39 protein-coding genes, 1 tRNA gene and 2 pseudogenes are annotated in these 46,884 nt (G+C 41.0%); 23 read left to right on the forward strand and 19 right to left on the reverse strand.

The features are described from left to right. The coding region (locus V7K42_RS08450) for a chloride channel protein (protein WP_334915249.1) at positions 1-1,884 on the reverse strand (1,884 nt) is incomplete at its 3' end. Between the two features lie 480 nt (positions 1,885-2,364). On the opposite strand from V7K42_RS08450, the gene V7K42_RS08455 reads away from it, so the two are divergent. Both V7K42_RS08455 and V7K42_RS28920 read left to right on the forward strand, forming a co-directional pair. Further along, positions 2,365-2,751: a hypothetical protein gene (locus V7K42_RS08455; protein WP_094327500.1), complete on the forward strand. Its 387-nt coding sequence runs from the start codon at positions 2,365-2,367 to the stop codon at positions 2,749-2,751. A gap of 127 nt (positions 2,752-2,878) precedes the next feature. Continuing rightward, positions 2,879-3,105: pseudogene (locus V7K42_RS28920) on the forward strand (dehydrogenase); the annotation flags it as partial. Here V7K42_RS28920 and V7K42_RS08460 read toward each other — a convergent pair. Beyond that, complete coding sequence (locus V7K42_RS08460; protein WP_334915250.1) at positions 3,102-3,317, reverse strand: type II toxin-antitoxin system ParD family antitoxin; 216 nt, start codon at positions 3,315-3,317, stop codon at positions 3,102-3,104. The pseudogene V7K42_RS28920 and the gene V7K42_RS08460 sit on opposite strands and share 4 nt — an antisense overlap. Before the next feature lie 159 nt (positions 3,318-3,476). Between V7K42_RS08460 and V7K42_RS08465 the strand changes: the two genes are divergently transcribed. After that, a complete protein-coding gene (locus V7K42_RS08465) occupies positions 3,477-4,088 on the forward strand; it encodes a hypothetical protein (RefSeq protein WP_334915251.1) in 612 nt (203 codons plus the stop codon). A gap of 103 nt (positions 4,089-4,191) precedes the next feature. Here V7K42_RS08465 and V7K42_RS08470 read toward each other — a convergent pair whose 3' ends face one another. Next, positions 4,192-4,560, reverse strand: coding sequence for a Dethiobiotin synthetase (locus tag V7K42_RS08470; protein WP_334893191.1), 369 nt, complete (start codon positions 4,558-4,560; stop codon positions 4,192-4,194). Positions 4,561-4,773: 213 nt separating this feature from the next. On the opposite strand from V7K42_RS08470, the gene V7K42_RS08475 reads away from it, so the two are divergent. The 9 genes and pseudogenes from V7K42_RS08475 (at position 4,774) to V7K42_RS08515 (ending at position 14,463) form a co-directional block, all read left to right on the forward strand. Beyond that, positions 4,774-5,010: a hypothetical protein gene (locus V7K42_RS08475; protein ID WP_334915253.1), complete on the forward strand. Its 237-nt coding sequence runs from the start codon at positions 4,774-4,776 to the stop codon at positions 5,008-5,010. A gap of 544 nt (positions 5,011-5,554) precedes the next feature. Next, positions 5,555-5,800, forward strand: a complete 246-nt coding sequence (gene psaC / locus V7K42_RS08480; protein ID WP_015175986.1) for a photosystem I iron-sulfur center protein PsaC — start codon at positions 5,555-5,557, stop codon at positions 5,798-5,800. Positions 5,801-6,273: 473 nt separating this feature from the next. After that, positions 6,274-8,154 (forward strand): glutamine--fructose-6-phosphate transaminase (isomerizing), encoded by a 1,881-nt coding sequence (gene glmS, locus V7K42_RS08485; protein WP_334915255.1) that lies wholly within the window; start codon positions 6,274-6,276, stop codon positions 8,152-8,154. A 142-nt stretch (positions 8,155-8,296) separates the two neighbouring features. Further along, positions 8,297-9,112: a TnsA endonuclease C-terminal domain-containing protein gene (locus tag V7K42_RS08490; RefSeq protein WP_334915257.1), complete on the forward strand. Its 816-nt coding sequence runs from the start codon at positions 8,297-8,299 to the stop codon at positions 9,110-9,112. A 20-nt stretch (positions 9,113-9,132) separates the two neighbouring features. Then, complete coding sequence (locus tag V7K42_RS08495; RefSeq protein WP_334915259.1) at positions 9,133-11,370, forward strand: Mu transposase C-terminal domain-containing protein; 2,238 nt, start codon at positions 9,133-9,135, stop codon at positions 11,368-11,370. Further along, a complete protein-coding gene (locus V7K42_RS08500) occupies positions 11,357-12,142 on the forward strand; it encodes a hypothetical protein (RefSeq protein ID WP_334915261.1) in 786 nt (261 codons plus the stop codon). The genes V7K42_RS08495 and V7K42_RS08500 overlap by 14 nt, the downstream gene beginning before the upstream one ends. A 172-nt stretch (positions 12,143-12,314) precedes the next feature. Then, a pseudogene (cas6, locus tag V7K42_RS08505) lies at positions 12,315-12,908 on the forward strand (type I-MYXAN CRISPR-associated protein Cas6/Cmx6). A gap of 10 nt (positions 12,909-12,918) precedes the next feature. Beyond that, positions 12,919-13,413 (forward strand): CRISPR-associated protein Cas8a1/Csx13, encoded by a 495-nt coding sequence (cas8a1, locus tag V7K42_RS08510; RefSeq protein ID WP_334915263.1) that lies wholly within the window; start codon positions 12,919-12,921, stop codon positions 13,411-13,413. Between the two features lie 150 nt (positions 13,414-13,563). Then, positions 13,564-14,463, forward strand: a complete 900-nt coding sequence (locus V7K42_RS08515) for a DevR family CRISPR-associated autoregulator (protein WP_334915265.1) — start codon at positions 13,564-13,566, stop codon at positions 14,461-14,463. Positions 14,464-14,778: 315 nt separating this feature from the next. On the opposite strand, the gene V7K42_RS08520 is transcribed toward V7K42_RS08515, so the two are convergent. Together V7K42_RS08520 and V7K42_RS08525 are read right to left on the reverse strand one after the other, a co-directional pair. Then, positions 14,779-17,901, reverse strand: coding sequence for an efflux RND transporter permease subunit (locus V7K42_RS08520; RefSeq protein ID WP_334915267.1), 3,123 nt, complete (start codon positions 17,899-17,901; stop codon positions 14,779-14,781). An 89-nt stretch (positions 17,902-17,990) separates the two neighbouring features. Next, a complete protein-coding gene (locus V7K42_RS08525; RefSeq protein WP_334915269.1) occupies positions 17,991-19,448 on the reverse strand; it encodes an efflux RND transporter periplasmic adaptor subunit in 1,458 nt (485 codons plus the stop codon). Positions 19,449-20,005: 557 nt separating this feature from the next. On the opposite strand from V7K42_RS08525, the gene V7K42_RS08530 reads away from it, so the two are divergent. From V7K42_RS08530 to V7K42_RS08550, 5 genes are all read left to right on the forward strand, one after another. Next, complete coding sequence (locus V7K42_RS08530; RefSeq protein WP_334889571.1) at positions 20,006-20,887, forward strand: Npun_R2479 family HD domain-containing metalloprotein; 882 nt, start codon at positions 20,006-20,008, stop codon at positions 20,885-20,887. Between the two features lie 105 nt (positions 20,888-20,992). Next, the gene (locus V7K42_RS08535; protein WP_334915271.1) at positions 20,993-22,108 is read left to right on the forward strand and encodes an ABC transporter permease; all 1,116 of its coding nucleotides are present in this window, start codon (positions 20,993-20,995) and stop codon (positions 22,106-22,108) included. Between the two features lie 59 nt (positions 22,109-22,167). Continuing rightward, positions 22,168-22,767 carry a DUF1802 family protein gene (locus V7K42_RS08540; protein WP_334915273.1) on the forward strand — a complete coding sequence of 200 codons (600 nt, stop codon included), beginning with the start codon at positions 22,168-22,170 and terminating at the stop codon, positions 22,765-22,767. 530 nt (positions 22,768-23,297) lie between these two features. Continuing rightward, positions 23,298-23,834, forward strand: coding sequence for a universal stress protein (locus tag V7K42_RS08545; RefSeq protein ID WP_334915309.1), 537 nt, complete (start codon positions 23,298-23,300; stop codon positions 23,832-23,834). Positions 23,835-24,151: 317 nt separating this feature from the next. Then, on the forward strand, positions 24,152-24,517 hold the full coding sequence (locus tag V7K42_RS08550) for a DOPA 4,5-dioxygenase family protein (protein ID WP_334915275.1): 366 nt from the start codon (positions 24,152-24,154) through the stop codon (positions 24,515-24,517). A gap of 160 nt (positions 24,518-24,677) precedes the next feature. Here the strand turns inward: V7K42_RS08550 and V7K42_RS08555 are convergent, their stop codons facing one another. The 7 genes from V7K42_RS08555 to V7K42_RS08585 form a co-directional block, all read right to left on the reverse strand. Continuing rightward, a complete protein-coding gene (locus V7K42_RS08555; RefSeq protein ID WP_334915277.1) occupies positions 24,678-25,004 on the reverse strand; it encodes a hypothetical protein in 327 nt (108 codons plus the stop codon). Between the two features lie 615 nt (positions 25,005-25,619). Beyond that, positions 25,620-26,216: a dephospho-CoA kinase gene (gene coaE, locus V7K42_RS08560; RefSeq protein ID WP_334915279.1), complete on the reverse strand. Its 597-nt coding sequence runs from the start codon at positions 26,214-26,216 to the stop codon at positions 25,620-25,622. 27 nt (positions 26,217-26,243) lie between these two features. Further along, positions 26,244-27,833, reverse strand: a complete 1,590-nt coding sequence (cobA, locus tag V7K42_RS08565; RefSeq protein WP_334915281.1) for a uroporphyrinogen-III C-methyltransferase — start codon at positions 27,831-27,833, stop codon at positions 26,244-26,246. A 195-nt stretch (positions 27,834-28,028) separates the two neighbouring features. Then, positions 28,029-29,258, reverse strand: coding sequence for a tetratricopeptide repeat protein (locus V7K42_RS08570; protein WP_334915283.1), 1,230 nt, complete (start codon positions 29,256-29,258; stop codon positions 28,029-28,031). 325 nt (positions 29,259-29,583) lie between these two features. Then, complete coding sequence (locus tag V7K42_RS08575) at positions 29,584-29,727, reverse strand: hypothetical protein (RefSeq protein ID WP_334915285.1); 144 nt, start codon at positions 29,725-29,727, stop codon at positions 29,584-29,586. 115 nt (positions 29,728-29,842) lie between these two features. Continuing rightward, positions 29,843-30,316: a tetratricopeptide repeat protein gene (locus V7K42_RS08580; RefSeq protein ID WP_334915286.1), complete on the reverse strand. Its 474-nt coding sequence runs from the start codon at positions 30,314-30,316 to the stop codon at positions 29,843-29,845. Between the two features lie 3 nt (positions 30,317-30,319). Further along, complete coding sequence (locus V7K42_RS08585; protein WP_334915288.1) at positions 30,320-31,282, reverse strand: homogentisate phytyltransferase; 963 nt, start codon at positions 31,280-31,282, stop codon at positions 30,320-30,322. Between the two features lie 411 nt (positions 31,283-31,693). Between V7K42_RS08585 and V7K42_RS08590 the strand changes: the two genes are divergently transcribed. Further along, positions 31,694-32,314, forward strand: a complete 621-nt coding sequence (locus V7K42_RS08590; protein ID WP_334915290.1) for a hypothetical protein — start codon at positions 31,694-31,696, stop codon at positions 32,312-32,314. A gap of 30 nt (positions 32,315-32,344) precedes the next feature. Here V7K42_RS08590 and cobA (V7K42_RS08595) read toward each other — a convergent pair whose 3' ends face one another. From cobA (V7K42_RS08595) to V7K42_RS08605, 3 genes are all read right to left on the reverse strand, one after another. Then, positions 32,345-33,124 carry a uroporphyrinogen-III C-methyltransferase gene (gene cobA, locus V7K42_RS08595; RefSeq protein ID WP_334915292.1) on the reverse strand — a complete coding sequence of 260 codons (780 nt, stop codon included), beginning with the start codon at positions 33,122-33,124 and terminating at the stop codon, positions 32,345-32,347. Continuing rightward, positions 33,121-33,867, reverse strand: coding sequence for a sirohydrochlorin chelatase (locus V7K42_RS08600; protein WP_334915294.1), 747 nt, complete (start codon positions 33,865-33,867; stop codon positions 33,121-33,123). Before V7K42_RS08600 ends, cobA (V7K42_RS08595) begins: the two co-directional genes overlap by 4 nt. 151 nt (positions 33,868-34,018) lie before the next feature. Next, the gene (locus V7K42_RS08605) at positions 34,019-34,402 is read right to left on the reverse strand and encodes a DUF4359 domain-containing protein (protein WP_334915310.1); all 384 of its coding nucleotides are present in this window, start codon (positions 34,400-34,402) and stop codon (positions 34,019-34,021) included. 124 nt (positions 34,403-34,526) lie between these two features. Between V7K42_RS08605 and V7K42_RS08610 the strand changes: the two genes are divergently transcribed. Beyond that, positions 34,527-34,599 (forward strand) — tRNA-His (locus V7K42_RS08610). Between the two features lie 472 nt (positions 34,600-35,071). After that, the gene (locus tag V7K42_RS08615; RefSeq protein WP_334915295.1) at positions 35,072-35,242 is read left to right on the forward strand and encodes a hypothetical protein; all 171 of its coding nucleotides are present in this window, start codon (positions 35,072-35,074) and stop codon (positions 35,240-35,242) included. Positions 35,243-35,398: 156 nt separating this feature from the next. Here V7K42_RS08615 and V7K42_RS08620 read toward each other — a convergent pair whose 3' ends face one another. Continuing rightward, a complete protein-coding gene (locus V7K42_RS08620; protein ID WP_334915297.1) occupies positions 35,399-35,926 on the reverse strand; it encodes a DUF2085 domain-containing protein in 528 nt (175 codons plus the stop codon). 42 nt (positions 35,927-35,968) lie between these two features. Next, positions 35,969-38,080, reverse strand: coding sequence for a bifunctional arginine dihydrolase/ornithine cyclodeaminase (argZ, locus tag V7K42_RS08625; RefSeq protein WP_334915299.1), 2,112 nt, complete (start codon positions 38,078-38,080; stop codon positions 35,969-35,971). A gap of 775 nt (positions 38,081-38,855) precedes the next feature. Here argZ and V7K42_RS08630 point away from each other — a divergent pair. Continuing rightward, positions 38,856-40,439 (forward strand): glycosyltransferase family 39 protein, encoded by a 1,584-nt coding sequence (locus V7K42_RS08630; RefSeq protein ID WP_334915301.1) that lies wholly within the window; start codon positions 38,856-38,858, stop codon positions 40,437-40,439. Positions 40,440-40,625: 186 nt separating this feature from the next. Here the strand turns inward: V7K42_RS08630 and V7K42_RS08635 are convergent, their stop codons facing one another. Continuing rightward, positions 40,626-41,489 carry an alpha/beta hydrolase gene (locus V7K42_RS08635; RefSeq protein ID WP_334915303.1) on the reverse strand — a complete coding sequence of 288 codons (864 nt, stop codon included), beginning with the start codon at positions 41,487-41,489 and terminating at the stop codon, positions 40,626-40,628. Positions 41,490-42,613: 1,124 nt separating this feature from the next. Between V7K42_RS08635 and V7K42_RS08640 the strand changes: the two genes are divergently transcribed. Continuing rightward, entirely contained in the window at positions 42,614-43,018 is a 405-nt protein-coding gene (locus tag V7K42_RS08640; protein ID WP_334892255.1) for a response regulator, read from the forward strand. 261 nt (positions 43,019-43,279) lie between these two features. Here the strand turns inward: V7K42_RS08640 and V7K42_RS08645 are convergent, their stop codons facing one another. Beyond that, positions 43,280-46,285, reverse strand: a complete 3,006-nt coding sequence (locus V7K42_RS08645; RefSeq protein WP_334915305.1) for an MFS transporter — start codon at positions 46,283-46,285, stop codon at positions 43,280-43,282. A gap of 285 nt (positions 46,286-46,570) precedes the next feature. Between V7K42_RS08645 and V7K42_RS08650 the strand changes: the two genes are divergently transcribed. Continuing rightward, positions 46,571-46,834 carry an IS4/Tn5 family transposase DNA-binding protein gene (locus V7K42_RS08650; protein ID WP_334915307.1) on the forward strand — a complete coding sequence of 88 codons (264 nt, stop codon included), beginning with the start codon at positions 46,571-46,573 and terminating at the stop codon, positions 46,832-46,834. Positions 46,835-46,884: the final 50 nt, after the last annotated feature.

The raw sequence follows: 46,884 nt of genomic DNA on the forward strand, positions 1-46,884 counted from the left end.
TGTGGTGGGTAAGACTGGTAAATAGTGACCAAGTGCCTTGCGTGTAACTGCTAAATTGCAGGTCAAGGCAATTTGCTCTTTTTCTAGTAAACCCAAAACGCGATCGGGTTTGTCTCGTGCTACTACTGGTAATTGAAGCAAACCTCGAAGACTCATGCGGTCTAAAGCTTCAGATAATAGTTCATCCTGCCATGCATAGAGGATTTCAGTCGTACAAATGTCTATTAGGGTCTGACTGGATAAATTATCTGGAATTTCAGTTAGCGAATTTGGGTACGTTTGCCAAAAAGCAAGGGCACAGTTAATATCTTCCAGAGAAAGTATACCAACTAATTGCTCGGCTGCATCAATTACTAAAGCACTTCGGGTGCGATCGCGAATCATTTCCACCGCTGCATCTAACACTCCAAGGGTTGCAGGTAACTTTTTTGGAGAAGGATGCATGGCATCTTCTACCAAAATTTGCTGCACAATATCTGCTTTTTCATCTTTCAATTCCGAAAGACCAATTTGTTGTAGATTAGAGTTAGAGTTAAAAGTTGGTTTAATCCTTTCCACGAGCCAAACACTCAAACCCACAGCTGCCATCAACGGTAAAACAATGCGATAGTCGCGCGTTAATTCAAACAGCATTAAAATAGCCGTTAACGGCGCTCTGACACTAGCAGCTAACACTGCTGCCATTCCTACCATTGCGTAAGCTGGGGGAGCTGCCATTTGATCGCAAATAGCCGGGAATATCACAGCCAAAATTTTGGCGTAAGCTGAACCAAAAGAAGCACCTAAAAACATGGCTGGTGCAAATAAACCGCCAATGAAACCACTACCCGCACTAATTGCAGTCATCAGTAGCTTCACCACCAACAGCACCACCAATAGGGAGAGTGAAAACTCTACATCTTGAAGCATCGCTTCTACAGTTTCATAACCCACGCCCAGAATTTGGGGGAAGTGCAAAGCAACTGCGCCAATTATCACGCCGCCAATAATTGGATGAATCGGCTGAGGAATTCGTCCCAAAAAGGCAAAACCTGGAACCTTCCCAGCAAAGCAGGCTTTTGCTACCCGAATGGATTGAGTATAAGCCAGAGAAACTAGGCTGGCCCCTAAACCTAAGCCAAGATAAAGGGGTAATTCCAATGGACTGCGGACTTGGTAAGCAGGTAAATCAAAAGCAGGTTGTGCCCCCAAACCAATTTGGGCAATTAATGCTGCTACCACCGCCGCTAGCAGCACCACACTCACAGCAGAAGTAGCGAAAGATGTTGCTCCCATCACCACCTCTAGGGCAAAAAATACTCCAGCGATAGGAGCATTAAATCCTGCCGCCAGTCCCGCCGCCGCGCCAGCACCCAACAACAAACGTTGTCGCTCTTGAGATACATTGAGGATCACAGAGAACAACATCCCAAAATTTGCACCAATTTCTACACTCGGTCCCTCTGGGCCCAAAGAAGCACCGCTCCCCAAAGAAACAGATGCGGCCAGCATTTTTGTAACTGGTCGTAGTGGTCGCTTAATCTCTGTTCCCTGAGAGGCGGCGATGAGAGATGAAAGTCCAGGGCCAAAGTCTTGAGTGCGCCATCGCATCAAGCCAACGATTAACCCGCCAAGGGTGGGAACGCAGGCTAAAGTCCAAGCACCCCAGACACCGATTTGACCCATTAAATTTTCCAGCATTAGCTGGTGAATCAACTGGATTAAATAATGAAAGGTGACTACACCCATACCAGCACCACCGCCAATGAGCATGGCTAAAAACAGGACAACGGTTTCTGGCGATGGTTGAAAACGATTAATGAGTTGAGCTAAACGAGCGGAAGGTGTAGGAAAGGCAGGTTGTTCCGTTACCTTCCTCAGTTGAGTGGGAGGCAAGAGAGTCATTGAGAGGCGGGGTAAATGTAAGAAAAAATTTAAATTTTTATCTGTTATTTATCATTGTGAGCCATTATTTAGCAACCAGACAAGTAGACTTTATTTGCTTGATTTACAAAGTTTTAGCCAAAAATGTCATTGTGCAAAATTTTTGTGGGGAGAATGGTTAAATGCGAGACAATTGTTATTTGAGGGTCAGCGATACCTTAGTTGGACATCGCTGCGACTAGTGGGGAACACTATTCTTTCTAGAGACAACAAAGTTTTTGTGGGCTGGGTGAACGCACCCGCAAACATTAACTAGGAGTCATCCTTGCTTAAATCTAGCTATACTCGTGTTGCGACCATTGAGCCATCCTTGGTAGTAATACAATGTATGTATGATTTATGGCTGATGTCAGACCATACTTGAAAATCTGCTAAGTATCGATCGGAATTCAATATAGCTATTGTTATAGAGCGAGTAAATGGACTAGGCGGACGAGGTAAATGAATATACACACCTTTGATAATCATTATGTTACTTGCCCAATTTGCCAAAGAAATGCTACACCCAAACCAGTTAAAACGCGCATGGGCTTGTTTTGTTGCCCCTATTGTCAGGAACGGCTAGTAGTTTGTCAAAGCGGTCATTATGTCCGCGATCCATTTACTTGGAGACAATTGATGATTGCTTCCTCGCTACGTCGTCAAAGCCGACCTTTAGCGAGGATTCTCAGAGATTTTGTCTTGCTCAAGCGCCCGATGGTAGCCTTGGCTGTGGGAAGTGCTATTTTCTTTAGTGCGATCGCCCTAACTCAAGAAAAGACAAGCTACGATCGCCAAATCTTTCCGACAACAGAGAAAGTTAATCAACCAGAAAACAAATCTCAGTAGATGGATTAATTTGGTATAAATCAAATCTTACTTTGATTTTTGTAATATTATAACTAAATACTTTTATGAAACCGTGTCTTATTACCCCAAATAGGACACGGTTTTACATTATGTCCGCTTCAAGATCCGCCCTGGTGCAATACTCAGCTTATTCAGTGGATGTTTACGAAATACAAGTATTACTGTTAACACAGAACAGCTAAACTACATAAAACTTACCTTTAAAATAGTGTTTCATGATACATCTGAGTCTATGTAAACAGCGCTGTTACTGTTAGTAGCAAAATTACCTTTGAGTTACTTATTAGCGAACAGAAGCCATTAAAAAATAATGCGGAACTCCGACAGACCTAAGCCTCTTTTGCTTGCTTCAACTGTGTTAAAAGCTGATTCACAAAAGTTTCACCATCAATTCTTTCTCGCCTTTCAAGTGATGCTATCCCTTCATGAATCTTGATGCGAGTTTCTTCAAACCATTCTTGCTCGGAATCAACACTGTTAAATCTATCGGTTGCTAGCAAAACTTGAATTAGTTGTTCTTGCTCTGGGCTGAACGTAATGCTCATAACGATTCTATTTCTTGGTTTTTTCTATGATAGAGCTGTGATAAGTAATATCCCTGATCTATTAAGTTGGGTTGATGCTTGAAATAATCTTGCTGAAAAACGGGAAGACTATGGTTACTCCCTAATGAGGGAATTCCCATGAAAAACCTGAACTGCAAAATGCTTAATAAATCTCTGCTTAACTGTTTGATTTTGCCTATTTCTCTTGTTCCCTGGTTGTCTATGGGAATACTAGGTAATTCCCACGCGGATGCTTTACCAGGGCAAAGTACAGAGGAAGTAGGCACTTGGATTAAAGCACATCCGACACTCCAGCCGAGGAGTGGGGAAAAATTATTTGTGCAAAAGACTGATACTGCTGCTCAAAGATTCACTTTTCAAGCATCGGTATTGCCCCCTGGTAGAGTGGAATTTTCTAAAGACCGTGGCACAATCCGCAGTGAGCGTATTTCCATGTATGATGCCATTAACGGCATGTCATTTGCGCGTCTCCAAGAATCCTTGCGGGTAATTTATGGCTTGGAGATTTATCAAGACTACGATCGCGCCCAAGTTGTGTACGAGTATCCTAACCAGAAGGTGGTTAACTCGGCGCGTCTTGCCAAAACTCCGATTCGGGAAGCTTTAAAGGGAGAATTACGAGTAGGCGATCGCTATGTATATTGGGTGGAAATTGCCCAACCCAAGACTGGCAAAGCTTTTACCGGTCAAATGACGGTTTTGCTCAAAACTGACCTAGACAAGTTAGAAAATGAACTGCAAGTCCGTTAATGGATACTGGGCATTGGGCATTGGGTATTAATTATTCTCCCTCACTGTCTCATCTTTCTTTGCCCCTTATCCTTTCTCATTCAAAAATTACTGAAATGGTGTTCTATAGTTTCCCTAAGCTTATAGGAGCTAGAGTTTGCCATATACCTGAAAAAATACTTTCAGATGCTAAGGAAATTCGGAGCAAATCTTCCTTTAGTAGTGGCGGCCAATCTATGCCGGCTTTACGCCCTGCGGCAAATAGCTGTTGTGCCTTAATGCTTAACTGATAAAGGGCCAAAGCCAGTTCTCGGTCTAGGGTCTTGGCATCTCTAAGGGCTTCAAACACCACTTTCAATGCCAACAAAATTGAGGTGATCTGACCGGGTACCGGCGGTTTTCCCTGTTTCATACGCGTTAACAGCGCATCTGGGTTTTCCTCGGTTGTAATTGTCTGATCTATGAGGAGTTTCCGAGCTGTTTCGTAATTCATGTAGTCAGTTTAGCGTACATTTTGCTTCAGCAGTAATACTTAATTAAAAAGTCATAAAATTGGCTTCTAGTTATTTATAGCAATCTCATTTGATTTGTGAAAAGATATGCTTGGGGAAAATAATGGGGAATTTGCGATGCTCTAGGTTAACCAGATAGACTGACTTATAATAATATATTTGAAAAATACGTCCTGCTTGGAATCAGAAGCATAATGATATCACTGAATTTACTAGAAATTGAACGCTCCGTCCGTGCCTTGTCTGTGGAAGAACAACTTTGGCTGCTAGAAAGTATTGCTAGACAAATCCGAGAAAATGAGTATACAAAAGAACAATTGACTGATACCAAAAATCCTGAAGAACAACTGCAAGTGATGGTTGATGAGCCAAATATCTCAACAGAAACTGCTGTGGTAAATGATGAGTTTGCAATTTCTGAAATTCTCTGATATGTAAAAGTAAAAATGATGAATTTGACAGATTTAAAAAGTTAAATATACAGCTTTTATAGATTCTCTCGTTTCTCTCGTTCCCAGTCTCTGACTGGGAATGCCTGATGAGGGGACTGCCGCTTCTTGACTTGCGGTAGAGGTATCAATGTCAAAGCATTAATTGATTTGTTGTCAAGTTTTTGATTTTAACAAACTCCAGAAATATAGTATTTTGTTACAGCTAAAATTTAGGATTGCTATAGTTGCCAATCAATAAATACCATAGATATTTTATGCATTTAGTCTTAAAAATTTATTTTTGTTTCATTTGTCTTTACGATTAAACCTCATTATGGTAAAGGGTAAGTAAAATCCGCTCTCTGATGTTGCTAATAAATAGGGCAATAGGGGCAATCTCGGAAAAACAACTTACCAAGGGTGCTCATTACATTGTTTGAAGTTATGTAGCCTTTTGATTACGGCCTATCAACCACTGCGGTAAACTATGCGTTGATTATGATTCTTTCGCAGAGAAGAACACTCGAAAGGAGCCGTTTTTTCAATGTCTCATTCTGTCAAAATCTACGATACCTGCATTGGCTGCACCCAATGCGTCCGCGCTTGCCCTACTGATGTACTTGAGATGGTTCCTTGGGATGGCTGTAAAGCTGCTCAAATTGCCTCTTCACCCCGTACAGAAGACTGCGTTGGCTGTAAGCGCTGCGAAACCGCTTGTCCCACTGACTTTTTGAGCATCCGGGTTTACCTGGGCGCTGAAACAACTCGCAGTATGGGTCTGGCTTACTAAAAAGCTGGTACCGAGTGCTGAGTGCTGAGACAAAAAGAAGTAAATCAAAAAAACTAATTTCTTGATTCTTCACTCAGAACTCGGAACTCGGAACTTAAGACTTTGAAGTGTGTCAATAGCAAGCACCTTTAGCGTCGTTGAGTGGATACTACCCACTTTGCGAAATCTTAATTTTAGATTGGGGATAAGAATCTCTGGGTATCCAAATCCTAAAAGCCGTATTTGGTGCCGTCAGGTTAAAAGCTGACGGGTAATCTGCTGTAAAAATCAAAAATCCATAACAATACCTAGTGGTTGGGGAGTAATATTACTCCCTTTTTTTATTTGCAAAAAGTCAAGTTTGTGCTGGACACTATATAACAATACCTAGTGGTTGGGGAGTAATATTACTCCCTTTTTTTATTTGCAAAAAGTCAAGTTTGTGCTGGACACTATACTGGATTTAATCATCCTGAAAAAAAGCGGTGTGAACAATGTGCGGAATCGTTGGATATATAGGCACTCAAGCGGCGACAGACATTTTACTGGCTGGGCTGGAAAAACTAGAGTACAGGGGCTACGATTCTGCTGGAATCGCCACTGTTTGGGAAGGTGAGGTTAATTGTGTGCGGGCAAAGGGTAAACTCCATAACCTGCGTTCTAAACTCGAACAAATAGAAACCCCTGCCCCAATTGGTATTGGTCACACTCGCTGGGCAACTCATGGTAAACCAGAAGAGTACAACGCCCATCCCCATTTGGATACAGCAAAGCGAGTGGCTGTGGTGCAAAATGGCATTATTGAAAATTACCGCGAGTTACGCGAAGAACTCAAAGCAAAAGGACACGAATTTCGTTCTGAAACCGATACCGAAGTTATTCCTCATTTAATAGCCGAATTTTTAAAGAATTTTCCTCCTTCATCTTCCTCATCTCCCTTACTAGATGCAATTCGCCAAGCTGTTAATCACCTAAAAGGGGCATTTGCGATCGCAGTTATTTCTGCTGATTTCCCCGATGAATTGATTGTTGTCCGCCAACAAGCACCTTTGGTAATTGGTTTTGGGCAAGGGGAGTTATTTTGTGCCTCTGACACGCCAGCGATCGTTGCCTACACCCGTGCGGTGCTACCTCTGGAAAATGGCGAAATTGCCCGCCTCACACCTTTGGGCGTTGAGATTTACAATTTTGCTGGCGACAGGTTGAAAAAACAACCCCGCCTGCTCAACTTCAACCCTGCAATGGTAGAAAAGCAGGGATTCAAACACTTCATGCTCAAAGAAATCCACGAGCAACCAGGGGTAGTAAGAGCGAGTTTAGACGCTTACTTTAATCCAGCCGAATCTACCGAATTACCAATCAATCTTGGTTTACCTGCGGATTTCTACACTGATTTAGAACAAATTCAGATCCTCGCCTGTGGTACTAGTTGGCACGCAGCATTGATCGGTAAATATTTACTCGAACAATTAGCAGGAATTTCAACTCAAGTACATTACGCTTCTGAGTATCGCTATGCACCATCACCTGTGACAGCTAACACGTTGATTATCGGCGTTACCCAATCAGGTGAAACTGCTGATACCCTAGCAGCTTTAACAATGGAAAAAGAACGTCGTCAAGGGAAAGAATCCAAATATCAAGCGCGACTACTGGGTATTACCAATCGACCTGAAAGCAGCCTCGGTCATCTAGTGCCGCATGTCATCAGTACCCTAGCGGGAATTGAAATTGGGGTAGCGGCGACAAAAACTTTTACTGCTCAACTGATGGCATTTTATGCTTTGGCATTGGATTTAGCGGCTCGTCGTCAGACAGTTTCAAAAGACACATTAGATAAAATTATTAACGGGTTGCGGCAGATTCCCAAAGAAATTGAGGCGACTTTGGCAAATCAAGAAAGTTTAACCGAACAGTTAGCCCACGAATTTGCTGAAACCAAAGATTTCATTTTTATAGGAAGAGGAATTAACTTCCCCATTGCTTTGGAAGGGGCATTGAAATTAAAAGAAATTAGCTATATTCACGCCGAAGGCTATCCAGCTGGAGAGATGAAACACGGCCCAATCGCCCTTTTAGATGCGAAAGTACCAGTAGTTGCGATCGCAATCCCTGGTAGTGTTTATGAAAAAGTTATTTCTAATGCCCAAGAAGCCAAAGCTAGAGATTCTCGGTTAATTGGCGTGACTCCCGTCAACGATGGCGAAGCGGCGGAAATCTTTAACGATCTTCTTCCCGTCTCTCATGTAGAAGAATTACTTTCTCCGATTCTCACAGTAGTTCCTTTGCAATTATTGGCTTATCATATTGCCGCCCGTCGTGGTTTAGACGTTGACCAGCCGAGAAATTTAGCTAAGTCTGTAACTGTGGAGTAATTTAATACTATTAGTTGTGGAGGATTTGTGGAGGTGTGGAGGAATAATAAAGTCGTATAACAAATAAAAAAGTTATACAATACATAAAAAAGTTGTACAATTTATCCTGTAGGTGCGTATGTGAGTATCTACAGGAGTTTTTATGGCTAGAAGCAATCAAGATTGGACGCAAGCAAAGTTTGAGCGTTACTTCAAGGAAGGGCGTGGTCAGGGTAGTGGTAAAGACTATCAGCCTTGGATAAAGATTCAGGATTTTCCTTCAAAGGGTCGTGTTTCCAGACCTCCAGGTTGGAAAACAAACCGAGAACATCATCTGTTTTCTGATAACGAGAAGCGGCTATTTTATGTATTTGAGTGGTCTGATGCGATTGTAGATATAAGAGAGCAGTTTCCTCTACTTGACCTTGACTTATCAATGAGTATCGCAGAAGAAATGGCTATTAACCATCCCAAAGACCCTCAAAGTAATACTCCCTATCCTTTAAGCACGGATTTTATGCTTTCTGTTAGGCAAGGCGAAAAGATAGTCCAGAAAGCACGAACATTTAAGCTAGCTAAGGATTTGGGAAGTAACTCTGTAGCTGAAAAATTTGAGTTAGAAAAGCGTTACTATGCTGCCAAAGATATTGATTGGGGAATAATTACAGAAAAAGAAGTTCCTAAGCAATTAGCGGAAAACATTGAGTGGGTTCATACTGCTTATAAATTAGAGGAGAATGCAGATATAAATCTCGAAGAACTACGTAACATTGCCAACATCTTAAAGTCTAGGCTTCAGGAAGGTGATTCAAGCATCAATAGAATAACGACGGCTTTAGATAAAGACATGAATATAGAGCCTGGTACATGCCTCTACCTTTTTATACACCTTATCGCTTGGAAAGAAATCATTATGGATATGCTACTATCCAAAATATCTAGTTTCCCTTCTTCAAAAGTAATTAAAAAGATTATTTAAAAAAATACGGGGTGCATTACATGATTAATAAATTATTTGTCAATGACTTGATTGAATGGATTGATGAATCAGGTAATAACTTCGTAGAACGAGTTCTTTGGATTGATGAGGGATATACTATAGCCTTCGTTTTTGATATAAATACTAAAACAGGATTTCCAGAACCTAAAAAAATTTCAGATATTACAGAAGCTATTTCTGATAGTCGTGCATTAAAGCTTAAATCAGATCCGTGGGCAAGGATAGTCAGAGATGAAGATTTGTCTGAGAAGGAAAAAGAACTGAGAGATAGAGCTTGGCAAATAATTTCATTTATTATTACTCAAGAACCCTCGGTTTACTACCGAGATTATAGAGGTGCTTTAGTTCAGCAGACTATTGAAAAATATAATGCAGGCAGAAGTAAAGGTAAATTAGTAGAAATAAGCGTTTATAAATATTTAAGAAGATTTTGGCAGAGGGGTAAAAATAAAAATGCTCTTCTGCCTGATTATGCAAATTCTGGTGGTAGAGGAAAACCTAAAGCATCAGGAGACAAGAAGAGAGGAAGACCAAGAAAATATGCACATGACCAAGAAATTGGCCCTGGAGTAAATGTCACAGAGGAGGATAAAAAAATATTTAGATTTGCAATTACTAATTTCTACAACAATCATAAAGAGAATTTTTTAACTACTGCTTATGATTTGATGATAAAAAAATATTACTATGAGGATTTTTATTATGATGAGAGTGGAGTCAAAAAAAGCATTTTAATTCCTCCAGATAAACAACCTACTTTTACTCAGTTTAAATATTGGTATGAAGTAGAACAAACTGATATTAGGAAGACTATTATATCTCGTAAAGGTTCTAGAAAGTATGCTCTTGAGCATCGAGCTATTACAGGAACCTCGCAAATGGAAACAATGGGCCCTGGGTCGAGATATCAAATTGATGCCACGATTGCAGATGTATACTTAGTATCAGAATACAATCGCAACTGGATTATTGGTAGACCTATTATCTATGTGGTTATTGATGTTTTTAGCCGTATGATAACGGGTGTTTATGTTGGCTTGGAAGGACCATCTTGGGCAGGAGCCATGATGGCTTTAGCCAATGCCGCTACAGACAAGGTAGAGTTTTGCCGAGAATATGGTATTGAAATTTCTGAAAGTGATTGGCCATGCAAGCATGTTCCTGATGCTATTTTGGGCAATCGAGGTGAATTAGCAGGCATGAAGGTAGAAACATTAATCCCTAATTTAAACGTTCGCATTGAAAATGCTGCTCCTTATCGAGCAGATTGGAAAGGTTTAGTTGAAAGACAATTTCGTATTATTCATGGGTATGTAAAACCATTTGTTCCCGGTTATATAGACACAGATTTTAGGCAGAGAGGAGGGCATGACTACCGCCTTAATGGCAGACTTGATATAGAAGAATTTACTAAAATAATTATTTTTTTAATTTTCCAACGGAACAATCATGACTATTTAAGTAATTACACTAGAGATGAGATGATGATTGCTGATGATATAAATCCGATACCCAGAGAACTGTGGGAGTGGGGAATAGCAAATCGTTCTGGTAGACTCAGAACTTTTCCAGAAGATATTATCAAGTTAAACCTAATGCCAACAGGGCAAGCAACAATTACTGCTCGTGGTATTAAATTTAAAGGAATATTCTATACCTGTGATAAAGCAAGAAAAGAATTTTGGGTTGAAAAATCTAGAAGTGGTTTGCTTTCTAAATCAGAAAAATCATTGAATGTTTCATATGATATTCGCCAACTCAACTATATTTATGTGCGCTCTCCCGATGGTAGAGATTTTGAGAAGTGTTTTCTTTTAGATTCACAACAAAGATACTCTGATAAAAGTTTACATGATATCGAATATTTACAGGCATCTGAAGAACTGCAAAAACAAAAAAATTATGGTAAACAGCTACAAGGAAAAGTAGATTTAATGGCAAATATAGAAAGCATAGTTAGTAAAGCTAAAGAAGAGACTGAAGAAGTTTTAGATGACAAAATCAGTAACAGAAAAAAAGTTGCTGGTATCGGAGATAATAGAGCCTTTGAGAAAGACAAAAGGCGTGAAAGTGAGAGATTTGAGCTAGCAAAGCAAGAAAAACAAAACATTGTCGAGGCTGCAAATAATCAGCCTTTGGCTGAAGATGAAGATTCAGAGGCATCAAAATCATTGCAGCCTGACCATATGAATTTACTAAGACGCAAGAGACAGGAGCGAAAACGTGGACAGGAATAATGAGGGTGAAGTTGTTAGGATTCCTGATGGAAAATTAGCGGTTATTGCTAAATACATAGACCAAAAACTTCCAGAGTATAACGCTAACCCATTGATTCAGGCGCTACCTCCTATCCTTTCAGCAGACGAATTTATAGATAAAGTAACAAGAACGCCAGATTTTGATGATGAAGAGAGAAACCTAGAAGCTCGTTATAGATTTCATTGCATTGAGAGGCTTTCTAGATACTTCGATCCCCAAAATAAAACTGTTGAATTACAGAAGAGAATTTGTGCGCTTATAATGACTGGCTATCTGGCTCGGAATGTTCTCAAGCCTGAATATGCAATTGAATCTAAAGGCATACATTATTATGCTGCAAGTTTAGATAATTGTTTAGTAGTTACTGACATAAAAAATTTGGCAAATCAGACTTTAAAAACACTATTCACGCTGACAAATGATATTAACTTGCTGATTCATAGTAATTTTGCCTTTAAAGGCTTGGCTTGGCTTCGCGCTCAGTACCAGCGTTACTTAGTGAGTAAAGGGCTATTGCAAATCTTTCCTGCTGGGAAGTTTAAATTTGACGAATATGGTTTTTCTAAGCTTATATTTGATTTTTATGGTCAAGAATCTTTAGAAGCTCTCAATCCAAAGTTAACCCAACATCAAGGTAAATATTTCTCCCATTGCTTGCTTGGATGTGACTTAAATCCATCAATTGACCGGATCACCCATATCTTGATAATAAAATATTTAGCAAATTCTATAGAAGTATTTTTTCTGTAGGAAAGTTCACATATACTTTTAAATATATTAATATAAAGTAATAAAAAATTAATAAAAATTATCATGTTTGCTTGTCGTTTTAAAGTAATCTCACATTAATCACTAAGGTAGTCTAAATAATAATTTAGTTGCCTCAAATATCGTGTATCTGCTTAAAGATAGGGTGAGAAAGATGATTATTGATTGCAGCTTACCTACGCAGATTCCTCCAGAGTCACCTTTAAATCTAACAAAGCAAAGAAAGCTTTTAACGTCTCAGTTACCATACATAGAATTAATTTTTAACCTGATTGGTGAGACAGTACCTCTCGACCACGGCTATGAGCTATTTTCTGCGATCGCTCATTTTGAACCCGAACTTCATAAATTAGATGCAGTTGGAATTCATACCATTGCAGGTATTCCCAAGGAAGGCGTAATTCAGCTAACTAAAAATTCTAGGCTTCGGATTCGGCTACCGATGGATCAAGTGCGTTTGGTTTATCCGTTAGCAGGTAAGCCCCTGAGAATTGGCAAGCATACAATTCGTTTGGGGATTCCTGAAATTCATTTGCTTGAGCCTGCTGAGAAACTGCGATCGCGTATAGTGATTATCCAGGGTTATCAATAACCAGAGTCGTTTTTAGCAGCAGCACAGCGTCAGTTAGAACAACTGGGTATCCAGGGGAAAGCCTTTATTACTAAAAATGCTGATGGTAGCCCAAAACGTAGAAGTATCAAAATCAAGCGCTTTACGGTTGTGGGTTTTGGGTTAGAAATCATTTGAAATAATTGATATGATCTATAAGCTTAGTTGCATTTACTTTCCAGAGTACAGAGTTATTAATTATCAAAATAAAAACTTTATTATTAGGAATGCGATTAAAGGAATAATTGCTGATAATTTAGTGAAAGGTTTTCTCTGGTGGAATGATTTATATATAAAAATTTTAAATTTAAATTTATTAAAAGTAAGTCTTTCCGAAGATAGAGGAATATACAAAATGATTCAACACTCTCAATGGGATATAGAAGCTCAAAAGCTATTTATTCAAGCTTGCCATGAAGCCTTGAAAAAGATATATGCTAAGATTTATGACCGAACAAAAAAAGGTCAATATGCTCAAATTGAACGAGAAAATATACGTATTTTATCGCAATTAGGACGATGCACGAATGTTGAAAACTTCCGCAAATTTATTGCAGAGTTCTGGGGAAGAGCGGGACAGCTTTCAATTTTAGAAGAACATTGGGAAGAATTACTGCCCTTGACATCGGGAATAATGGATTAGAAGGTTGCCAGAGATTTAACTTTTATCGCTATTGCTAGCTATCCAAGAAGCAAGAATATAAATACAAAAATATCAGAAAAAGCTGAGTTAGACAATGAATAAATATGTATTTTTGGAATTGATTACATTAATCCTTTAGCTAACTTTAAAATGTTTCATTTATTCGGCAATATTTTGACAACCTACGGAACCGCAGCTAATAATCGTGGGGAAAATGAAGGGAACATAACTACCTTACAAAAATTAATTTGGAAAGGTGAAGTTCATACTGCTATTTCATCTGAAGCAATTCGTTGGGCATTACGGTACTACTGGCAAAATGTTGGCTATCCGGTGAATCGACGTTGGGATCAGAATGCTCAACCAGTAGCGAATCATGTTTGGCAAGACCCCAACTTTGATGATATTCGCTTCATTGATGATGATATTTTGGGATTTATGCAGGCAGAAGCAGCAAAAGTGGAAGCGTCAGATGAGGCTGAAGGTGAAGTAGAGGAAACATCTCAAGATGATAATAAAAAAAGTTCTAAAGGTAAGGACAAGCAAACTTCTCCACGTAAAGGCAAGCAAAAGCCTAAAGGGAAAATAACTGCTAGACGAGGTGTATTAGAAGTTACTCGTGCAGTCTCAATGATACCCTTTACGGGAGACATTACCTTTAATGCTGTTAGTGGAGTCAAGGGACGAAATTCTCTTTATGGCACAGAGATTCATGCTACTCGTTATCAATATGGTTTTGCATTGACACCCGATAGTCTTAAAGATAAATCTCGCATCCATGCTGTTCTAGATGGTTTGGTTTCGATTGGTGAAGTGGCAGGAAATCATGCCCGCTTTTTGTATGATTTCTCCCCTGAAAGTATTGTACTGCGATGGACACATGATTTTTCACCTCGTTTTCTATATTGCTTTGAGCAAGACGAACTGGGAAATATGTCAGTATCAAACTTAGTGCGACAGGTAGAAGTAGGAGATATTGATCCCAAAGAATTATGGGTTGGAGGTTTAATTTCTCAGGGTTTAGAAGACTTAGTGCAAGGGGAGGGTTAGGGAGGGGTAAAACTTACGCTTAAACCTAGATAAGTAAACTGTTTCAGACTTGTGTACTATCCTAGGACTTACGCATTGACAGAAAAGCCAAAATAACAGGTATAGTTTTCAAGGCTTATAGCTGGATTTTTCAATGATATTTTAGCGATCGCACCCAATCAAGGGTGATTGAGCAAAGCCTGAAACAATGTATTTACCTTGATGCACAAGATAATTATTTTGTACAGTACGTAAGTCTTGTATCCAATACTACAATGTTTAGGTCAGTATTGAACTCAGCCGATAAGCATTATAAAATCCAAAATTGATTGGGCATTATGGGCGCGATGGTTTTTTACCAAAGCCATAATGCAGTGTATCCATAATCCAACTTTGAAAGTTGTCAATGTAGCTAAATATGACTGGCACTACCACCAGTGTTAGGAGGGTGGAAGTTGTGAAGCCGCCCATAATAGCAATTCCCATTGGTTGACGAACTTCAGAACCCGCACCAATTCCCAATGCTAGGGGCAGAGTCCCTGCGATCGTTGCTAGAGAAGTCATCATAATTGGACGCAGACGTGACACGCCCGATTCTATGAGTGCCTGACGCTGGGTTTTGCCTTGCTGCATATTTATGATTGTGTAATCAACTAGCAGAATCGAGTTTTTGGTGACAATTCCCAAGAGCAGGATGATACCAATTAGGGCATAAAGTCCCAGGGGTTTTTGAGCAACCATCAACGTTACCAGTGCGCCACCTAAACAAAAGGGCAAGGCAGCCATAATCGATAATGGATGAAGAAAGTTGTTATACAGCAGCACCAGAATTGCATAGATACACATTAATGCCAGCCCCAAAGCGCCACCAAAGCGCCCGAAAATCTCTTGCATAATTTTGGCGCTACCGGAAGGTTGCTGTACTACCCCTGGTGGTAAGTTTTGCATCACAGGTAGTTTGTTGATTGTTTCTACAGCCTCTCCCAAAGAAATCCCTTGCAAGTTGGCTTCTACAGCAATTTGACGGGCGCGATCGTAGCGGTTGATGGTAGCAGGGCCGCTACCAAAGCGGATATCTGCAACTGCTATCAGGGGAATCAATCTGCCATTTTGACTGGGGACTTGGAGGTTGGTAATTGTGTTGATATCAGCACGGGCTTTGGGGTCGATTTGGACGCGAATAGGGATTTGACGATCGCTTAAATTAAATTTTGCCAAGTTGGACTCATTGTCGCCGATGGTTCCAAGGGAAGCAGTCCGAGCGATCGCTTGTACTGTCACTCCCAAATCTGCTGCCCGTTGCGGGTTAGGAATTACTAAAATCTCTGGTTTAACCAAACTCGCAGTCGAAGACACTTCAACCAATCCACGCAGCGATCGCATCTGCTTTTCTAAGGCATCAGCAGCTTGAGTCAATGCTTGGGGATTTTCACTTCTCAGAACAATTGATAAACCTTTGCGACTGTCCCCTGGTGACTGACTTTGAAAACTAATTCTAGCTCCTGGTATTTGCTCAAAGTTAGGGCGGACTCGATCCTCAAACTGTTTTTGGGAAATATTTCGTTCTTCTCTGGGTTTGAGATTAATGGAAAGGGTTGCAGAATTGATCTCTTCTGTGGCTAGTACGCGTTCAACTACTGGGTCTTTTCGGATGATGTCAGTGGCTTGTGTGACTACCTTGTTAACATCTGACAATGTAGAACCAGGAGGTAGTTCTATAGATACGTTAGAAATACCGAAATCGCCATCATCAACAAAACCTTTGGGAATCAAGGGAACCAGCATCAGGCTGGCAATAAAGAAAGCTAAAGCGATCGCCATTGTTGTTAATCTATGGCGTAACGCCCACTGGAGGAGGGATCTATAAGGTTGAAAGCCTTGATGCTTTTCATCTCCAAGTTTTCTACTTCTATTGCCACCACCTGGAAGTGTAAATTTAAAATTAAAAATTTTGATTACTCCCCCTACCCCTCTACTCTCCTCCTTTAACAGATACGCTCCCATCATCGGCGTAACCATCCGCGCTACAAGAGTTGAGAAAATTGTGGAAACGGCAACGGTAACACCAAATGGTTGGAAAAACTGCCCCGGAATTCCACCCATAAAAGCAACAGGCATAAATACGGCAATAATCGTTGCTGAACTTGCTATTACTGCTAATCCTACTTCGTCGGAAGATTCAAAAGCGGCTTCCCAAGCTGATTTGCCCATAGCGATATGCCGTTCCATGTTTTCAATTTCCACAACAGCATCATCTACCAAATTGCCCACCGCTAACGCTAATGCCAACAAAGTCATGTTGTTGAGGGTGTAACCAAGGGCTTGCTGCACTGCAAAAGTGGGAATTATTGACAAAGGTAAGGCAACAGCCGTTATTAATGTTGCTCGCCAGTCCCGCAAAAACACTAAAATAACGATGACAGCCAGCAGCGAAGCTTGAATTAATTCATCAATGGTGCTTTGGTAAGATTGGCGGACAATATCAGCTCTAGTAAAAATTAAATCCAGCTTGACATCTGCGGGAAGTGTTTTTTCCAGTTCTTTAACTGCGGCTTTCACTCCTTGTTCCACTGTCACTAAAACGCTGCCAGTACTACGCAACACCTGGAAAGCTACCACAGGTTGATTATTTAAGGTGGCGGCTTGGCGCACATCGCCAAATTTATCTTCTATAGTTCCCAAACTAGATAATGGTACGGAACCACCTTGTGGTAAGAGGATTTCGTAAGTTTTCAAAATATCCACACTGGTGGCACTTCCTAATGTGCGGATACTTTGTTCGCTACCGCCAACTTCAGCCCGTCCACCAGGTAAGTTAATATTCAAAGTGCGGATTTGGTCGTTTACCTGGGTAGCGGTAATACCCAGAGATTGTAAGCGGTTTGGATTAAGATTAATCCGAATTTCTCGGTCAACTCCACCGATCCGCTGAATTTGCGCCACACCACGGACTCCTAATAAGGCGCGGCTAATGGTTTGATCGACAAGATTGCTTAATTCTTCTACAGAACGCCGATCTGATTTAACTGCGTAAGTAATCACTGGGCCGCCGGCAAAATCCAGACGTTCCACAACTGGATCGTTGATATCTTGGGGTAAATCTTGACGAATTTGAGCGATCGCATTGCGGACATCATTGGTGGCGCGATCGCTATTTGTGCCCAAAACAAAGTTGATTGTCGTTTTAGAATTTCCATCGCTAACAGTGGAAACCATAAAATCGATATTACCCAACCCCGCGACGGCATCTTCAATTTTTTTCGTCACTTGGGATTCCAGTTCGGCGGGGCCTGCACCCGGTTGGGTGACTTCGATCGAGACTGTTGGTATATCGATATTTGGGTTAATATCAATCCCCAAGCTGATGAAGGAGAACCAGCCCACCACTGTCAAAATTAAAAATAAAACTATCGTGGGAACAGGTTTTTTGATCGACCAAGCTGAAATATTAAAGGACATGAGGAAATTTTAGATTTGTCATTTGTTATTAGTCATTAGTCATTTGTCATTTGTCATCGGTTATTTCTCCCAAATCTCCCCATTCCTTTTTACTTTGCGACTCGAACCTTGTCGCCATCTTTGAGATAGCCTGCACCATCAACTACGATGCGATCGCCTAATTGCAAACCACTCTTGATTTCTACTTTGTCCTCATTTGTAGGATCTCCTAACTCTACTTTCTGGGTGCGGACTATATCTCCACTTGATAAGGTGAATACAATTACACTTGAGTCGGCTTGAGACTGGACTGCTTTTTGCGGCACTACCATCGTCATCCCAGAGTTAGTAGTAATTGCAGCATTAGCAAACATCCCTGGTTTAAGTAAAGTTGTTGGCGGTAAGTCAATTTTGACTGTAGCCTCACGCCTTTGATCGTTCACCTGTGGTTGAATGTCTCTGACTCGTCCCTGCGATCGCACGCGCCGATCGACATCTGAAGTAATTTGCACTGATGCGCCAATTTTCACCTGATTTAATTGAATTTCGGGCACCTTCGCCTGAAGTTCTAACTTTTCATCTCGGATAATCGAAAATAGCTTTTGTGTGCCACCAATCACAGTTCCCACCTGGGTTTGCGGTGGTACACCAGTTACATCACCGACTCTAGCAAGTTTCTCAGCAATTACTCCTGCAACCGGCGCACGGACCACAGTTTGTCCCAATTGAGTTTGGAGTTGTTGCACCCTAGCAGCACTGCTGCGGACATCCGCTTTGGCTTTGTTGATGATGGCTTTGGCGTTACCAATATTTGCCTGGGCGCTACCAATATTCGCCTGGGCACTACGCAGATTTTCTTGGGATAAATTCACAACTTGTATGGCAGTTTTCACAGCATAAGAACGAGTATCGAGTTCTTGGTTACTAATCGTTCCAGAGTCAGCGAGTTGTTGATAGCGCTGATAATTCTTGGCTGCTTCTTCTAGCTTTGCTTTAGCTTGAGCTAAATCTGCTTGTTTTTGCTGAACTATGGCTTTATTTGATGCCAAATCTGCCTGCTTAGATGCCAAATCTGCTTGTTTCGATTCCACATCGGCTTGTTTTGATTCCACATCTGCCTTTGCTTGGCTAATTTGATTTTGTAGTATGGAACCATCTAACACCGCCAATACTTGCCCTTTTTTGACAAAAGCCCCTTCTTTGACATCTACTGGGATACTTTTGATTTGTAAGCCGTTTGTCTGTGGTAAAACCGGAATTAAATCACTCGCGGCTACAGTTCCAGTAGTTTTAAGGGTACGGACAACACGGGCGGTTTCTACTGTGGCGATGGTGACTGTCATCGATGGGTTAACTTGTTTATCTGCTACCGTGCTTTGTTGACGGGATGGAAGACGACTTAATACACCCATCCCACCAAAGGCGATCGCAATTCCTAAACCAGCACCCAAGAATAATGGCTTCAACCAGGGCATGGTTGTTTTTTGCTCTGATTTGCTCGAAAAGCTAGCATCTTTATAGGCTACGGGTTTTTCCACCTCTACTTCTGAAACATTTTCATCGCTCACAGTCCCACCTCCACTTTCTGTCTATGCATACCAATCTTGGTATTTTCTTAAGAAAACTTGAACTTTATTTACTTCCCATCAACTATGACGCATTTCCTAGTAAATGTCTTTGGTTAAATTGAGTATATAATAATACTTTTTAATTAAGAGTAATTACTAAGAATAAATTCTTGAAGATTTTATGTAGATCATGATACAAAAAATGATCTCATCTCATCTAGCTATTCTAAATCACATACTATATGCATTTAGATCACCGTCAACCAATGCTTAAATATGGAAAATTGAATAAAGCGAATCTAGATTAATTTAATTAAAATCTGAACAATCGATGTATTTTATAAAACTAGCAAATTATTTTGTCTACGCAACTTTTAATTCCTCTAAAGCCTTTGTGTTATCAGAAAGCCATGCATCCAGGCATAGATTGAGCTAGCGTCCACAGCTACACGTGAGTTACAAAAGAGCAAACTCCATAATTCCAGCCAGGGTGGCCCTGATGATGGAATTTTGAAATCAAATCAATAAATAATTGGTATTTACCAGAGTAACCATATATGTTCAATGCCACTGAAATTTTAATTGATGCCTTTGTAGATGAAATACGAGAAGGCTACCGTCGCACTTATGGCTGCTTCAAAAATGATTATCAGGATATTATCGCCTGGGCTGGTAACATGGCTTTGGAAAACATTGCCAATAGTGATGCTCTTTATCACAATGTTGAACATACCGTTCTTGTCACCCTTGTCGGGCAAGAAATCTTACGTGGCAAACACATTAGAGAAGGCGGTGTTTCCAGTGAAGACTGGTTGCATTGTATCATTTCCTTGGTTAGCCATGATATTGGCTACGTTAAAGGAGTTTGCCGGCAAGATCAAGAAGGAGCAGGTTTATATTCCACAGGTAAAAATGGCAGAATGGTTTCTGTAGCTCCTGGCGCTTCTGATGCCAGTCTCACGCCGTATCATGTTGATAGAGCCAAGCTTTTTATTGATGAACGTTTTGGAGGTCACAAGTTAATAGATGCTGAGGCAATTAAGAGCAATATTGAATTGACTCGGTTTCCTGTGCCTGCGGCAGAAGATCATCAAGATACAAAGTGCTTTGCCGGATTAGTTCGGGCGGCTGATTTGATTGGTCAACTAAGCGACCCGCGTTATCTGAAAAAAATTACTTCTTTATTTTACGAGTTTGAAGAAACTGGTGTAAATAAGGTTTTGGGCTATCAAACCCCTGCCGATTTACGGAATAACTACGCTAAGTTTTACTGGAATGGTGTCTATCCCTATATCCAAGACGGACTGCATTATCTGTCATTGACACAACAGGGCAAACAAATTCTGGCTAATCTCTACTCAAACGTATTTGTTGTAGAACACGAAAAACAACAGCAAGAACAGCAGCGTTATTTAGAGAAGTTAGGAGTTGGGAATTGAGAGTTGGGAGTTAGGAGTTAGGAGTTGAGAATTATTAATCATGAGTTATGAATTAAGATAAAACTTTAATAACTCATAACTCATAACTTATAACTCCTAACTACTATGGATTGGTGGCGACGATTAAAGAAAAATCCTTTGGCACAATTTGGGGCAATTTTACTGTTAATTTTCTACATAGCAGTAATTGCAGCAGATTTCGTGGCTCCTTATGACCCTTACGCCTCACAGGCCAATGGTTCACTGCTGCCACCAACTCAGATACATTGGGTTTCTCAGTCAGGACAGTTTATCGGGCCCCATGTGTATCCCACGACTCAGGGAGACACAAATTTAGAAACAGGCGATCGCAAACTCATTGTAGACTTCAAAAAGCCATCACCCCTGCGTCTATTTGTCTCCGGGCCAGAATACCGATTGTTACAGATGAGTTTACCATTACCTCCGAAGTGGGATGAAGTCACAATCTTTGCCGGTATTCCCTTAAATTGGCATTTATTTGGCACAACAACTGGCGCAAAAATCAACATCTTGGGCACTGATGACCAAGGACGCGACCAGTTTAGCCGCTTATTGCATGGCGGTCGCATTAGTATGTTTATCGGGATTTTTGGCATTATTATTACCTATCCCCTCGGTTTGCTCATCGGTGGAATTTCCGGTTATTTCGGCGGTGTGACTGATAGCGTCATCATGCGTTTGGCAGAAGTGCTAATGACTTTCCCTAGTATTTATCTTTTGGTGACTTTAGGAGCAGTCTTACCAGCTGGTTTAAGCAGTACCCAGCGCTTTTTGCTAATTGTGGTGATTACTTCGGTTATTAGCTGGGCTGGTTTAGCACGGGTCATTCGAGGGCAGGTACTATCAATTAAAGAGCGAGAATTTGTCCAAGCGTCACGCGCGATGGGTGGAAACCCCATTTATATCATCCTCCGCCACGTTTTGCCGCAAACCGCTAGTTATGTAATTATCTCTGCTACTCTTGCAATTCCCAGCTTTATTGGTGCAGAGGCAATATTGAGTCTCATTGGTTTGGGAATTCAACAACCAGACCCTTCTTGGGGCAATATGCTTTCTCTCGCTAGCAATGCTTCAATTTTGGTACTGCAACCCTGGTTAATTTGGCCGCCGGCTGTACTGATTATCCTCACAGTCTTAGCATTCAACTTACTCGGTGATGGGCTAAGAGATGCCCTTGACCCCCGCAGTTTGAGAAGATAAGCCTTCAAAATAGTAAATACGAGCGCACAGATTAGTCCGATAAATCAGAGTTACAGTAGATGCTGATGGAATTGACTACAACTTTTCATGCCCTTAAAGAATGGGCTGTCACCATAAACGCCTTGGAAAGTGGCAAAACAATTATGTTGCTCCGCAAAGGTGGTATCCATGAACGAAATGGACATTTCCAAGTTGCCCACAGGCAAATTTTGCTTTATCCTACTTATGAACATCAACAAGCTTTCATGCTGAAAGCGGAGTACGCTAATCGTGTCTATCCAGTAACATCAGGTTGGCATCCTGAAACAGTTCGTATCGGTAGTTGGGCTGAAATTACCGATATTTTGCCAGTTAGTGACGAATTTCTTGTCAACGCCTTGCTTCCTTTCCATATTTGGAACGAGCATTTTATTAGCGATCGCCTCAAATGGAAACCACGCCAGCCCCTTTATATTCTCCTCCTGCGGACATATAAACTACCCCAAGAGCAAGAAATTCCTTTTTATCCTAAATACGGCGGTTGTAAGTCATGGATTGATCTAGATAGACCAATTGACTTGCAAGGAACAACACCAGTTTTATCTAACTTTGCATACACCCAATTAGTAGAGACAATTCGCGGGATTATTGACGATAAGCTGTATGCTCCATCCTTGTAATAACTAGTACCGTTTCTCTAGTAGACGCTATGCGTAATTCGTAATTACCATTGCGTAAGGGTTTTAGACGTTTCATAAAGTGGTTTATTTCCGCCGTGTACTAGCCCTTTCAAGGTGGGTAAAAAGTTTTGGTCAAAATATTCCTCTGTAAGCTCTTTTCTCTGTGTTCTCTGCGCCTCTGTGGTTTAATAAAATACTTTTCTACCGCAGAGACACAGAGAACGCAGAGATTTTAAGAGTCGCCTTGAAATGGCTAGTTGTATAATTTATGAGTTGACAAAAAAGCTAAAAAGTGCAGAAAAAGAATGCAGAAAAACAAGCGATCGCTTCATAACTCAAGATGCTTGCTTTCTTAACAAGTTCCTCAAATTGTTTTGCTATAAGTATAAATATAGGGCGAAAATCTTTAAGAAATTTAAAATTCAAAAGTCGCTAAACATAGTTGAGGGATCGATCGTTTTTGACAATCCAACATCTGGAAACCCGAAACCGTAAAGACCAATTACCAGCAAAATCGGAGGTCTATTATGATGTTTAAAAAGATTCTAGTTGCATTAGATCGCTCGGAAATAGGACAACAGGTTTTTGAAGAAGCGTTGGGTTTAGCAAAGTTAACACAAGCTAGCTTAATGCTAGTGCATGTCTTATCGCCAGAAGAAGACGGTAGCCCTTACGTACCTGTATTGTCTAATTTTGACTACTATCCAGGATTGAGCAGTCAAAGCTTTGAGTTATACCAAAAGCAGTGGGATACCTTTAAAAATTTAGGAATCCAGATGCTGCAATCTTTCTGTGCCCAAGCGAACACAGCAGGAGTAAGTATAGAATTTATCCAAAATGTTGGTAATCCTGGCCGGGTTGTTTGTGACTTAGCCCATAGTTATGGTGCTGACCTTATTGTTATGGGGCGGCGGGGTCATTCTGGGCTAATGGAACTATTTCTCGGTAGTGTGAGTAACTACGTTCTTCACCATGCTCCTTGTTCAGTTCATGTTTTGCATCTTTCAGTTGCTGTTAAAACAGATGGAGTTGTTAAAAAAACTACAAGTACTTTAAGCGTTAACTAAGTACTACTTTTCAAACTAGTTTTGGAGTTTCGTAGTAAGCACTGAAGCGCTTATAAAATTAAGACTTTAATTCTTACTACGAACTTGCTTACCTATCAATTGAAACTTGACAGACTACTAAACATTGCGGAAATCATAGCTAGCCAAATGTTTATTTTTGCCTATCTAGTTACTTCAATCAATGACCTCTATAGAGCCAAATCGCCACAGCCTATCCTTAACGGCACGGTATTGGGCTAAGATGGAGCGATCGCTTTTTTAGTGAAAAAGAAAAAGTCTGCTATCCAAAATTAAAGTTGAGAGCGAAAAGTAGATCTATGAAAGAAGATACTATCGAGATCGCTGGTTTTCATGCTCATGTTTACTTCGATACTGCGAGTCGAGATGTAGCCGCGCATGTACGTGAAGGATTGGGCGCTAGGTTTGAGGTGCAACTCGGACGCTGGTTTGATAAGCCCATCGGCCCACACCCAAAAGGGATGTATCAAGTTGCTTTCTTACCAAATCAGTTTGATAAAGTCGTTCCCTGGTTAATGCTCAATCGTGAGGGATTGGATATCCTCGTCCACCCTGAGACAGGCGATGCTGTCGCAGACCACGCGGTTTATTCTTTATGGTTAGGAGAAAAGCTAGATTTGAATATTGAGTTTCTTCGACAGCTTAGTTCGACTGTATCTAATTAAGGGAAGTAGCTCACTTGATTGGGTAAACAGAGTTCTGGTCTGAGGCGTAAAACGTTATTATGAGGACTAAAGTTCCCACTATAAATCTTTTCTCTTATTCTCTAGTAAGAGAAGGAAAATCTTCAGACATGGAATTGAAGTGAGTGGTTAATTTTAATATTTAGTCAATTGGTACTTGCTTAAGCAAAGCTATCCACATATCAGACGGATCTGAATAATAATCAACTTCTTCAACTTGATATTGATAAGATTCACAACCTTCTTGTAGAATAATGCGATCGCAAGGTTTAATGCCTTTACTTACTCCAGTCATGTATCCTACCATTCCTTCATTGATGCGCTCAAATACGTAGTCGCTTCCATAAACTAGCTGGCTATAATCGTGTATTTTATTCTTCTGCTTTAATTCGTTTCCTGGAAAACTAACTAGAGCTAACTTACTTAAAAAACTAAAACTTAAGTTCATACCTGTCCCGATCAAAAACATAAGTGAGTTTTCCCAAAGAAGAAATCTATAACAAATAGTTCTGGACTCAAGGTTAATCTCAATCCCTTTCAATAGACCTCTTGCATAAGTAGAATAGACCCCCCTTAATCCCCCCTTATAAAAGGGGGAAACTTGAAATTTTGCGCCCTCCCCAACACATCGGGGAGGGTTGGGGAGGGGTAATTCAAGGATTTTTGCAAGAGGTCTAATCACCAATCTAGAATCGAACAGGTGAACAATCTAGTTAGTAATCAACCACATTGACAGCTAGTAAAGGCAATTCTATCACCCAATGTCTAATTAAGCAGTTCGTTGAGAAGGTACTTAATAATAATCTTAAAAGAAGATCAATAATTTCCAATTAATTTTCATTAAATCTTAATTTTAGTTATTAATGCTTGAGTTAATGTTTTATTTTACTTCCTGATATTTCTTGACCAACAACATCTAAATTTACAGTACTATCAATCGCAGCTTCAACTGTAAAATCACCGAATTATTAGACAAGATTAGGTCAGATATGACATTCTTTTATTTAACTAGATAATCTTAAATTTGTAAAGATTTTATCTCTTAAAAATTCCATCTATGTATATTTGTGACGATGAATAGAATTTATTCCTTACGTGTGCTTTTTAGAGCTATATCTATCTGCTTCAGTAGTACTTCTAGGGTAGAAGAGTTATCTAAAACTATATCTGCATAAGCCACTTTTTCTTCAATAGATAATTGGCTATTGATTCGAGCTTGTGCCTGTTCTCTATTTAAATGGTTTCGCTGTATCAATCTTTGTAGTTGTTGTTCTTGAGAACAACGCACTACCCATATTTCTGTAACCAAATCAGTCATTCCTGCTTCAAATAATAGAGGCACTACTAACACCAGTGTTTCTGAGGAAGATAGAGCAATTGCTGTGAGGAAGCGATCGCGCACATCAGGATGAATCAAATTATCTATCCAGTTGCGTTCATCTTGACGATTAAAGATAATTTCGCCTAGTCTTTGGCGGTTGAGGCTGCCATCTGGAAGTAAAATTTGTTCGCCGTAACGTTGAGCGATCGCACCAAGAATAGGCGAACCTAAAGATACTGCCTCTCTTGCATAAATATCTGCATCCAGAATCGGTAGGTTATAAGCGCTAGCTAAATAATTGGTGACAGTAGTTTTACCTGTGGCAATACCTCCGGTTAAGCCGATTATACGTTTTGTCATTTGTCATTGGATATTTAATATTTGATATTAAGAATTGGTTGCCCATGTTATTAGTGCTTGGGTTAAACCATCTAAAGTATATTCTTGGGCTTCTACATCTACACGCCCGAATAAAGTATGACAGGTTTTAGAGGTTTGAGGCCCGATGGAGGCAATACAAATGCCCTCTAATAACTCACTAGCATCAGAGTTATTGGAAAATATCTTGTCAGTAAGCTGACAGAAAAATTGCACAGTTTTAGAACTGGCAAAGGTAATTACATTTACCTTACAGTTTTGGAGAGCTAATTCTGCGGCAGGTGGAACACCACTAGGACAACAAGATTGATATGCAGAAACTTCAATTACTTTTGCTCCCTTGAGAGTTAATTCCTTAACTAAAACTTCTCTTCCACCGCTTTCGACTCTGGGAAATAAAACCTTTTTACCATCCAGTTCCTCTGGGAAATTTTCTACTAAAGAATCAGCAACAAAGTTGGGAGGAATAAAATCTGCTTGGAGAGAGTATTGTTTGAGGCTATAGGCTGTTTTCTCGCCAACTACAGCAATTTTCACACCTGCTAAGGCACGGGTATCTTTACCTTGGGTGATTAACCTTTCAAAAAAGTAATCTATGGCATTGGTAGAAGTGAGAATTAACCAGTCGAACTGAGATAAATGAGCGATCGCATCATCCAAAGCTACCCAACTGGAGGGCGGGCCGATTTCTAATGTAGGCATTTCGATGACTGATGCACCTAATGCGATGAGGCGATCGCTAAATGTACTCGATTGTCCAACTGAACGTGTCACCAAGATTGTTTTGCCAATGAGAGGTTGGGTAGAGGCGGAGAGGTTGCTTGACATTGGAGTTTGGGGTGTAGTCGAATCCTGACAATCTATTTTCTCAGGTTGTAAGTACTTATTTAGCCCAACAACTTCGCCAACTACAATTACCGCCGGGGAAAGTGATAATCCGGTGGTTTGTTCCAAAATATTGCCCAATTGCGCTATCCAAATTTGTTGACGAGGAGTTCCAGCCCAACGAACGATCGCAATGGGTGTTAAGTGCGATCGCCCGTTTCGCACTAGTTGATGTACAATCTCTGACAGATGTTGCCCTCCCATCAAAATTACGAGGGTCTCTAAGCGTGAGAGTGCCTCCCAGTCTAAAACCTCTGGTTCATGAGCAGTAAGCACTGCAAAACAACGACTCAATACCGGATCTGTGAGGGGAATACCTGCTAACAACGGTGCTGCAAGGGCTGAAGAAATTCCTGGTACTAGTTCAAAATCACAACCAGATGCCTTTAAAGCCTCAATTTCGGAAGTACAACGCCCAAAAATCAACGGATCGCCTGATTTAAGCCGTATAACTTGTTTTCTTTCCTGGCAATGCTTTACTAGTAACTGATTAATCTCACCTTGGGTTGTGCTAGGTTTACCACCGCGTTTCCCAACATCTAACTTTAAGCAATCAGGTGGTACACACTGCAATAATTGAGCATCTACCAACGCATCGTAGACTAAAACCTCAGCAGCAGCTAAGAGATTGTAAGCTTTTACCGTTAGGTATGCCACATCTCCAGGCCCAGCACCTACAAGGTAGACTTTGCCCCTTTCTTTAATCTTTGTCATTTGTCATTTGTCATTGCTTACTTCTTTCCATTTCCCAGTCCCCAATCCCCGATACCCTGTTTATTCCTCGAAGATCCCTCCAACCCTCCTTGAAAAGAGGGGTTTATAAATAACCATCTTTTACCCCCTTTTTAAGGGGGTCGCCGTAGGCGGAGGGATCTTAACCGAACCGTATTGATACCCTGTCCCCTTAATTCAATTTGTTCGGATATTAATTTTTTGGATTAGCTGATTAACTTGCTCAACCATTTCCTTGTTGTCTTCAGCTTGGAATAACTCTCTGGCTTTTTTGAGATTAACGATCGCTTCTTCTAGCTGTTGTTGTCTTCCTAAAGTGATTCCCAAATTATAGTAAGTGAAGGCATCGTTGGGTACAAGACTAATGGCTTTTTTGTAATGTGCGATCGCTTCTTGGGGTTTACCTTGATCGTCCATTGCATTTGCCAAACCCGTGTAAGCTTGTGCGTGTTTTGGATCGAGGCGAATCGCTTCGGTATAATCTGCGATCGCTTCTGCAAGCTTGCCTTGAGCGTAAAAAGCGCTTGCTAAATTATAGTGAGCATCTGCATAGTTGGGAGCGAGGCTGAGGGCTTTCTTATATTGGGCGATCGCTTCTTCTAGTTTGCCTTGAGCATAGAGGGTATTTCCCAAGGCATTATAACCTGCGGGATTTTTTGGATTGAGGCGAATGGCTACTGTATATTCCGCGATCGCTTCTGCTGGTTTTCCTTGAGCATATAAGGCGTTTCCTAAATAATAGTGAGCGTCTGCATACTTGGAATCAAAGCTAATGGATTTTTTGTACTGAGTAATTGCTTGTTCTAACTCACCTCGATCGTACAGAGTATTTCCCAGACGCGTGTAAGTTGGGGCATAACTGGGTTTGAGGCGAATAGCTGCTGTATATTCGGTGATTGCTTCGGTTAACTTGCCTTGAGCGTAGAGGGCATTTCCTAAGTTATAGTGAGCGTCTGCATAATTTGGTTCGAGGCTGAGAGCTTTTTTATATTGGGCGATCGCAGCTTCTAACTGATTCTGTCTTGCTAAAGTCAAACCTAAATTAAAGTAGGCTCCAGACTCTTGAGGATCGAGGCTGATGGCTTTATTATATTGTGCGATCGCTTCTTGGGGTTTGCCTTGATCGTCGAGAGTATTTGCCAAAGCAATATAAGCTTGCACAAAGTTGGGTTCTTGTTCAATTGCTTTCCGAAAAGCCGCTTCTGCTCCTTTGAAATCTCCTTGTTTGTAGAGATTGGTTCCTTGCTCAAAGTTAGCAACTGCATTTTTGTTTCCAGGAAGTGCTGCTCGATTTGAGTCTGGAATTTTTGATAAAACAATGCCAACATCTTTACCAAAGGCAGCATTCTCATTACTCAAACACAAGCAGATAATAGCCGCTACCAGTAGATTCTTGTTTTTCAGCATTTTTATTACCTTATCTGCTTGGTTTATATGTAATATTGAGTTCGGCTAATTGCCATTTTGACACTCTCAGCCCCTCCTTTTTTTGCGGGGTTATACTGTACCACACAAGACTTTCGCTATCAGCCTTGTTCAGGTCTAGAAGGGATGTTGGTGAGTGCAACAGTTCTATTCTGACAAAAATATGGCTAGAGGATTTTTCGACTTGTGTATACACAGTAGGGCAGCAAAAGCGTAGCTCTAGCAGAAATTATAAGTTATTAACCTAACTTGATACAAGTATCCGCTCATAATAGATAAAGTTTTATTATGAATAAAAAGTCGTTTTCTAGATAATTGCTGACACTTTTGTTTCAACAAGTTGAGCAATGGCTGCAATTAATTCCTCTGGGTTGATAGGCTTGGATAAATGTATTTGAAACCCAGCTTTTAATGCTTTTTCCCGATCATCGTTTCTAGCAAAAGCAGTCAAGGCAATTGCTGGAAAATTTCCAAATAAAAACCATTCTCACCATAAGAATGATGGGAATGGTAAAAAAGTTAGGAGACGAAACAGGAAAATTTAATCTCTGCAATTCTTACTCAACTTAAGATTGACTTGACTTAATACTCATTTTCTCTAACAGTTGAGCGATTTTTTGAGCTTTTTCAGGTTGGCGTTGTTTTTGCAATAAATTTTTTGCTTGTAGCAGGTTGGTTTTAGCTTCCTCTTCTCGCTCTTCCTGCATGAGAATATTCGCCAAACGCAAGTAAGCATCAGGATTTTTTGGACTGCGGTGAATTACTTCCCGGAATAATTCTGTTGCTTCTTCTACTTGGCCTTGCTGGTTTAAAACATCTCCCAAAAACAAACGCACTACATCATTAGTAGAGTTGAGGGAAATCACTTTGCGAAAGGCTGCTTCTGCACCTTGGTAATCTTTTGCTTGAGCAAGATTGATTCCTTTTTGAAACAAGTCTGAGGTAATCAAAGTTTTCCAAGCGAAATAGCCCAGGATTGACAAACTCAAAACAACAACAAGAGCAGCGATAATAGAACTGGTAGGAAAGGTTTCTAGCATTGTCTAGGCCAAAAGGCAAGCGATAGGAAAAATCAGATATTCGATAAAAAATAGTTTCCAGATAAATTGGTAGAATTGAGCGATCGCACTTTTATCTTGTAAGTCTACCGTCGAACTCCGCAACCACATCCAAACCAGCAGCCCTAAATGAGCAATTACCAGAAAGATGGGGTTAACTGAGGCGATGTGTAGCACCCCAACTAGAATTATTCCCAGATAGCAGACAGTTATCACCCAAAGAGCCAGATTAAACACAGCTTGGGGCCCCAGCTCGATGGTGAAAGTAGTAATATTGTAAAGGCGATCGCCTTCTATATCGGGGATATCTTTAAATATGGCGATCGCAAAGGTAAACACCAAGATAAATAACGTCAGCACCCATACCACAGGCGGAATTATTTGGCTTTGTTTCAGCGCCCAACTGTAATGCAAATACAATCCTAAATTAACAATCGTGCCGCGCACCGAAAAAATACACAGCGCCGCCCAAAATGGAAACTGTTTTAAGCGAATTGGCGGTAAAGAATAAGCAGTACCAATAGCCAAACTAATTGCCACCATCCCAAATAAGAATGGCCCAGTTAGCCACGCCACTACTAACGCCAAAATCCCACTCAATGCGACAATTGATTGCCCAGTCTGTTGAGAAAACTCACCTGATGCCAACGGTAAATGAGGTTTATTAATCTTGTCAATATCAACATCTTCTAATTGATTCAGCCCTACAATGTAAACATTGCCACATAAACAAGCAATCCATGCACCGAAGACGGGAAGTAAAGAGTTAGGAAATAAAGAATCAGTATTATTACTAATAGCAATGGCAATAAAATACAAACTCAACACACTCAGACTTGTGCCAATGATCGTGTGAGGGCGAGAGAATTTCCAGAAAGCGTATAACCAATGGAGATATGATTGAACAGGTTTGCGTGGCAAAGGGCTGTTTTGAGAACTCTGGCTCATGAGTACCTTAGATTCAGATTCCGGCTTATTGTTAACTCTGACTTTTCATAGGATTGGGAAAACCTCACCTCTATTCCTCTTTCCTGCTCTTGAGAAGCTTTGAATTCTCTCCATTCCCTACAAAAGTTCGGGACTGGAAGATTAGGGGGATTAGGTTTCGTGTTAACTTTTCCCATTGCATGAATTGTCAGATTCTTAACTATTGTCACAGAATTTGGTCATTAACATGAGCTTTAATAGAGGAGGTCGTGGTGGCATAGCCCGCCCTGACGCTACTCAAAAGCTAGCTAGGCGTAGCGAATCTATCTTAGGGAAGACTCTCAATCTTGAAAAAATTTGACAACTAATTATGCACTCCTGACCCCTTATAGCGCTACAATCTATCAGAAAAGCATAAGAAATAGTTAAATTATGACAGCTAATTTGACACCTGTAGCCAAATTTGACTTTGTTACCGTGCTATCACAGGCCGCGGCCGCATATCGACGAGAAAGAGATACACGCCCTATTGCAGAAAAATTAGTCAATGCGTTACTGGAATCAGAAAAATCTGCCAAGCAGCAACATTTAACTTATCCCTTTGAGTCTCTTCTAGGTAAATGGCAACTTTGTTTTGCTACTGGCACTAAGAAAGTCAGAGAACACGGAGGAATTGTATTAGGGAAGGGTTTTTATGTACCCAAGTTTATCAAAATCCATGTTTCCTTTAATGCGACTTTAGAAGAGGATTCAGATAGGGGTAAAATTTGTAATCAGGTTGAACTTGGGCCAGTTTTATTGAAGCTCACCGGGCCAGTACAATATACAAGTAAGAAAAATTTATTAGCGTTTGACTTTAACCAGATGATTATCAGTTTGTTTGGTCGTATTGTTTACAACAGACCAATTCGTTCTGGCAAAGTTAAAACAGAAGATTTCTACAACCAGTCCATAGCTCAACAGCCCTTCTTTGCCTTCTTTTTAGTGAGGGAAGATTTGATTGCGGCTCGCGGCCGTGCAGGAGGTTTGGCATTCTGGATTCGAGAAACTTAAAGAAAGGGGATTTTAGATTTTCGCCAGCCATTAAACTGGACGACAACCAGACAAAATACTGTGGATATTAACCACTTGTCCAATGACTGCGATCGCAGGCGCACCAAATCCAGTTTGCTCTACCTGCTTTACAATTGTCTCTAAGGTTCCAATTAATTCTTCTTGTTCTGGGCGCGTACCCCAGCGCACCAAAGCAATGGGTGTTTCTACCTTCAACCCACCTGCGCTTAACTGTTCTACAATATAAGGCAGATTGTGAATTCCCATATAAATTACAATGGTTTCGGAACCGTGTGCGATCGCATTCCAATTCACTTTCGGTCTATACTTACCTGCCGCTTCATGACCAGTTACAAATGTCACTGAAGAACTATACAGTCGATGAGTCAAAGGAATACCGGAGTATGCCGCAGCCGCAATCCCCGATGTAATACCGGGCACAACTTCAGTTGATATTCCAGCGTTGACTAATTCTTCCATTTCCTCGCCACCGCGACCAAAGATAAAAGGATCGCCACCCTTTAACCGCACCACAATTGCATAATCCTGCGCTTTCTCAATCAGCAATTGAGTTGTTTCTTCCTGGAATAATGAATGCTTACCCCTGCGCTTACCAGCGTTAATTTGTTCGGCTTGGGGATTAATCATTGCCAAAATTGCCGGACTGACTAAGGCATCATAGATAACAACATCTGCACATTCCAACAAACCTTTCGCCTTCAGGGTTATTAGTCCTGGATCTCCTGGCCCCGCACCTACTAAATAAACCTTTCCCAAATACTTGTTCTCCTGTTTTTCTGTGCGGTTCATCTATCCGTTAAATCCCAAATTAGCTCGGCTAGTTCTGCACTTGCTCCCAGTGGCTGCGCCAATTGGAAATTCACCGCAGGAAATTGTAATTTTAGCTCCTCTATGGAGGCTGCGATCGCATCGGTTATTCCACCAGCGAATAAAAAGTATGGCAAGATTGCAATTTCTTTATAACCAGCAGTTACCAACTCTGTCACCCGTGATTCTAAACTAGGAGGTACAGACCAATAAGCAGCCACTGCGGACAAACTCGCCGCCATTGCTTCTACAGTTTCTTTAGAACCTGGGCGACGGCTACCATGAGCCAAGAGAATCCATGCTTCTGCTTTTATAGTAGCTATTTGCTTGGCCAGTAATTTCTCTAAATTGGCGTGAGAACCTAAATATGGTTGCAACTCAATCATGATATCTTGACCAGTTGCCTGTTGTGCTAGCGCTACTTCGGCTGGAATATCTGTCATCACATGCACTCCCGGCAACAGAAATAGCGGTACAATTTTGAGGCGATTCTGGTTTTGAGATGGTTTGCGATTACCAAAAGCCCTCTTAGCAAATTGTTGAATCTGCTCATGTAAAGGCTGAGGACTCATTTCTAAAGCAGCTATGCCAACCAAATGTTCGCTATTTAATGCATTGTAGTTCTTTGGCAATTGGTGACATACCAGCCTAGCTAGTTGCTGCATAGCAACTTCTGGGCGCGGGTCACGACTTCCGTGAGACACTAGCAGATAGGCAGATGACATCGGCAAAGCTTGAACTCTCAGTAACTAATCCTCATATTTTACTTAATATTAAGCTGGTAGTAACAAGTACTCTAGTGATTATTAAAACTATTATCAATTACTAAATGCAAGTATTATAAATCACTTTTCTATCATTTCACTGCCGATTGTCTTATTGTTCTTCGGCAGTGTAAGTATAAAATTGATTAAAAGCTCCCACCGTTTCAAATTTGTAAGAAGGTATCCAAGAATTTATTTTTAAATCTGTACGGTAAATGCTAAAAATAATGTAATTTTGTCTTTCTGTAGTTCTGGCAATAACTCCTTGGATTTGCGGGTTAGCAGAGTCAACCAATTTATCGCAATTAAAATGGATTAAATTTTCTATAATATTTGTAGTTTTTTTGCATACATCTGTTTTTAAGTATTTTGTCAACCGTTGCACTGCATATTCTTCATATTCAACCTGACTGGGATTAGTCTTCGCCATTGTCACACCCAAGGCGGCGAGTCCTGCTGCGGCTCCAGTATATGCAATGATGGTTAGGGGTTTCATGTTCACCAAGTAAAATTCGTTGTAATTGTTAGATTTCAGAGACTCTAAATCAATTGAGTCCGTTCCTTGAACACAAACTCTTGATCGTTTGCGAAATTCTTGCTATAATTCAGATTGTTGAATGGCGAGCGTAGCCAAGTGGTTAAGGCAGTGGTTTGTGGTACCACCATTCGCGGGTTCGAGTCCCGTCGTTCGCCCTAGGTAATTTAATACTGATAGCTACACTCCTATTGAAGGTGAGTTGCATGGTGCGAACACTCATAACCATCACTTTAACCAGGATTTGTAATCTATAGCTTTACACACTTGGAAGGATTGCAAGTTTACTATAATTCATTAGCTTATCTTATTATAACTTACGTAAGAAATCACTCTTGATCTTAATTTATTGAACTGCGAAAGCATTAAGAATCCTTCTCTACGATATGCTTCGCCTTCGCACAGACTCTATGACCCGGATTTCTCACCACATCTCGATTAAGCCTGCGCTTGAGCAGGGGAGCAGGGGAGAGTTCAAATACCAAGTTCTTTCCCCTCTGCTCCTCTGCCCCTCTGCCCATCCTTCCCCTTAAGCTTGTGAGAAATGCGGGTATGAGAGGCTGCGTAAGTCCTACTTATAAAAGATTTGGCGTTGCATACATAATTGAAGCATGAATTTGAGCGATCGCCATGAAATGTCCAAGGTGTGCATCCACCCAGATCCGCAAGAATGGGAAAAAGTATGGTAAACTTTTCGGTCTTTCCGGTGGCGATCGCACACTTTCACAAATGAAAGAAAAAGCGAGTTATGAACCATCAAGGGCTAATCCTCTGGCTGACAGGGTTAAGTGGAGTCGATAAAAGAATGTTTGAGGCGGCGATTAAGGCGATCGCTTTTACAATTTATCCAAGGGATTTTCAAGGAATAAATTGTCCCAAAAAACGAACCACAGAGACGCAGAGAACACAGAGAGAGGAGAGATTAAGAGGATTTTTGCGTCAGTTTTGGAATATTTTTTATTTGGAAGTCCCCAAGCTAGTTTTTGCAACCCGCCACCCGTGGAAAATGGGCATAGTAAACAATCCCCACGCTAAACCCGTAATCAACCCAAAAGGCGTAACCAGATAATTATTAAAACTCCACCAACCGAAAACTTGTGCTGCCAATTCCAAAGGATAAGCCATCATTAACACACTAGCGATCGCCACACCACTCCAGCCATACTGACTTAACCAGTAAAATCCCTTACCACCACTTATCCCATACAGCAGACGAGTAATCAACAAACCCGTGACAGTGCCGTAGCAACGCATACACACAGCCATGATAAACGGTGGTGCTAAATCTAACCCCATATTTGGTTGCGGACATACATGATTACCCATGAAATAAATGATGTCCGCAATCCCAGGAAGCAAAGACACTCCAGACGCAGCCAAAAAGGGAGCAATCGGCGGGCCAAAAACCATCCCTACCAACAAGAAATCAGCAATCAAACTGACCCAATTAACCTGCAACTCTTCACCGAAAGCTACTCTTCCCATCTCCCCTTCTCTGCGTCCTCTGCGCCTCTGCGGTTCGTTCTCCTAACCTACCTTATTTACATAAGGACTAGTCAACGTATCCAACTGCTGAATCAACAAACTAAGGAACAATCCCACATCCGTCACCACACCCACCGATTCCACAGAACCGCGATCGCTTAATTTAGTCACCACAGCTGGATTAATATCCACACACACCATCTTCACCCCCGCCGGAGTCATATTTCCCACGCCAATGGAGTGCAGCATCGATGACAGCATCAAAATCATCTCCGCCCCTTCCAAGTGTTTAGCATATTCCTCCTGCGCCTGAATCAAGTCCATTTGGGTATCAGGTAAAGGCCCGTCATCCCGAATCGATCCCGCAAGCACAAAAGGTATATTATTGTGGACGCACTCATACATTACGCCACTCTTAATTGCCCCCGCTTCCACAGCTTTTGGAATGCTGCCGTAACGACGGATACTATTAATTACCTTGAGGTGATGGCGGTGTCCACCACGAACGGCGATACCCCGCTTCATGTCTACACCCAAGGAAGTACCCATAATATTTTGTTCGATGTCGTGAACTGCGATCGCATTTCCACCAAGCAGCGCCTGTACATATCCTTCCCGAACCAGTTGCGCTAGGTGTTCGCCGCCACCAGTGTGAATCACCACGGGCCCAGCCGTGACAACTACTTTACCGCCAGCATCGCGGATTTTCCGTAATTCCCAAGCTACTTGTTCAACCACCAATTCCACGCGCCGTTCGCTGGAAACGCCCGCCGACATGAAGCTGAATTCTTGGGTGTTGCGGAGTTCGCGCGATTCTGTTTTGCGGATGGTACGGATACCTAATACATCCACAATTACCTGTTCGCCAACTTTTAAATCGCGGAGTATTTTACACCTAGCTACTACGCCAGTGGGAGTTTGGGTAATTGCGATCGCGCCATCCATGCGCTGATTTTCTACCTTTGTCCACTGTCCATTAATTCGGACTTCGGTAGGATAAATTGTACTCACGTAGAAATCATCAGGCCCTACACCATCTTGGATTACAGGTTCCAAAATTGCGTCACGCTCATCATGGGGTAAATCTACTGCACCCAAATCAATCAATAGAGAGATGATTTCTTCCATCACCTCATGGGATGGTGCTGATACCCTCACCTCGGCGGCGGAGGTACTTTGCCGTTGTTCTCCCAAGTTGAAATTCAGGACTTGGAAGCTTCCCCCAGCATCTATAATCAAATCCAAGGCGCGGTTAATTAGGCCAGCATCAAGTAAGTGTCCTTCCATGCGAATGATGCGGCTTTCTACCGAGACATTGGCATGAATTTCATCTCTAACTGGTTCCGTTACTCGCAAAGTTAAACATTTAGCTGCGCCACCAGCTTTGAGAAATTCAGTAAGCGGTGTTTCCAGCACTTGGAAACCCACATCTGCAAGGCGGGTTTTCAAAGCATCACTCGCCTTGTTCATGATCACAATGTTATCCACATTCACCGTATTACAAGCGAAGTTGACTGCATCAGCTTCAGCAATTGCAATTAGCTTTTCTGGTGCGACTCTTATTTCAATTAAGCGATTAGAGTAAGAATCAAAAGCGCCAGGATAGTACAGCAAATAGCCATTTGCTAAGGGACAAAAACAGGTATCCAAATGATAGAAACGCTCGTCTATCAGTCGTAGTGAAAGAACCTCAATATCCAGCCATTTAGCTAGATAAGGGTGAGAATCTAATTCCGATCGGAAACCGTATCCCGCCCATAACCAGCGTCCTTCCCGATCTAGCAGTGCATCTCCTGCACCCTCAAAAGGCAAATCTTTGGGAAGTTCATTGACTGTATAACCATTTTCCTCAAACCATTGTTTGAAGTAAGGTTCTTCTCCCTGACGTTCTTTGTGCAAAAAGCGACTGAGGACGACATTATCACCCAGTACCAAGCCAGCGTTGGCGGTAAAAACCAAATCAGGCCAACCTTTTTGGGGTGGTACTAAATCTACAATGGCGTGTTCTTTAAGGATCTGGTGTAATCCTTGCCACTGTTCCACGGCGCGATCGCGCGATGATTTATGAATATTCCCTTCCATCCAGGGATTAATCACATAGTCTACATCGTAGTGGTCAGGAGGACACATCAAAAAGCGAATACGGGAAGTCATAAAAATCTTACAAGCGTTTATATATGCTACAAGCCCATTTTAGATACAGATTTTTGATTTACTAACATTTGGTAAAATCTGCTACTAAAGCTCTATCTTTGGATAGTTGAAGGCTTTACAAAAGCTTCACTTTTAATTCTATTACTGGAAGATGGCAATAAGTCGAGGAGGTGGCAAAATGACATACATCTATAACAGCCCGCTTTGATTTCTGTTCGCGCAGCTTGGCATAGCCATATTTATTTGCGTCAAAAAGGGGCAAAGAGGCTCTAAACAAGGAAACATTATTTCTTTTTCTGGTTAGTAGGCGCGATCGCAAATATCGCAACAGCGATCGCTAGCTTAGTCTAAAAAATAAACCAGACCAAGGTTCGACTACTGCAAGGTTGAGTTTAAACAAACGTTAACGTCCCTTTGCTTGCAATCCTACCCGAAGGCGTATTTATGGTATCTTCGTATAAACTTTATCAAATATTTTTGTTTTTAACACAAGTTTTTTATGTTTATATTAATTTATACTATACCATGTCAAGTAAAAATTGTATTTATTGTGGTATTTCATTGCTAAAATCTGCAAATGTTTTGACACTTATTTTGTTGACATAGAATACCTTTAGCCCAAAGATTTATAGAGAATTCGATCCTGGTTAACTGTTAATCTGAGATGATTATTCAGATGTTTACTTGCAGGCTTATACCTGTTATGCTAAACACCAATCTTAGATAAACTGCGATTAAAACTATTTTGAACTTTTGCTGATATCACTATTGATCTATGAATAACCAATTGTCAGAGAACTGGAATATTTCTAAATCTTGGTTACGCTTTGTAGTAATTATCCTATTAGTTATAGGTATATTTTTTCGATTCGTTAATATTGACAAAAAACTTTATTGGGGTGATGAGGTTTTCTCATCATTACGCATATCTGGCTATATGCAGTCAGAAATGAGAAAGCAGTTAGGTAATGGTCGTGTGTTCGGCACAGAGGATTTGCAGAAATATCAGTATCCCAACCCAGATAAAAATGCAACTGATACAGTTAAAGGAATTATCTTAGAAGACTCACAGATTTTGCCGCTATACATTTTGATAACCCGGTTCTGGGTAGAATTATTTGGTAATTCTGTAGCAGTAACGAGAAGTTTCTCGGCATTCATTAGTCTGCTGACTTTTCCTTTTCTTTATTTGCTATGTAAAGAATTATTTGAGTCTTCACTAATAGGGTGGATAGCTATAGCTTTAGTAGCCGTTTCACCTGTTGACGTGGTGTATGCACAAGAAGCACGAGCATACAGTTTATGGATAGTAACCATTTTAGCATCGAGCATAGCACTGCTGCGAGCCATGCGCCTTAAAACAAAAGTTAGTTGGTTCATCTATGCAGCAACATTATTAATAGGGTTTTATACCCACATATTTTTTACCTTAGTTGCTTTTTCACAGGGAATTTATGTAATTGCAATCGAACGCTTCCGATTGAGCAAAACATTAATTTCTTATCTGATATCATCCTTTGTAGCGTTTATAATTTTTGTACCTTGGATTTGGATTATTATTACCAATCCTCAACCAGAATCAGTAGGTTGGGCGAGTGTGAAACAAACATTATTTGCATCAGCTGCAAGATGGGCTGGTATATTTAGTCGGACGTTTCTTGATTTAGGTATTAGTCCTAGCGATCCAGGAAAACTTAAGATTGCCTTAATTCCGTTTATTTTAATTATTTTAGTTTTAATGCTCTACTCAATTTATGTTCTCTGTCGAAGAACATCTAAAAGAGTTTGGTTATTTGTCTTAACCTTAATTGGCTCAGTAGGTCTTCCCCTACTAATAGCGGATTTCGTCCTTCGAGATCGATATGCTACTAGTCGATATACACTTCCCTCCGTTTTAGGTATCCAGTTAGCTGTTGCTTATTTATTGACCACCAAGCTCACGTCTATTTATACCAAAGCTTGGCAGAAAAAGTTCTGGTCACTTGTAACATTGATATTAATAATGAGCGGAATTATATCTTGTACGATCAACTCTCAAGCCCAGATATGGTGGAACAAATATCCAGAAAAATACCAAGAATTTCCAAAAATTGCTAATATTATTAGTCAAGGAGATAAACCACTGTTAATTAGTAATACTGATAACATACTTCCACCAGTACAAATACTTGGGCACTTAGTCGATCCAAAAGTGCGATTTCAAATTGTAGAAAAAAATCAGTTACCAGAGATTGCTAATGGCTTTAGTGACATATTTTTGTTATTGTACGAGCCATCTGACTTCTTAAAAGCTGGAATTGAAAAAGTTTATAACTCAAAGTTACAGCAGATAAACCGCTTTTTCTGGAAAGTAAAATAAATCAACCTAATTTGGGTGCAGATATGGCGCTTCAAATAGGAACATAACCACAGTAAGCTTTGCTCACCCGTGCAATTATAAAGTGCATGACCTTATACTAGCTAGTAATGCCTAAAAGCTGGAGAAAGCAATAGCTCTCTTTATCTTAGGTATTTTAAAAGGGTATGTTATGTATCAATGCTAATATCATGTAGCTTTATTGATTTGCCTCAAAATTGCTGTACACAGTGTACTGTCAGTGTCTAAAAAACCATTGATTGCCGTAAAGTGGTTTTCATTAGGCTGTGGTAAGTATTCACCAGGTAATTCTTTTTCTTTCCATGCAGCCAAAAAATCTAGCGATTGTCGTTGAAATTCTGAAGTTTCTTCGCCACCAAAAGTTACAAGTAGAAAGCCAGATTTTTCAGGAAGATGACGGATAGGACTATTGCGAAGAACTTCAGCCCAGGTGAGTTGTATTTTGGGTTGTAGCCAGGTGTAAGGAAATGGCATCAAATCGAACAAACCGCTGATAGCACAACCACCTTTAATGATGTCATCTGGTAGTCCATAGTCGTTTTTCCAGTCTGTAGACATGAGCATCGCAGTTAAGTGACCACCGGCTGAGTGACCAGCTACATAGATGCGATTGGGGTCTGCACCAAAGCTTTCAGCATGATGATAAATCCAGGCGATCGCTGAACGATTTTGACGGACAATCTCATCAATGGTTACTTTTGGACACAAGGCATAGTTAACCACTACTACTGTAACATTGGCAGCTACAAGACCTTGGGCGACAAAGCTAAAATCTTTGCTGTTGGACATTATCCAATAGCCACCGTGGATAAATACCAAAATTGGTGCTTGTGGCTGCGTTGCGGGAAAAATATCTAGATGTTCGACTAGGGTAGAGCCAAAAGCAACATCTAGATGACAACGCAGTTTTTCACGCACTCGAGCACTGTTTGTGGCATAAAAATTTATGTATCCAGGTATATCAAGACCTAGTTCGCTGGGATTGTACTGGTAATCTAGGTCGGCTTGAGTTTGAAAATTGCGGTACAGCATTGAGTTTTATGGTTTAGCTCAAGTAATTTTAAAAGTAAAACTTTCAGTACAATCTCGGTTTAAATATTTTCTTGAAGAAGAATTAAGAAGCTAGAATAGGCTAAACGCCCATTTTGACTCCTGACTCCTGAATTCTGTTTGATAAATTTACTATTTATAAATTCTATTACGCAAGCTGAAAATTTATTCAAGAATAAATTTTTACTATTTTCTCACCTTTGTAAAGTTAAGATCAAATTATTGGACTAATTAATTTCCTGTTTGTGGCAATTGCGCCAGGTAACAGCAGTATCTGTAGAGAAGCTATGGTAAGGCGGGAGCAACGCGAAAAAGTGAGTTCCTCGTGAAAAGAGCTCTTGAGGCAGGGGGAGCAGGGGGAGCAGGGGGAGTGAAGAGAAAACTCTAGTATTTTTTACGACCTTTATAGCTATAAATACACTTATTTCTTTCTCTTCCCCTGCCTCCCCTGCCTTCCCTGCTCCCCCTGCTCCCCCTGCTCCCCCTGCTCCCCCTGCTCACAAAATCGCATTGCTCCCTGGTAAGGCTTATTCCAGACCCGTAGATGCTCTTAGCGGCTTGTCGCTAATGGAGCGGTTGAAGAAGAAAGCAGATACGCCAGAATGGGCTAAACCTTAGCTATCCGCTAACAGGAGCGGAGCCGGAGACGTTTCCTATCAACTCCTGTCAGAATCAAGATGCTCCAGGATGAGCTAACGCAACGCTTACAGTCGGGGATTCAGACCCGCGACTGATTGATGACCACCAAATTTTCTTGTTTTATGGGGATCTTAAACCCATTTATTCATCCGCTTGCGGACTCGCTCTAAGTGTTGGCGCAGCCTCTCTAAGAGTTGCTATACCTAGGCTTTACGCTCCGTTATCCGCTTTTTCGGTCAGAATACCCAAGTGAATTCTGACTCCTGATTCCTGACTCCTGAATTCTGTTTCGATAAACTGCTACCTACTGTTGTTGCTAACACCATGCCACCAGGATACGATGCTGATGTGCGCGTGATTTAACACCTGCAAATCCAGGCGTGATTCCGCCCACGCGCAACTGCAAGCATCCCCGTGACTACGACTTGGACTTGTACAAAGCTCGTCATTTAATTAAAAACTTTATTATGCAAACTTCTGGAACTCTTGCTGGTTTAGATATCCTGGTAGTTGAGGATGATAATGATACTCGCTTTTTCATTACTACTGTGTTGGAAATGGATGGAGCAAAAGTTATACCAGTAATATCGGCAGATGCGGCACGCAAAGTATTATCTGAATTGCAGCCCGATGTGTTAATTTCTGATATTGGGTTGCCTGGTGAGGATGGCTACACCTTCATTCGCAAAATCCGTGCGCTTCACCCAAAGAATGGTGGACGAGTCCCCGCTATTGCTTTAACAGCTTATGCTGATAGTGAGGATCGGATTCGTGCCTTAGAAGGTGGTTTTGACACTCATGTATCGAAACCGATCGATCCAGAAGAACTAGTTCAGATAGTGGCTAGCTTGGTTGCTTCTTGTAATTGGTAATTATTGTAGTGCCTTGCTTTTTACACCCTGAAATATGGTGAGATTTATTAACAGTAAGAGACTATTTATAAAGTAATCAAAATTTAGGGTGTGTTACAGCTTTAGCCTAATGCACCGCCATGTGACACAGTGGATTAGGCGCTTTGATGACATTTTCTGCGCTCGATGTCTAGAAATATGTACTTAATACACCCGCCGCTAATTTTATTTTTACTTTATAAATCAATCCGCTTGGATTAAGGCTAAAACTCTTTTTCAAAGTCAATTATAATTTTTGAATTGGTATTTTTTGAGTAACTCTTTAACTTGAGCAGACACCAAAGGATGTGGATCTTTTTGCAACTGGGGTAAGATTTGCAGGAGAACACGATATGAAACCATATTTAGATATGCGATCGCAGCTTCTCTAACAAAGCCTGTTGGATGACGCAAACTGACTAAAATCTCAGAGCTTGTCAGTCTAGTGCGAGTCACTTGAGCAAAATGAAAGCAGCAAGCTAGGCACCAGTCAGAAAGGAAGTTACCCAGCATTAGCAATCTGTGGAGGCGATCGCTAACTACCATATTTTCATATTCTCCGATCTTGGCTTCTACAAGATGTTGCAATTTTTCTGCCTGCGGTCGATTATCTAAAATATTCAGCAACAGAGACTTTGAAGGCAAAGTTACGGTATGCTCTAGGATTTCTAACCCCCGCGCTAAGTTTACCACTGAGAGCGATCGCAGATTAAATGCTGCTGCCTGCATCTTTTCTGGCGAGTAAAGCAGTTTCAATAATAGTAGCAGCCGCTCTTTAACATCCAATTCCAATTCTAAAAGGGCGCGTTGCAGTAACTCTGAGACAATCACAATCCTCTCACTTGGTTGATGATTTTCTTTTTCGTCTAATATTTTCAAGTCTATATATGCGGCGTAAATTTCGCCTAAAAACTTTAATTCCTGCTGGATTAAATTTTCTACCCGACTTTCATAAAATCGATCGACTAAACCTCTAATTCCTGGTTGTTTATGTATTTTTAGTAAGCTGCGAAGTATATGATCTCTCGTAGTTCCCCAAGATGTCTCCAAGTTTTCCCATAAAGTCTCCAATGCCTGTTGAGTACCAATTTGAGCAATGGTACGCCAAGCGTACATCCGCACTACTTCTGGTTTGTAAATATTGGTAGCTAACCGCAACAGCATTTCTATAGCTTCATTCTCTAGTCGTACTAAGGCTGACATTGCTGTAGTGCGGGTTGATTTGTAATAAAGTGCTGCTATCAGTGCTGAATAGTACTCTTCTAAATGGGTTGCTGCAATCATTTCCAATACGGCACAGCGCACCCGTAACGACTCATCTTGTAACAAATTCGGGATATGAATCCGCAACGCCTGCAAATAAACTGCTTCTCTGAGCGCTCTAACTCCATTCACCCGTTCTCGTTCTTGCTTATGAGTCAACATTCGGCGCATGGTTTTAGTTGCTGCTACCTTTTGCATCGGCGTTCCCTGGCGTAAGACTAAAGCGGCGGCGGTGGCGCGGATGAGTGAGTTTTGTCGGGGGTTCAGGTATTCTTCTAGGATGGTTAAATTGGGATTTGGTTCAGCCAGCCAAACGTAGCGTAGCGCCAAGGCAAAAACTTCGGGGTTAGTTTCTTGGGGTTGTTCTAACAAAGGACGGATGGCGGATAGATAAGCGGGATTTGCACCTGCCATCAGCATGACTTCCAAACTTTGGCGCTGTAAATCTGGGGTTAACTTGACTAACAGAGGTGCTAAAACTTCCGCAGATCCTTGGGTGTCAATTTGGGCTAAAAGTTCAATACAAGAGCGTTTATCAGCCTCACTGCCTTTTTCTCCTAAAGCTTTGACTACGCCTTGCTTGAAGAATCGTAAGCCGACATTGGTTGCACTCAAGTGACCCCGGGCCACACTTAAAACTAACAGTTCAACGTAGCGCGATCGCAATTCCCAAACTACTTTTAAACAGGTGCCAGCTATCAACATTGTTTCTGCTACTAACACCAACTTTTGTAGTGGTACGGGTACAAACCGCCCAGAAAACAATATAGTTGCAAAAATTAGCGCTCCTGTCAAACCTGTAGCGATCGCTTCGGCGGTTCCACCAGATAAAGTCTGCATCCGGCTGCGAATTGCCTCTGGAATCGGTTGGTACAGGATGGGGCCGCTACTCATGACAAAGGTGTAGCGGAGAAGTTCATCGCAAAATTTGACAATTATCAAACCCCAGAAAAAGCTTTGCGATTGGATGGCTGGAATTAAATTCAACAATACCAACACTCCTGGTAGTGCAATGCCTACAGTGATTGGTAAAAGGGTCGCTGTGAAAAATACTCCCATCCGTTCGATGAGTCGGCTGGAAATAAACCATTGCAACAACAATTCACACAGTCCCAACATTCCACCAAAAAGACCCAAAAAACTGGCGAGTTCTCGGTCGCCTAAATTAGATTGGAGTTCGCGCAGATATTGAAAATCTATTAACAACCCAATCACTTGCAATAGACCGACAAAGGCAAACAATTGCCAAACATAGCGCTTTAGAGGACTTTTAATGAAACGCTCTCGTGAAACTTGTTCTTCAGGAATTAGTTTTTGTGGGGTTTCAGGAAAAGCCGCTCGATAGCGATTAGTTAAATAGAGTAAAATCCCCGATCCTAAGAAAATCACTAGACAGGCGATAAAGATGATCTTATTTAGTGAGGTGTATTCCACTAGCCAAGGCAAACTAAAACCACTAATCACATCTGCTACCAAAAGACCACTACTCACCAGTGGGTAAGTGCGTTTAATCTCCCGAATATTAAATATTTGGTTAGCAACGATGGAGGTGTTGAGGTCATTAACTACATAAAGGGCATCTACCCACAACCGCAGCAGAAAGGCCGAAATAACTGCCAGGTAGGAAATATGCGCTCCCCAACGTAATACAACTAATAAAAGTAATGGCATCAACATACAAGGTGCGATCGCCACAATCACCCGACGCAAGGGAAAAATTCTTTGCAGCCAAGAGTATAAAAAAACCAGTCCTGAACTCATTGCGGCACTGGCAATATACATCCACGGCAAGAGATGAGTCCCATATTCATCTAAAAACAGCGCCACCGTACTGTCTTCTGCCCACCGCAATCCTACACACACAGTTGTGTAAAAAATAAACATTATCTGAGTTCGTTCGCTCTCCTCTGGTCGGAGATTCACCCACTGTAGTAGTCGTGGTAAAGCAACTTTATTTACAGCCAACCAGTGATTTTTCAGTTCCATGCAGTTTTATTTTCTGGTAGTATCACCGCGTAATGGGGAAGAGGGAAAAATTTTACCTTGTCCCCCTTATCCCTGATTCCCTCATCCCCTGGAAATAGCAAAAGTCCTGAGTAACTGAGTATTATGTTTCCCACTCAGCCTTCAGGACTATCGATTATTAGATAAATTTAAATGACCTTAAAGTTTTGGGCGCATCTTGCATCCAAACGAAAAAACCCCTGACTTATAGCCCTTGTCATTACCAACATCTTTTAAAGTGAGGTAAGGGTGTAATAGAGTCAGAGTATGAAGTTGAAAAATTTCACAGACCTCAATGCTTGGGCAGTTGAGCAATGGGAAGATGCTGAGTTGGGGGATAGTCGTCGCACACAAAGAGCGATCGCTGTGGGAGCAGCAATTGCCGCTAATCCCGAAGCCAGTCTGCCAAATATCATGTCAGGTTGGAATGAAGTCAGAGCAGCCTACAGATTATTTGCAGAAGAAGAAGTGACTCACAGTGAGTTAATTAACAGTAAACCAAAAAGTTTTTCTCCAAAGAGCGATCGCTGAAATACTTATATGTTTTAATACTTTATAACACCTAATTCTCTAATCAGTAG

Source organism: Nostoc sp. (genome assembly GCF_036917455.1).
Classification (GTDB): domain Bacteria; phylum Cyanobacteriota; class Cyanobacteriia; order Cyanobacteriales; family Nostocaceae; genus Nostoc.

Bases quoted from the DNA above. Each gene is read 5' to 3' on its own strand.
- V7K42_RS08640 (WP_334892255.1), top strand. From the start codon at position 42,614: ATGCAAACTTCTGGAACTCTTGCTGGTTTAGATATCCTGGTAGTTGAG.
- V7K42_RS08650 (WP_334915307.1), top strand. From the start codon at position 46,571: ATGAAGTTGAAAAATTTCACAGACCTCAATGCTTGGGCAGTTGAGCAA.
- cobA (WP_334915281.1), bottom strand. From the start codon at position 27,833: ATGACAAAGATTAAAGAAAGGGGCAAAGTCTACCTTGTAGGTGCTGGG.
- V7K42_RS08600 (WP_334915294.1), bottom strand. From the start codon at position 33,867: ATGTCATCTGCCTATCTGCTAGTGTCTCACGGAAGTCGTGACCCGCGC.
- V7K42_RS08590 (WP_334915290.1), top strand. From the start codon at position 31,694: ATGACAGCTAATTTGACACCTGTAGCCAAATTTGACTTTGTTACCGTG.
- coaE (WP_334915279.1), bottom strand. From the start codon at position 26,216: ATGACAAAACGTATAATCGGCTTAACCGGAGGTATTGCCACAGGTAAA.
- V7K42_RS08515 (WP_334915265.1), top strand. From the start codon at position 13,564: ATGTTTCATTTATTCGGCAATATTTTGACAACCTACGGAACCGCAGCT.
- V7K42_RS08470 (WP_334893191.1), bottom strand. From the start codon at position 4,560: ATGAATTACGAAACAGCTCGGAAACTCCTCATAGATCAGACAATTACA.
- psaC (WP_015175986.1), top strand. From the start codon at position 5,555: ATGTCTCATTCTGTCAAAATCTACGATACCTGCATTGGCTGCACCCAA.
- argZ (WP_334915299.1), bottom strand. From the start codon at position 38,080: ATGACTTCCCGTATTCGCTTTTTGATGTGTCCTCCTGACCACTACGAT.
- V7K42_RS08465 (WP_334915251.1), top strand. From the start codon at position 3,477: ATGCTTAATAAATCTCTGCTTAACTGTTTGATTTTGCCTATTTCTCTT.
- V7K42_RS08490 (WP_334915257.1), top strand. From the start codon at position 8,297: ATGGCTAGAAGCAATCAAGATTGGACGCAAGCAAAGTTTGAGCGTTAC.
- V7K42_RS08570 (WP_334915283.1), bottom strand. From the start codon at position 29,258: ATGCTGAAAAACAAGAATCTACTGGTAGCGGCTATTATCTGCTTGTGT.
- V7K42_RS08455 (WP_094327500.1), top strand. From the start codon at position 2,365: ATGAATATACACACCTTTGATAATCATTATGTTACTTGCCCAATTTGC.
- V7K42_RS08605 (WP_334915310.1), bottom strand. From the start codon at position 34,402: ATGAAACCCCTAACCATCATTGCATATACTGGAGCCGCAGCAGGACTC.
- glmS (WP_334915255.1), top strand. From the start codon at position 6,274: ATGTGCGGAATCGTTGGATATATAGGCACTCAAGCGGCGACAGACATT.
- V7K42_RS08540 (WP_334915273.1), top strand. From the start codon at position 22,168: ATGCTGATGGAATTGACTACAACTTTTCATGCCCTTAAAGAATGGGCT.
- V7K42_RS08615 (WP_334915295.1), top strand. From the start codon at position 35,072: ATGAAATGTCCAAGGTGTGCATCCACCCAGATCCGCAAGAATGGGAAA.
- V7K42_RS08630 (WP_334915301.1), top strand. From the start codon at position 38,856: ATGAATAACCAATTGTCAGAGAACTGGAATATTTCTAAATCTTGGTTA.
- V7K42_RS08475 (WP_334915253.1), top strand. From the start codon at position 4,774: ATGATATCACTGAATTTACTAGAAATTGAACGCTCCGTCCGTGCCTTG.
- V7K42_RS08460 (WP_334915250.1), bottom strand. From the start codon at position 3,317: ATGAGCATTACGTTCAGCCCAGAGCAAGAACAACTAATTCAAGTTTTG.
- V7K42_RS08535 (WP_334915271.1), top strand. From the start codon at position 20,993: ATGGATTGGTGGCGACGATTAAAGAAAAATCCTTTGGCACAATTTGGG.
- V7K42_RS08585 (WP_334915288.1), bottom strand. From the start codon at position 31,282: ATGAGCCAGAGTTCTCAAAACAGCCCTTTGCCACGCAAACCTGTTCAA.
- V7K42_RS08545 (WP_334915309.1), top strand. From the start codon at position 23,298: ATGTTTAAAAAGATTCTAGTTGCATTAGATCGCTCGGAAATAGGACAA.
- V7K42_RS08580 (WP_334915286.1), bottom strand. From the start codon at position 30,316: ATGCTAGAAACCTTTCCTACCAGTTCTATTATCGCTGCTCTTGTTGTT.
- V7K42_RS08520 (WP_334915267.1), bottom strand. From the start codon at position 17,901: ATGTCCTTTAATATTTCAGCTTGGTCGATCAAAAAACCTGTTCCCACG.
- V7K42_RS08530 (WP_334889571.1), top strand. From the start codon at position 20,006: ATGTTCAATGCCACTGAAATTTTAATTGATGCCTTTGTAGATGAAATA.
- V7K42_RS08555 (WP_334915277.1), bottom strand. From the start codon at position 25,004: ATGTTTTTGATCGGGACAGGTATGAACTTAAGTTTTAGTTTTTTAAGT.
- cas8a1 (WP_334915263.1), top strand. From the start codon at position 12,919: ATGATCTATAAGCTTAGTTGCATTTACTTTCCAGAGTACAGAGTTATT.
- V7K42_RS08550 (WP_334915275.1), top strand. From the start codon at position 24,152: ATGAAAGAAGATACTATCGAGATCGCTGGTTTTCATGCTCATGTTTAC.
- V7K42_RS08635 (WP_334915303.1), bottom strand. From the start codon at position 41,489: ATGCTGTACCGCAATTTTCAAACTCAAGCCGACCTAGATTACCAGTAC.
- V7K42_RS08620 (WP_334915297.1), bottom strand. From the start codon at position 35,926: ATGGGAAGAGTAGCTTTCGGTGAAGAGTTGCAGGTTAATTGGGTCAGT.
- V7K42_RS08645 (WP_334915305.1), bottom strand. From the start codon at position 46,285: ATGGAACTGAAAAATCACTGGTTGGCTGTAAATAAAGTTGCTTTACCA.
- V7K42_RS08495 (WP_334915259.1), top strand. From the start codon at position 9,133: ATGATTAATAAATTATTTGTCAATGACTTGATTGAATGGATTGATGAA.
- cobA (WP_334915292.1), bottom strand. From the start codon at position 33,124: ATGAACCGCACAGAAAAACAGGAGAACAAGTATTTGGGAAAGGTTTAT.